We start from the raw sequence: 57,461 nt of genomic DNA, 5'->3' as shown, positions 1-57,461 counted from the left end.
TGACTACCGTCGCGTTGCGCTGTACGGTATCGACTACCTGATGAAAGACAAATACGCTCAGTTCGTCTCTCTGCAGTCCGATCTGGAAAACGGCGTAAACCTGGAAGCAACTATCCGTCTGCGTGAAGAAATTGCTGAACAGCACCGCGCTCTGGGTCAGATCAAAGAAATGGCTGCTAAATATGGCTGCGATATCTCTGGCCCGGCTACCAACGCTCAGGAAGCTATCCAGTGGACTTACTTCGGCTACCTGGCCGCTGTTAAATCTCAGAACGGTGCAGCAATGTCCTTCGGTCGCGTATCCACCTTCCTGGATGCTTACATCGAACGTGACCTGAAAGCAGGCAAAATCACCGAGCAAGACGCACAGGAAATGATCGACCACCTGGTCATGAAACTGCGTATGGTTCGCTTCCTGCGTACTCCTGAATATGATGAACTGTTCTCCGGTGACCCGATTTGGGCAACTGAATCTATCGGTGGTATGGGCGTTGATGGCCGTACTCTGGTTACCAAAAACAGCTTCCGCTTCCTGAACACCCTGTACACCATGGGTCCTTCTCCGGAGCCGAACATCACTGTTCTGTGGTCTGAAAAACTGCCTCTGAACTTCAAGAAATTCGCCGCTAAAGTGTCCATCGACACCTCTTCTCTGCAGTACGAGAACGATGACCTGATGCGTCCGGACTTCAACAACGACGACTACGCTATCGCTTGCTGCGTAAGCCCGATGGTTGTTGGTAAACAAATGCAGTTCTTCGGTGCGCGTGCAAACCTGGCGAAAACCATGCTGTACGCAATCAACGGTGGCGTTGATGAAAAACTGAAAATGCAGGTTGGTCCTAAATCTGAACCGATCAAAGGCGACGTTCTGAACTTCGACGAAGTTATGGACCGCATGGATCACTTCATGGATTGGCTGGCTAAACAGTACGTCACTGCACTGAACGTTATTCACTACATGCACGACAAGTACAGCTACGAAGCCTCTCTGATGGCGCTGCACGACCGTGACGTTATCCGCACCATGGCGTGTGGTATCGCGGGTCTGTCCGTTGCTGCTGACTCCCTGTCTGCAATCAAATATGCGAAAGTTAAACCGATTCGTGACGAAGACGGTCTGGCTATCGACTTCGAAATCGAAGGCGAATACCCGCAGTTTGGTAACAACGACTCTCGCGTTGATGACATGGCGGTTGACCTGGTAGAACGTTTCATGAAGAAAATTCAGAAACTGACTACTTATCGTAACGCTATCCCGACTCAGTCTGTTCTGACCATCACCTCTAACGTGGTTTATGGTAAGAAAACTGGTAACACCCCAGATGGTCGTCGTGCTGGCGCGCCGTTCGGACCGGGTGCTAACCCAATGCACGGCCGTGACCAGAAAGGTGCTGTTGCCTCTCTGACCTCCGTTGCTAAACTGCCGTTTGCTTACGCTAAAGATGGTATCTCTTACACCTTCTCTATCGTTCCGAACGCTCTGGGTAAAGACGACGAAGTTCGTAAGACCAACCTGGCGGGTCTGATGGATGGTTACTTCCACCACGAAGCGTCCATCGAAGGTGGTCAGCACCTGAACGTGAACGTCATGAACCGTGAAATGCTGCTGGATGCGATGGAACATCCGGAAAAATATCCGCAGCTGACCATCCGCGTTTCTGGCTACGCAGTACGTTTTAACTCCCTGACTAAAGAACAGCAGCAGGACGTTATCACTCGTACCTTCACTCAGACCATGTAATTGGTTTTGACTGAAATCGTACTTTAAAAAGCGTACAATAAAGGCTCCACGTAAGTGGGGCCTTTTTAATAGCCTGCTTTGTCAGCCATCTATACTTATGGATAGCAGCCAAAACAGACTCGACACAGTTAATAACTGTGCACTAACACTGGCCCCGGATGGGCCACACCTGGAGAAACACCGCAATGTCAGTTATTGGTCGCATTCACTCCTTTGAATCCTGTGGCACTGTTGATGGCCCGGGCATCCGTTTTATTACCTTCTTTCAGGGCTGCCTGATGCGCTGCCTGTATTGCCATAACCGCGACACGTGGGATACGCACGGCGGTAAAGAAGTTACCGTTGACGAATTAATGAAAGAGGTGGTGACCTACCGCCACTTTATGAACGCCTCCGGAGGCGGCGTGACAGCGTCTGGCGGCGAAGCTATCTTGCAAGCTGAATTCGTACGTGACTGGTTCCGGGCCTGTAAAAAAGAAGGTATTCATACTTGTCTGGATACTAACGGTTTTGTTCGTCGCTACGATCCGGTGATCGATGAGCTGCTGGAAGTCACCGACCTGGTCATGCTCGATCTCAAACAAATGAACGATGAAATCCATCAGAATCTGGTGGGTGTGTCTAACCATCGTACACTCGAGTTCGCGCGTTACCTGTCCAACAAAGACATCAAAGTGTGGATCCGCTATGTTGTCGTACCTGGCTGGTCTGACGATGACGACTCCGCACACCGCCTTGGCGAATTTACCCGCGATATGGGCAACGTTGAAAAAATCGAGCTGCTGCCTTACCACGAGCTGGGCAAACACAAATGGGTGGCAATGGGCGAAGAGTACAAACTGGATGGTGTCAAACCGCCGAAGAAAGAGACCATGGAGCGCGTGAAGGGTATTCTCGAGCAATATGGACATAAAGTGATGTATTGAGTTTTATGGTGGGTAACAGATACGTTACCCACCTGACTCTGCCTTAACGCCCTCTTCTCGCCAGTAACGGGAAAATCAATCCCAGTCCAACCAGCACAAATGGCGTCACAATATTCAGCGTGAGCTGGAATGTCCACTCAGGGGTGAAGGCTTCCATTTTCGGGAAAATCCCGGTCAGACAGGCAAATGCGGTAAAGGCAAAGCACCAGATCCCCACGGTCATCGCAAGCGATCGGTTGCGAATAAAGACATATTCTGATTTATATTTTTGCGCCAGACGAATAACAGCAATGAATGCCACAAACACCCATAAATAACGCAATGGCATCACGACAGAGTTAAGATTCAATAGCCATTTATACAGATTGTTCATGTCGCCAATTCCCAGTGTTGGCAACATAATCAGAATCGCCACCAGCACCAGCGTCAGAATATAACCATTTACCGGCGTACCGGAAGCATTGGTTTTACACAGACTCACGGGAATATATTTACGATCAGCATCACCCAGCAGAACTTTAAGCGGTGCATCAATAGAAAATACCAATGCCGCAATCTGTCCCAGCGTATTGGCAATCGCGTAAATAACCATCAGCGAATTACCCATACCATAATACTCACCCAGTTTCTGGAAGGCGTAATATTGACCATTCGTCATCAGATCATCTGGAATATGCCGGGAGTCAAACATCATTCCCATAGCCAGCGATCCGAGAATCGCACATACCGCCACCATAACAGCCAGAACGAGCATCCCTTTCGGAAATTCTTTGCCCGGATTACGTGTCTGATTAACGTATGGCGAAATTTTCTCCGCGCCGCCCACGGCAAAGACCAGCATGGAGATCGTGGTAATGTAGGTAAAATCAATGTGCGGGATAAACGATTCCCAGGTGATATTAGTTGTCGCTATCTGCACATCCGTAATTGCAGGCGCAGTTACCGCCATCACGACATACAAAATGGACATCACAAACATCGCGATGCCTGCAACTGACCCAACAATTTTCAGCGATTTCATGCCACGGGACGCAACCCACATGAAAAAGACAAACAGCGCCAGTGTCAGCCCCTGCAACGCCACGACGGTGTACTCTTTAATCAACGAACCATCGCCCTTCAGCGCCCATCCCAGCGCAATCAGAATAGCCTGCGGTTTTTGCGCCAGATAAGGAATATGCACAACCCAATAGGTCCATGCAGCAAGATAGGCCAGCCCTGGCCCCATGGTATGTTTAATCCAGGTACTGACGCCGCCTTTACCCTCTTTAAAAGTTGAGCCAAGCTGCCCGACGATCAACGCATAAGGTATAAAATAGAGCGCGAAAATAAAGATCCAAGAGGAGACAACAACTAATCCCTGATTGGCATAGTTGTTAACGACGTTGCCAAAACCCCAAACGGTAATAAAAGACATCAATGCAATGTTGTACCATCGCAATTGTTTTTCCTGCACACCAGCCATACGCAATCCTTCGTGGAAGCTTTATGATTATAAATAAATGAGGCGTGGGATTATGCGCGGTAAAATGAGCGAGCGGAAACGGCAGGATGTAAAACTATAACCTTCTGCACACTTTATTTTCAGGAAAGAAGTGTGTGATTAAATAATGCAGGTTCCCATAAAGCATACATAAACAGTATGTATGGGAACCTGTTCATATTCTGTTAAATCAGGTCAAATGTGCGCAATAGAATTGGGTGTATGGCCCGTTTTACGCAACAGCATCAGTAAATAAATAAACGATACGCTGGCGATCATGATAAACAGCAAGCTATCTGAATAATTCTGCATCAGCATCGCTGTAAATGAAGGACCCAGCAGACTGCCCACGGTATAGCTCAATAACAATGCCTGATTCATGGCGACCAGCTGATGATGCTCCACCTTTTCACAGGCCCAGGCCATCGCGACCGGGTAGAGGGTAAAGCCTGCCGCACCCAACATAAACAACGCGGGCGCCATCGCCGCCTGATTCAGCATGGCGATACTCCCGACGATCACCACGAAGACCTGGACGCGTAAAACCAACAGACGTCCCAGCTTGTCCGCCAGACGGCCAATCGGCCATTGCCCCAGAATACCTGCACTTACCAGGACCGCCATCCAGAAACCAATGCTGGCGTTACTCACCCCCTGATGATTGAGATACAGCGGCATCAGGCCATACAAAGACCCCAGCACAATCCCGGAAATAATACAGCCATTCACGCCCAGACGCGCCTGGCGGAGTTTCAGCATGGAAACAATAGGCGTAGACTGCTGCTCATCACCCTGCTGATTGGCAATGCGCGTAAACAGCAGTGGCAAAACACCCGCCAGGATAGTACCCGTCACCCACGGCAGGACGTTCATCAATTCCGTGGATACTTTACTCACCAGCAGTTGGCCTAAAAACGTCCCCACGTAATAGATCATCATATAGGCGGCAAGCAAACGTCCGCGATTACGCGAAGTCCCGCTGCACATCAGCGCGCTTTCCACCACCACCCAAATCATGGCGCAGCCAACACCAGCGATAAAACGCCAGGTCATCCAGCTCCAGAATCCCACCATAATCCCCAGCCCGACACAGCCCGCGGCAAAAATAAGCGAGGCGATATAATAGCTGCGGTTAAAACCAAGGTGTTTTATTAAATACCCTGTCAACAACGTCCCTACCAGATTACCGGTAAAGTAGGACGAGCTCACCACGCCTACCTGCCAGGTGGGCAGATTTTCATGGGCGAGCCAAAGCGGGACGAGCGTGTTTAACACGGCGATCGCCAGGGTCAACAGAAGTAGCCCGCACAGCAATAGCATGACGGGACGGGTATAGGTGGACATGAATAAAAACCGTGAGGAAGTTCAAATTTCATGCGCATCATGCCACTGCTAAAAACATTGTCAATCGGCGTAATCAGAGGGCTGAGGCGCTTTCTGGTCGATCGATTTGCATTACTGATTCTTAATGTGAATAGATAAAAAATACAAAATCACATCTGCTTGTTTTTATTGATCTAAAACAAAAATCTCGCGTTACGTTCAGTCGAAAAATTTCATGGATTACCCTTACTTTTATTTCTTACTAAACTCAATGCGGGATGCTGAGCTGCATTGTCTTCAAAATAGAACAGTGAGTTCTTATTTAGGCATCTACTCCAGATATCGTTCTTTTCGTAGACTTAAACTCATCAAATTTCCCCCACTGAGCTGAACAGGAGAAATATCATGACTAAACCTTACGTAAGACTTGATAAAGATAATGCGGCAGTACTGCTGGTCGACCATCAGGCAGGCCTGCTCTCTCTGGTTCGGGATATCGATCCCGATAAATTTAAAAACAACGTGCTAGCCCTGGGTGACTTAGCAAAATACTTCAACCTCCCAACCATTCTGACAACCAGTTTTGAGACAGGACCAAACGGGCCGCTGGTACCGGAACTGAAAGCGCAATTTCCCGATGCGCCCTATATTGCTCGCCCAGGAAACATTAACGCATGGGATAACGAAGATTTCGTGAAGGCAGTGAAAGCGACCGGCAAAAAGCAGCTGATTATCGCCGGTGTCGTGACGGAAGTTTGCGTCGCCTTCCCTGCGCTCTCAGCTATTGAAGAAGGCTTTGACGTCTTTGTGGTAACCGATGCTTCAGGCACATTTAATGAAATTACCCGTCATTCAGCTTGGGATCGGATGTCTCAAGCAGGCGCTCAGTTGATGACATGGTTCGGAGTAGCGTGCGAGCTGCACCGCGACTGGCGCAACGATATCGAAGGTCTGGCAACGCTGTTCTCGAATCACATTCCGGACTACCGCAATCTGATGACCAGCTACGACACGTTAACTAAGCAGAAGTAAAACCAGGGCGAAAACCCTGGCCTGACATATTGCCTGATGACGCGCAGCTTTAAGGCCTACGGATCTGTAGGCCTGATAAGACGCAAGCTACCATCCGGCATAGTTTGGATTAACTCGCCACCGCCATACCGACTGTCATATGCAGCCCGTAGAACACGCCACGACCAATCAGCTCGCCGACTAACAGCAAAATAAACGCCACGGAAAGCAGCGGAACGGCAGGCTGGTAACCCTTCACTTGCGGTACAATCCAGCAGCACAACGCTAATGCCAGCGCCACAATCCGCCACGCCATCAGCGAGCCGTAATCCGGAACCAGTGCAGAAGCCTGCTGAATCGAACTGTGGATCGTCGCCAGTTCAGCCCCCTGCATGACAGACATGATGGCGCTTACGACCAGAGCAAGCACTGAAATTGCCGGCAGCAGGCGCATCGCCCAACCATCCACGCCAGCAATTCTCAGTAACAGATACCCCAGCAGCGGACCGCCCATAAACATCGTCAGGAAGAAGCCCAGCGGAGTCCAGACGCTGTACCAGGTCGGCACAGTATCAATGGTGTTATAAACGCGTACCATCATCCAGACAAAAACCACACCCAGCACCATGGTGACAACTAACCACAGATTGCGTAATGCGGGCGACATTTTTTTCAACGTGGCCAGCAGCCAGCCGATACCACCAACGGCAAAGAAGATTGAACCGCTGGCAATTTCGTTACTCAACGCCGAAGACCCAACGCGATTGAGCGAGTTAAAGGCGCGCATCGGCGAGCCCAGGTGGAGCATAGAAGCAATGAAGCCAATGCCCATTAATACCCACAGTCCAAACATGCAGGCAATCACGCTCTGCTGCGATTCTGGACGCAAGTCACCTTTCATCAACGCCAGCGCAAGAACGATAAAGCCACCAACCACACACTGTCCGAAGACCGTGAAGATCATCAGCGGCCATTCATGCCATCCACTTCCCATCTTACACCTCCTTCGGATTGGCCAGATAACCTGTGGTATCCCCGGTCGGGCGGCTATTGGCGTTAGGTTTGATGACAATACTCGGTTTGGTAAAGTGCGCGCCCGGTAGTGGTGCAACCGCAGCCAAAGCACCGTGTTTTTTGCGCAGTTCATCAATTGGGCCAAAATCCAGCGCACGCAGTGGGCAGGACTCGACGCAGATAGGTTTCTTACCTTCAGCGACGCGCTCATGGCAGCCATCGCATTTAGTCATATGCCCTTTTTCAGCATTGTACTGCGGCGCGCCGTAAGGACAGGCCATGTGGCAATACCGACAGCCAATGCACACGTCCTCATCGACAACGACAAAGCCATCTTCACGTTTGTGCATGGCGCCACTCGGACACACCTTGGTACAGGCTGGGTCTTCGCAGTGGTTACACGCAATGGAGAGGTAATAGGCAAAGACGTTCTGATGCCAGACGCCGTTATCCTCCTGCCACTCACCGCCCGCGTATTCATAAATGCGGCGGAAGCTGACTTCCGGGGTTAAATTTTTGAAGTCTTTGCAGGCCAGTTCGCAGGTTTTGCAACCGGTGCAACGGCTGGAATCAATAAAAAATCCATACTGGGTTGTCATCGGTTACTCCTTACACCTTTTCAACCTGAACAAGGTTCGTGTGTGATGGGTTCCCCTTCGCGAGAGGAGACGGACGCTGGGTCGTCAGGACGTTAATACAACCGCCCTGGTCCACGCGTTTTGCGTCCGGGTCATACCACGCCCCTTCGCCTAGTGCCACCACGCCAGGCATCATACGCGGCGTTACTTTCGCCTCGATGTGCACTTCACCACGATCGTTAAAGATGCGCACCTTGTCGCCGTTGTTAATGCCGCGTCTCTGCGCATCCATCGGGTTGATCCACATTTCCTGACGGCAGGATGCTTTCAGAACATCAACGTTGCCATAGGTAGAGTGGACGCGAGATTTGTAGTGGAAGCCGGTCAATTGCAGAGGGAATTTCTCCACCAGAGGATCGTTTATGCTTTCAAATCCTGGGGTATAAATCGGCAGTGGATCAATCACATCACCTTCCGGCAGTTCCCAGGTCGCCGCGATCTCGGCAAGTTGGTGCGAATAAATTTCGATCTTACCTGACGGAGTAGTCAGCGGATTGGCGTCAGGATCCTCACGGAACGCCTTGTACGCCACGTGATGCCCCTGTGGGTCACGCTGTTTAAAGATCCCCTGCTTGCGGAATTCTTCAAACGTTGGCAGTTCAGGAATCGCTTTGCGCGACTGCTCGTACAGATGACGCATCCACTCTTCCTGAGTGCGACCTTCTGTGAACTGCTGCTCAACGCCAAGGCGTTTTGCAAGCTCGCTGGTCATCTGGTAGATAGTCTTGCATTCGAAGCGTGGTTTGATCGCCTGATCGGTGAAAATCACATACGACATATTCCCGCAGGAGGCATCCAGTGCGAAGTCCATCTGCTCCGAAGCGGTACAGTCCGGCAGCAAAATATCCGCGTATTTCGCCGAGGAGGTCATATGGCAGTCGATGACAACGATCATCTCGCACTTCTTATCATCCTGTAGGATTTCGTGTGTGCGGTTGATGTCGGAGTGCTGGTTAATCAGGCAGTTACCCGCATAGTTCCAGATCATCTTAATCGGAACATCGAGCTTATCTTTACCACGAACACCGTCACGCAGCGCCGTCATTTCCGGACCTCGCTCAATGGCGTCCGTCCACATAAACATCGAGATACTGGTTTCTACAGGGTTTTCCAGCGTAGGCATACGTTCAAACGGCAAACTGTATGAGCCCTCACGCGCCCCGCTGTTGCCGCCGTTAATCCCAACGTTACCGGTCAGAATAGCCAGCATAGAAATGGCGCGGGTCGCTATTTCACCATTAGCATGACGCTGCGGTCCCCACCCCTGGCTGATGTATGCCGGTTTAGCGCTACCGATTTCACGTGCCAGTTTGGCGATTCGTTCAGCAGGAATCCCGGTAATTTGCGCTGCCCATTCCGGGGTCTTGGCAATACCGTCTTTGCCCTGCCCAAGAATATACGCCTTATAGTGACCGTTTTTCGGTGCATCTGCCGGTAAGGTTTTCTCGTCGTAACCTACGCAATATTTGTCAAGGAACGGTTGATCAACCATGTTTTCGGTGATCAGAACATACGCCAGCCCATTTACCAGCGCGGCATCCGTACCAGGACGGATGGGGATCCACTCATCTTCACGACCCGCACCAGTATCCGTGTAGCGAGGATCGATAATGATCATGCGGGCATTGGATTTCTGTCGCGCCTGTTCAAGGTAATAGGTTACCCCCCCCCCGCTCATACGGGTTTCACCTGGGTTATTCCCGAACAGGACCACCAGCTTGCTGTTTTCAATGTCTGACGGGCTGTTACCGTCTGCCCAGCCGCCGTAGGTGTAGTTCAACCCGGCGGCGATTTGCGCTGAAGAGTAGTCACCGTAGTGATTCAGGTAGCCACCACAGCAGTTCATCAGACGTGCTACCAGCGTTTTGCCCGGTGGCCAGGAGCGTGTCAGGGTGCCGCCCAGCGTACCTGTGCCGTAGTTCAGGTAGATAGACTCGTTGCCGTAGTCTTTGATAAGACGCTGCATATTGCTGGCAATGATGTCGTAGGCTTCATCCCAGCTGATACGCTCAAATTTACCTTCGCCACGTTTGCCGACGCGTTTCATCGGGTATTTCAGACGATCGGGATTATAGACGCGACGGCGCATAGAGCGCCCACGCAGACAGGCACGTACCTGGTGCAGGCCGTCATAGTTGTCATCACCGGTGTTGTCGGTTTCAACATACTTTATTTCACCATCTACCACGTGCATACGCAGAGGACAGCGGCTACCACAGTTCACCGTACACGCGCTCCAGATGACTTTCTCACTGGCCTGTGTTGGATTAAGGGCTTCTGCAGCATTTGCAATACGGGTAAATGGCAGGGTAAACGCGCTACTGGCCACCGCCAGTCCGCCTATCGCCGTCGTTTTCACCAAACCTCGGCGACTAACCTCAGCTGCCAGCATGGCATCGGGGATCTTAGTTTTCATAGTGGCTCACTCTGCTGCTCACAATAAACAAAAGGCAAATATTCGTTGTATAGATTTTTATATAACGTTACTATCGATATACAGACTGGTAGATACTGAATTTGCGAAAAGACAGAGATAAATACTGACTTTCATTTGAAGGCAGTATTACTCCTATGGAGGTAGTCGTTATTGTCCGACGTCAAACGGGCATAAAAAAAGCGCCCGAAGGCGCTTTTATAGCAGGGAAAGGTAGCTTAGCCGATGAATTCCAGGCCATTCATGTACGGACGCAACACTTCCGGAACCTGAATGCGACCATCAGCCTGCTGATAGTTTTCCATTACCGCAACCAGCGTACGTCCTACCGCCAGACCAGAACCATTCAGCGTATGTACTAAACGGGTCTTTTTATCGGATTTACTGCGGCAACGCGCCTGCATACGACGAGCCTGGAAATCCCACACGTTGGAACAAGAGGAGATTTCGCGATAGGTGTTCTGCGCCGGGATCCACACTTCCAGATCGTAGGTTTTGCATGCGCCGAAGCCCATGTCGCCTGTGCACAGGATGATCTTGCGATACGGCAGACCCAACAGTTGCAGGACCTTCTCAGCATGACCGGTCATCTCTTCCAGCGCATCCATCGAATCTTCCGGGCGAACGATCTGCACCATCTCAACTTTATCGAACTGGTGCATACGGATCAGACCACGGGTATCACGACCGTAAGAACCTGCTTCAGAACGGAAGCACGGCGTATGCGCAGTCATTTTGATCGGCAGCGCATCTTCGTCAATGATTTCGTCACGTACCAGGTTGGTCAGCGGCACTTCTGCCGTTGGGATCAGCGCATAGTTGCTGCTGTCAGCTTCTTCATCCAGCGGACGGGTGTGGAACAGATCGCCAGCAAATTTCGGCAGTTGGCCTGTTCCGTACAGCGTGTCATGGTTAACCAGATACGGAACGTAGTTTTCGCTGTAACCATGCTGTTCGGTATGCAGATCCAGCATGAACTGAGACAGCGCACGGTGCATGCGCGCGATCTGGCCTTTCATAACAACAAAACGAGAGCCAGTCAGCTTAACCGCCGCGGCGAAATCAAGACCCGTGTGCATTTCACCCAGAGTAACGTGATCGCGCACTTCGAAATCAAACTCACGTGGTGTACCCCAGCGGCTGACTTCGACGTTGTCATTTTCATCTTTACCCACCGGAACTTCGTCCGCTGGAAGGTTAGGAATGGTCAGCGCAATATCGCGGATCTCGGCCTGTAAGGTATCAAGTTCAGCTTTCGCGGCATCCAGCTCTTCGCCCAGTTTGTTCACTTCCAGACGTAAAGACTCGATATCTTCCCCGCGCGCTTTTGCCTGGCCGATGGATTTCGATCGAGAGTTACGCTCTGCCTGCAGGTTTTCAGTTTGTACCTGCAGAACTTTACGACGCTCTTCAAGAGCGCGCAGCTTATCTACATCCAGCTTAAAGCCCCGGCTTGCCAGTTTTTCTGCGACTGCGTCTGGCTCATTACGCAGCAGATTGGGATCGAGCATGCTTATCCTGTGCTTATCGAATTAAAATAGGAGAAAGTGACCACAGCCTGCGGTCACAGGGATACAGAGACAACATTACCGCAACGATAACACTAACGGTAGCGTTTTATAGGGCTATTTTGATCCTGTCCGGCGAGCCAGGCGAGCTTTTCGCCAATCTTGCCTTCAAGACCTCTGTTTGTGGGGTGATAATAGCGCGTTTGTGCCATTTCCTGCGGGAAGTACTCTTCTCCGGCGGCATAGGCATTTGGCTCATCATGGGCGTAACGATATTCCTGACCGTAGCCCATCTCTTTCATCAGCTTCGTCGGCGCATTGCGCAGGTGAACCGGCACGTCGTAATCCGGACGTTCACGTGCATCAGCCAGCGCGGCTTTGAAGGCGGTGTAAACTGCATTACTTTTCGGCGCGCAGGCCAGATAAACAATCGCCTGAGCAATCGCACGTTCGCCTTCCGCTGGTCCCACGCGGGTAAAGCAGTCCCATGCGGAAATTGCTACCTGCATGGCGCGTGGATCGGCATTGCCCACATCTTCAGAGGCAATTGCCAGACAGCGACGAGCAACATACAGCGGGTCACCGCCTGCACTAATGATGCGCGCATACCAATAAAGCGCTGCATCCGGTGCACTGCCGCGAACCGATTTATGTAATGCGGAGATGAGATCGTAAAAGCGATCGCCTTTATTATCGAAGCGTGCGCTGCGCTCACCGGCAATTTCAGTGAGCAATTCTGGTTTCAATACGCGCTTGCCAGAATCATCAACTTCGGCCATATCGGCCATCATTTCCAGCGTATTCAGCGCCCGGCGCGCATCACCATTAACCAGTTCGGCAATAGCCCGACGCGTCTCTGGCGGCAGTACGATATCCTGGCCGCCGTAACCCCGCGCTTTGTCTGACATCGCCTGGTCCAGCACCTGTTCAATGTCGTCGGTGGTTAACGATTTCAGTAAATAAACACGCGCCCGCGACAGCAGCGCTGAGTTCAGTTCAAACGAGGGATTTTCAGTGGTGGCGCCAATAAATGTGATGGTACCGTCTTCAATATGCGGTAAAAACGCATCCTGCTGGCTTTTATTAAAACGGTGAACTTCGTCGACAAACAGGATCGTACGCCGACCAGCGTTACGGTTCTGACGCGCACGCTCAATCGCTTCACGAATCTCTTTTACACCAGACGTAACCGCCGAAATGCGTTCGACATCGGCGTTAGCGTAACGGGCAATGACTTCGGCAAGGGTGGTTTTCCCCGTCCCCGGTGGCCCCCATAAAATCATGGAGTGCAGGTGCCCGGCCTCGATAGCACGCGGCAAGGGTTTACCCGCAGCCAACAAATGCTGCTGGCCGATATACTGCGCTAAATTTTCTGGCCGCATACGCGCGGCCAGTGGCTGAAAGGTATTATCAGAAAAGTCGAGCGACAGATTGCTCACTCACACGCCTCTACTTACGTTGATCGTCAACCGTTACACCTTGCGGCGGGGTAAAGGTGAATTTGGAAGGTTCAATCGCACCATTCTGCTGAGATTTCAGCTGATAGCTGCTGCGCTGATCGTCTTGCTCAACGGCGCTAAACTGGTGGATCGTCCCGTCACGCCCAACATTGATCGTAAACTGCTTCAGGTTACCGCTGCTGGTTTTTGGCGTCAGCACGAAATCATCGCCGTTTTGTTTAATGTTGTACTGCTGCCAGTCACTGGCCTGGTTACGCGCGATCAGCATGAACGGCGTATTGCCCGTGGCGTCTTTCAGCCAGGTCGCGGTCGCCTGTTCAACAAACGGGTTAAAGAACCACAGCGTTTTCCCATCGGAAACCAGGATGCTCTCATCAGGCTGGGTCATATGCCAGTTAAACAGATTAGGACGTTTAACCCATAAATCACCCTGACCTTCCTGCACCGCTGCGCCGCTGCCGTCCGTGACCTTCTGAGTAAAGCTGGCATGGAAGCTACTGACTTTATCCAGACGGCTTTTCAGGTCGCTAGCAGCGTCAGCCCAGACACTGCTCACCACAAAGCTCGACAGTAATGCACAGGTGATTGCGATTCTTTTCATCGTTATTCCTCAAAATACGTCACTCCCAACGGGGAGATCCCTCTGCTATCCATTTCAGGCCAAAAATCAGCATGAGGAAAGTAGAAAATACTGAATTACTTAACTTTGCAATCATTCGAAGGGCGGCGGAGCCAGCACTTCACGATTACCATTATGCCCTTGTTCGCTGACAATACCCTGCGCTTCCATCTGCTCGATGATGCGCGCCGCTCGGTTGTAACCGATACGGAACTGACGCTGGACGCCGGAGATTGAGGCTTTGCGTTTCTGGGTCACAAAGTTTACCGCCTGATCGAACAGCGGATCCAACTCTTCGCCACCATCAAAGCCGCCACCGCCGCCTTCGCTTTCACTGTCAGAAGTAATGCCGTCGACGTATTGCGGACGACCGCGCGCTTTCCAGTCCTGAACCACTGCGTGAACTTCTTCATCGCGGACAAAGGCGCCGTGAACACGCACAGGGATCGTCGAGTTCGGTGCGGAATAGAGCATGTCACCCATACCTAACAGCGATTCCGCTCCGCCCTGGTCAAGGATGGTACGCGAGTCAATTTTACTGGACACGGTAAAGGCGATACGCGTTGGAATGTTCGCTTTAATCAGTCCGGTGATAACGTCAACCGACGGTCGCTGGGTTGCCAGCACCAGGTGGATCCCCGCCGCACGCGCTTTTTGCGCCAGACGAGCAATCAGTTCTTCCACCTTTTTGCCAACCGTCATCATCAGGTCGGCGAATTCATCCACCAGCACAACAATATACGGCAGTTTTTCCAGCACCGGATGCTGAACATCCATACTGTCACCCGGCTTCCAGTACGGGTCCGGAATCGGACGCCCCATGCGGGCGGCTTCAGCGATTTTCTCGTTATAACCGGCAAGGTTACGCACGCCAAGCGCCGACATCAGCTTGTAGCGACGTTCCATTTCATTGACGCTCCAGCGCAAGGCGTTAGCAGCATCTTTCATATCGGTCACGACTTCGGTCAGCAGATGCGGAATGCCTTCATAAACCGACAGTTCCAGCATTTTCGGGTCAATCATGATAAAGCGAACGTCTTCCGGCTGCGCCTTATACAGCATGCTGAGGATCATGGCGTTCACCCCAACAGACTTACCGGATCCGGTTGTCCCTGCTACCAGCAGGTGCGGCATTTTTGCCAGATCGGCCACCACCGGTTCGCCCGCAATATCTTTACCCAGCACCACAGTCAGCGGAGATGAGTTATCACGGAATTTAGCGTTATCCAGCACTTCACGCAGATAAACGGTTTGACGTTTTTTATTCGGTAACTCCAGTCCGACATACGGTTTGCCTGGAATAACCTCAACCACACGTACCGCTGCGGTCGACAATGAACGCGCCAGATCTCGCGACAGGTTGGAAATACGCGCCGCTTTAACCCCAGGAGCCAGATTAAGCTCAAAGCGGGTAATCACCGGGCCTGGAGAGTAGTTCACTACATCGGCTTTAATGCGGAAATCCGCCAGACGCGCTTCCACCAGACGCGCCATTTGCTCCAGCGCGAACGTATCTATCGGCTCAACCTCGCTCGGCGGCGGTGTGAGCAGATCTAACGATGGCAGCGGCGTGCTTGGACGGTGCGCCGGACGGCTGTCGCCATTACGCATCAGCAGCGGATGGATCAGACTATCCTGCGGCGGCGGCGTAACAGGCTGCGCTGGCTGCTGATAATGTTGCTGCGGTGCGACAGGCTGCGCCGGTTGCTGATAATGCTGCTGCGGTGCGACAGGCTGCGCCGGTTGCTGATAATGCTGCTGCGGTGCAACTGGTTCCTGGTACTGCGGCGCAGGCTCCGGCATCACGCCAGGCGTAAACAGTGGCTCATGCGGCCCCTCATCTACCAGCGTTTTCATTGGCGAAAATTCAAAGTCATCGAGCGAGAACGGATTCGCTCCGGCAGGCTGTTCACCGGAATAGCGCTGCTGCTGAGAAGAAGCAAACTGGCGAGCCAGTTCCGCTTCTGCGGCTGAATCTTCGTCATCAGTCTGGTGGGTATCGTCCTGATACTCTTCGCCATAACGATGCTGCTGCGACTGAGCGAACTGGCGTGCCAGCTCGTCCTGCTGCATTGCATCCATTTCATCGTCATTGTACGCATCTGTATCAAGCTGCTCTTCGCGCGCTTTCTCTTCAGCCATACGCTGTGACGGCAGTTTGATGCCATACGACGCCAATTCCCGGCGAGTAGGCACGCGCACACGATTTGGGCGCGGTAACTGCGGGCCAATCCCCTCTTTCACCTGCGGACGCGGCGCACCGCTGCCCGCAAGGCTAAAGACAGGTGCAACTGCTGCACCCGCCCCTAAAGCGGCGCTTTTTACACCGGCAGCCAGCGGTGCAACAGCAGCAACAGACTCAACGGGCGGTATGGATGCAGTCGTCGGCATAGATGGCGTAGACGGTTTAATACGCTCAGGCTCCTGAGCAGGTTCTGGAATCGGCTGATACCATGCGGCCAGTTGCTCACGCTCACGCGCACGTTTCTCTTCGACTTCTTCAAAGTAATAGAGCGGCGGACGAGTCGGTTTAACTTCTTCAACCACGGGCTCAGGTTCCACCACAAGCGGTTGTTCAACCACAGGCTGCTGGAACGTAGTGCTCTGTTGAGGGATTGATTCCTGCTGATAAACAGGTTGCGGCGCAGGCTCCGGCTGATAAGCAGGCTGCTGGAATGTGGCGTTCTGTTGAGAGGTCGGATCCTGTTGATAGACAGGCTGCAGCACAGGCTCTGGCTGATAAACAGGTTCCGGCTGCGGTGCGACTGGCTGCGCATAAACAGGTTCCGGCTGCGGTGCGTAATATTGCGGCTGCGGACTCTCCTCCACAACCGGCTGTTGCCATGGCTCATATGGCTGCTGCACCGGAGGTTGCGCGTACTGGGCTGGTTGCGGATAACCTTCAGGCGTTGGTGCAATCGCGGCATCACCGGTTTGCGGGCCTGGTGCGGATTGCCAGGCTACGGCTGGGGCCGGTTGCTCCATAACAGTGTTGGTCACGGGCGAGGTTTGCAGCAACGGATCTACCGGCGCGCTCCAGGCCTGAGCGGCCGTTGTAGCTGCAGCTGCTGCAGCCACAGGCTCGGTCACCGAGTGGCCGTTAAGCAGTGGGTCAAGCTCGTCATATTCAGGCAGCGTCGCGCGATTGCCGGAAAACAGCACATCGTTAGGATCGGCAACCACGCCACGGGCGCTGTATTCAATTTCGTCTTCATCATCCATGCGTTTGCCGGAGAACAGCGCCGCATCGGTATGACGACCAAGCGGGTTGGTAAATTTCTCTGCCAGACGCTTACGGCGCGCTAACGCACCGCGCAGAATACGAGCCCGACGCGATTCATGGGGTTTGCCATCAGCGGCATCGACAGACTCTTCTTCATCTTCATATTCTTCGTCATCGACCCAGGTATCGTCGCGGCGGGTACGGTTGCTGGCAAACGTCAGGATATTGAGTAACCAGCCGCCCAGTTTTTCCGCAATGCTCACCCATGACCAACCGGTGAACAGCGTTAATCCCGCCGCCCAAATGCACAACAACGTCAGCGTGCCGCCGCTGCTGTGCAGTAAGGGTTGTAGCGTAGTGCTGAGCAGACTGCCGATCACGCCGCCAGAGGCGAAATACCAGATGTCATCGGCGTTAATTGCGGCCAGCCCGCAGGAAGTGAGAATCAGCGCCAGAACGCCAATAATGCGCAGCGAGACGGCAAAATAATCGACGTATTCGTCGCTGGCCTGGTGTCGCCAGGCAAACCAACAGCCGCCAACAATGATGACGGGAATGGTGTAGGCCATGACGCCAAAAATAAAGAACAGCGTGTCCGCCAACCATGCTCCGGGTATTCCCCCCAGATTATGGATAGGTTCATGCCATGCGGTTTGTGACCAACTGGGATCCGAAGGGTTAAAGCTGAGTAAGGCAGCCATCAACCAGACGGCAAAAAGGGCAATAAGGATCAGTAGCGCTTCCAGAAGTCGGCGCCCGCTGCTTAACTTCGTCAATGTGACGTCTTTGTCTTCAGTGTATTCCTGGCTCAAAAACGGCTCTCCAGGTTTCAGGCTTTTCCTGCCCGATGCTAAAACGGACAACAGCACCGGGTTACCCCGGCACTGTTGCTGTATGGATTAACAGGAGTGTAATCAAACTGCGTCGATTTTGCACCTGTTCCGTGTTAGCGCGTCTTAATTACCAGACGATTGCTCTGTTTGACTTCTTCCATGACTACATAAGTACGTGTGTCATTCACGCCAGGCAGACGCAGCAGGGTTTCCCCCAACAGCTTACGGTATGCCGACATATCCGGTACGCGTGTTTTCAGCAAATAGTCGAAATCACCGGAAACCAAATGACACTCTTGAATTTCTTCAAGTTTTTGTACTGCAGAGTTGAATTGTTCAAACACATCCGGGGCGCCACGATTCAGAGTAATCTCAACAAAAACCAGAAGTGATGCATCCAGATAATGCGGGTTTAACAGCGCTGTATAGCCCTGAATAAAACCCTGTCTTTCCAACCGACGCACACGCTCAAGGCAGGGCGTTGGTGAAAGTCCCACACGTTTAGAAAGCTCGACGTTAGAAATACGCCCATCCTTTTGCAGCTCATTAAGAATGTTACGATCGATACGGTCGAGATCTTTGCCAGGGCGCTTCTTACTATCTACCATTATTATTGTCTCTCTGTATTCCTTCCCTACTCCTGCCTGACTCTACCAACATCACTGTTCAGAGTCGCTACCCATCAAAATAAACCGCAACCCAGAGGGATTTTCGGTTCGCAATGTCTGGGTTTATGGTGAGAAGACCGTTGCCTGTCGGCGGCTATCGACATCACGAATGGCATCTGTCCACACCATGCGTAGATTTCGCTAACACGGTAAACATGGTATCTACATGCATGATTATGCAGCACATACATGACACAGTTTTTTTCTTCCTTGAATGTTTTCGCAAAACAGCAGGGGATTGTCAAAGCAAAACATCGATTTTTAGTACAACATGCCAGTTATTCATTCGCAGTGATGGAAAATCGTCATTTTATCACCTTATAACTGACCGATTTTAAGTAGAAATCGTTATAGTATTACGGCTGATCACCCCGTTCATCGGTTTCTGCTATTACACATATTGTTAACAAAATCGCCATACTCTTTTTTTACGTCTGTAAATTCCCTACAATCCTGCTCATTGCCTGCCAACAACTATGGGGATCTCATGGGCGCAACCAAACACAGTAAACTTCTTATTCTGGGCTCTGGCCCTGCGGGATATACCGCTGCGGTCTACGCTGCACGCGCGAACCTGCAACCGGTACTGATTACCGGTATGGAAAAAGGTGGTCAGTTGACCACAACAACAGAAGTGGAAAACTGGCCTGGCGATCCGCACGATCTTACTGGCCCGCTGCTGATGGAGCGTATGCACGAACATGCGTCCAAATTTGACACTGAAATCATTTTTGATCACATCAGCAAAGTTGATCTGCAAAACCGTCCTTTCCGTCTGACCGGCGACAGCGGTGAATACACCTGTGACGCACTGATCATCGCCACCGGCGCTTCAGCACGTTACCTGGGTCTGCCTTCAGAAGAAGCATTCAAAGGCCGTGGCGTTTCCGCCTGCGCGACCTGCGACGGTTTCTTCTACCGTAACCAAAAAGTTGCGGTGATCGGCGGCGGCAACACCGCTGTTGAAGAAGCACTATATCTGGCGAATATCGCATCTGAAGTGCATTTGATTCACCGTCGCGACAGCTTCCGCGCGGAGAAAATTCTCATCAAACGTTTGATGGATAAAGTTGAAAACGGCAACATCGTGCTTCACACCCACCGCACGCTGGAAGAAGTGACCGGCGATCAAATGGGCGTAACCGGACTGCGTCTGCGCGATACGCAAAACACTGACAACGTGGAATCACTGGACGTTGCCGGGTTATTTGTCGCTATCGGTCACAGCCCGAATACCGCTATTTTCGACGGTCAGTTGGAACTGGAAAACGGCTACATCAAAGTTCAGTCCGGTATTCACGGCAATGCCACTCAAACCAGCATTCCGGGTGTCTTCGCAGCCGGTGACGTGATGGACCATATTTATCGCCAGGCGATTACCTCTGCGGGCACGGGCTGTATGGCCGCGCTTGATGCAGAACGTTATCTCGACGGTCTGGCGGACGCTTGCAAATAAGTTTTACAAATCAGTAACAAAAGTAAAAAAGGCGACTATAAGTCGCCTTTATTTTTGCCTCGTTGTAACATTGCCCTGCCCAAAAATTCCAATAACTCACCTGCTAAGCGTGCAATGAATAAAACCCGTCAAAAAGAGCTGACCCGCTGGTTAAAACAGCAAAGTGTAATTTCCCAACGATGGCTGAACATTTCGCGCCTGTTGGGGTTCGTGAGCGGCCTGTTAATTGTCGCTCAGGCCTGGCTCATGGCCCGAATTCTGGACCATATGATCATGGCCAATATTCCCCGAGAGGCGCTTCTGCTTCCTTTCATCGTGCTGGTATTGATTTTCATCCTGCGGGCATGGGTCGTCTGGTTACGCGAACGGGTCGGGTTTCACGCAGGGCAGCATATTCGCTTTGAAATTCGCCGCCAGGTGCTTGACCGTCTGCAACAGGCAGGTCCGGCCTGGATACAAGGCAAACCGGCCGGGAGTTGGGCCACGTTGATCCTGGAGCAGATTGACGATATGCATGATTACTATGCACGTTATCTGCCGCAAATGGCGTTGGCCGTATGCGTCCCCTTATTGATCGTGGCGGCGGTATTCCCGTCAAACTGGGTGGCCGCCCTTATTCTGCTTGGAACTGCCCCGCTGATCCCGTTGTTTATGGCGATGGTTGGTATGGGTGCTGCCGACGCTAACCGCCGCAATTTTCAGGCTCTTGCTCGCCTCAGCGGCCATTTCCTCGACCGCCTGCGTGGCATGGAGACGCTAAGAATCTTTGGTCGCGGTGAAGCCGAAACGGAAAGCATCCGCGCTGCGTCACAGGATTTCCGCCAGCGCACTATGGAAGTCCTGCGCCTGGCTTTCCTGTCATCCGGTGTCCTTGAGTTCTTTACCTCCCTGTCCATCGCACTGGTCGCGGTTTACTTCGGTTTTTCCTACCTTGGCGAACTCGATTTTGGACACTACGGCACAGGTGTCACATTGGCTGCCGGCTTCCTCGCGCTCATTCTGGCGCCGGAATTTTTCCAGCCCCTGCGCGATCTGGGCACGTTTTATCACGCCAAAGCACAAGCCGTTGGTGCAGCAGACAGTCTGAAAACCTTCATGGAAACCCCGCTTGCACATCCTGAGCGTGGCGATATTGAGCTGGCGACAAAAGACGCCGTGTCAATCGAAGCACGAGATCTGGTCATCACCTCGCCGGAAGGTAAAGTGCTTGCAGGCCCGCTCAACTTTACCCTGCCAGCCGGTCAACGCGCGGTGCTGGTTGGCCGCAGCGGCTCCGGAAAAAGTTCGTTGCTCAATGTCCTGTCCGGATTTCTCTCTTATCAGGGATCGCTGCGAATTAACGGCTTTGAACTACGTGACCTGTCGCCTGATTGCTGGCGCAAACAGCTGTCCTGGGTTGGACAAAATCCGCAACTCCCTGCCGCCACGTTACGCGATAACGTGCTGCTCGCTCGCCCCGATGCCAGCGAAGAACAGCTGCAGGCCGCACTCGACAGCGCCTGGGTCAGTGAGTTTTTACCGCTACTACCGCAGGGTGTAGATACACCAGTAGGCGATCAGGCGGCTCGACTTTCTGTCGGACAAGCGCAGCGCGTTGCCGTGGCTCGCGCCTTACTCAACCCGTGTCAGTTGCTGCTGCTTGATGAACCCGCCGCCAGCCTGGATGCACACAGCGAACAACGCGTGATGCAAGCGTTGAACGCAGCGTCACGCCGCCAGACTACGCTGATGGTGACACACCAACTTGAAGACCTTGCCGACTGGGACGCTATCTGGGTGATGCAGGACGGACAGATCGTTGAACAAGGCACTTATGCCGAACTTAGCGCAGCCAACGGGGCGTTTACGACATTACTGGCTCATCGTCAGGAGGACATCTAAATGCGCGCTTTGCTACCTTATCTGACGCTGTATAAACGTCACAAATGGATGTTAACCCTGGGGATCGTTCTGGCGATCGTCACACTGTTGGCAAGTATTGGTTTGCTGACGCTTTCCGGTTGGTTCCTGTCGGCTTCTGCTGTGGTGGGTGTCACCGGGATTTACAGTTTTAACTATATGCTCCCTGCCGCCGGGGTACGCGGTGCGGCAATCACCCGCACCGCGGGCCGCTATTTCGAGCGACTGGTCAGCCACGACGCGACGTTCCGCGTGCTGCAACATTTGCGTATATATACCTTCAGCAAACTGCTGCCGCTCTCTCCTGCTGGCCTGTCCCGTTATGGACAAGGTGAATTGCTTAATCGCGTGGTGGCGGATGTCGACACGCTCGATCATCTCTATTTACGCGTGCTCTCCCCGCTTGTAGGCGCTTTTGTCGTCATCATGGTGGTCACGCTGGGGCTAAGCGTTCTCGATTTCACGCTAGCTATTACTCTCGGCGGTATTATGCTGCTGACCTTATTTATCTTGCCCCCACTCTTTTATCAGGCAGGTAAAAGCACCGGGCAAAGCTTGACGCATTTACGTGGGCAGTATCGTCAGCAGCTAACATCCTGGCTGCAGGGCCAGGCTGAACTGACCATCTTTGGTGCCAGTGAACGTTACCGCGCGCAAATGGAAGCCACTGAGTTGCAGTGGCATGAAGCCCAACGACGTCAGTCTGAATTAACGGCGCTATCACAGGCGGTCATGCTGTTAGTCGGCGCACTGGCAGTGGTTGTGATGTTATGGATGGCCTCAGGTGGCGTAGGTGGCAATACCCAGCCTGGTGCGCTGATCGCGCTGTTTGTCTTCTGTGCGCTGGCCGCATTTGAAGCATTAGCACCCGTCACCGGCGCGTTTCAGCATCTCGGACAGGTTATTGCCTCTGCGCTGCGCATCACCGAACTGACTGAACAGCAGCCAGAAGTCACCTTCCCGGATGCCGGTTCCCCGGTTTCTGAGCACGTCACTCTCACACTACGCGATGTATCATTCAGTTATCCGGGACAAGCACAAAAAGCGCTCGACACCCTTTCCCTGCAGGCTCAGCCCGGTGAGCATATTGCGATTCTCGGTCGCACCGGATGCGGTAAGTCAACGTTACTGCAATTGCTCACCCGCGCATGGGATCCGCAGCACGGCGAAATTCTGATTAATGAGCAGCCGATTTCAGCCCTCAGTGAAACCACGCTGCGCCAGAGCATCAGCGTCGTGCCACAGCGCGTGCACCTGTTCAGCGCGACGCTTCGCGACAATCTTCTACTGGCGGCACCGCACGCCAGTGATGACACATTATCCGCGATGCTGTGCCGCGTCGGTCTGGACAAACTGCTTGAGGGTGATGGACTCAACGCCTGGTTAGGCGAAGGGGGTCGACAGCTTTCTGGTGGCGAACTTCGTCGTCTGGCTATCGCTCGTGCCTTATTGCACGATGCCCCACTGATGCTGCTGGACGAACCGACCGAAGGGCTTGATGCAACAACAGAAAGCCAAATGCTTGAATTAATTGGCGATGCCATGCGTGATAAAACCGTATTGATGGTGACACATCGTCTGCGTGGCTTGTCACGTTTTGATCAAATAATAGTGATGGACAACGGACACATTATTGAGCAAGGTAATCACGCAGATTTGTTAGCCCGGCAGGGACGTTATTACCAGTTTAAGCAACGTCTGTAAGCTATTATTGAACGATCAAACTCGCGTAGTGGAGTTTCGCAGTCATGCGCCTGGTGCAATTGTCCCGCCATTCTATAGCCTTCCCTTCACCGGAAGGCGCTTTACGCGAGCCTAACGGTTTGTTGGCGCTTGGCGGCGATCTCAGCCCAGCCCGACTGTTAATGGCCTATCAGCGCGGAATTTTCCCGTGGTTTTCGCCTGGCGACCCCATCCTTTGGTGGTCGCCCGATCCACGCGCCATTCTTTGGCCCGAGAAATTTCATCTCAGCCGCAGCATGAAACGCTTTCATAAAAACTCGCCTTATCGCGTGACGCTCAATTACGCGTTCGGTCAGGTGATTGAAGGCTGCGCGAACGACCGGGAAGAAGGCACCTGGATAACGCATGATGTAGTGGACGCCTACCATCGCCTGCACGAACTGGGCCATGCGCACTCCATTGAAGTGTGGCGAAAAAATGAATTAGTGGGCGGTATGTATGGCGTGGCGCAAGGTACACTATTTTGTGGCGAATCAATGTTCAGCCGTCAGGAAAATGCGTCCAAAACCGCACTGCTTGTTTTTTGCGCTGAATTTATCCGTCAGGGCGGGAAATTAATCGACTGCCAGGTATTAAATAGCCACACAGCTTCGCTGGGCGCCGTCGAAACCCCTCGTCGGGAGTACCTTGAACACCTGAGCAGACTGCGCCAGCAGCGGCTACCGAGCCATTTCTGGGTTCCCAGGACGTTATTTTCGCCTCAGGGGTGAATGTTTTCGGCACATTTTTTGTCGGGGTGTTATAATTGTCGCGCAGAGTTGGTTTAGCCCATTACCCCGCCGCCGTTAAGGAACAGTTCGCGTCAGGCAACGCCTATCGTTTATCTCCTCGTTCCCTTACACGTTGCGCTTTAAGTGCGGCTTTGCCGTGTGTGGTTAGAGTAATGCGCCAAACCCGATTTGCTGTGTTTTAAACGCACAAATCTTTACTTATTAAAAGAACTTCGGCATTATCTTGCCGGTTCAAATTACGGTAGTGATACCCCAGAGGATTAGATGGCCAAAGAAGACAATATTGAAATGCAGGGTACCGTTCTCGATACGTTACCTAATACCATGTTCCGCGTAGAGTTAGAAAACGGTCACGTGGTTACTGCACACATCTCCGGTAAAATGCGCAAAAACTATATCCGCATCCTGACGGGCGACAAAGTGACTGTTGAGCTGACCCCGTACGACCTGAGCAAAGGCCGCATTGTCTTCCGTAGTCGCTGATTGTTTTTAACGCCCGAATGGCGTCCAGATAATAAAAGGTCGGTTTAACCGGCCTTTTTTGTGGGCTGAGGATATGTATTTAATCCTCAATCATCCGCGCATATTCTTCCGTTAAGAAATCTACTAAAGCGCGCACTGAAGGCAATAATCCCCTGCGTGATGGAAAGACTGCGTGAATAATTTCTCGCTTCGGTTCCCAACCGTCGAGCAACGCCACCAGTTCACCCGCGGCTAATTGATCTTTTACCATCAGTTGCGGAAGTTGCACTACCCCCACACCGGCAACTGCGGCTTCACGTAGCGCCAGCATATCGGTGGTAATCATTCGCGGCGTGAAATGCACCTCTGCCCGCGCGCCCTGCGGGCCAAATAACTCCCAACGATGTACATGTTTGCCCGAGGCGAGACTCAAACCAGGCCAGCGTGTCAGCTCCGCCGGAGAGTGTAGCGCCCCCATTTGCTCGATTAACTGCGGGCTGGCATACAAACGATGCCCCCTGTCCGCCAGCACACGCATCACCAGGTCGCTATCCTCAAATGGTCTGGGCCTGACACGAATCGCCACGTCCAGACCTTCTCCAACGACGTCAACACGACGATTTGTCGCCTCCAGTTGCACTGATACGTCAGGATAACGCGCCATAAAACGAGCAAGCATCGGCCCGATATGCACATGCAGCAACGTGACCGGGCACGTCAACTTCACCACGCCACGCGGTTCAACCTGTAACGCGGCAATGGCATCCTGCGCCGCCTGCGCTTCAACCAGCATCGCCTTACAGTGTTCGTAAAAGGTTTGCCCCACTTCCGTCACGTTAAACTGGCGGGTGGTTCGCTGAATCAGTCGAACTCCCAGCCTCTCTTCCAGTTGCGCTATCCGTCGGCTTAGTTTTGATTTCGGTTCATCAAGCGCCCGACCCGCCGCCGCGAATCCTCCTTCCTCTACAACATGCACAAACCATGCAAAATCATTGAGATCTGGCTTCGTCATCTAATTGTCCTATTTATGAGACAGTGAGAACTATTTTAGCTACTACTCAGCTCGCTGTCATGAATATAAGCTTATTCACATCAAGATACCGCCACTGAGGAGACACAAATGAAACACGTAACAGGCGTCTACACCGCACCTCGCCCGCACTGGGTTGGCGATGGATTTCCGGTTCGCTCGATGTTTTCTTACCAGTCTCATGCTGAGCAACTAAGTCCGTTCCTGCTGCTGGATTACGCCGGTCCACATACGTTTACGCCGGGTAACGAAAAACGCGGCGTAGGCGAGCACCCTCACCGTGGTTTTGAGACGGTGACCATCGTTTACAGCGGCGAAGTTGAACACCGTGATTCAACCGGTCGCGGCGGCATTATCGGCCCCGGCGACGTGCAGTGGATGACTGCGGGTGCAGGAATATTACACGAAGAGTTCCATTCACCAGAATTTACCCGTCAGGGCGGCGAACTGGAAATGGTACAGCTGTGGGTCAATCTGCCAGCAAAGGACAAAATGGCCGTTCCGGGTTACCAGGGCATCAACAGCGATGTGATCCCCTCTGTCGCCCTGCCTGATGAAGCAGGAAGCGTTCGGGTGATTGCGGGCAGCTATCAGGATACAAAAGGCCCGGCACATACCTTCTCGCCGCTGAACGTTTGGGATATGCGTTTACAACGTAATCATCAGCTCACGTTGTCCCAGCCGGAAGGATGGAGCACTGCGCTGGTGGTATTGAAAGGGAATATCACCGTAAACGGCACTACGTCTGCCAGCGAAGCGCAACTGGTGGTGCTGAGCCAGCAAGGGAAAACGCTGCATATTGAAGCCTCCAGCGACGCCAGCGTACTACTGCTTTCTGGAGAACCGTTGAACGAGCCGATTGTAGGTTACGGTCCGTTTGTAATGAACACGAAACAAGAAATCGCTGAAGCCGTACGCGATTTTAACTCCGGCCGCTTTGGCCAAATCTGAATCGAAGGAGAAGAATATGTCCAGTCCTGCAAACTTTAATGGTTCACGTCCGGTCATCGATGTAAATGATTCCGTCATGCTGCTTATCGATCATCAGAGCGGGTTGTTCCAGACCGTCGGCGACATGCCAATGCCAGAACTGCGTGCGCGTGCCGCCGCGCTGGCTAAAATGGCGACCCTGGCGAAGATACCTGTGATTACCACGGCATCCGTACCGCAGGGACCTAACGGCCCGCTGATCTCTGAGATCCACGCTAATGCGCCACATGCCCAATACGTGGCGCGTAAAGGCGAAATCAACGCCTGGGATAACGAAGACTTCGTGAAAGCGGTAAAAACAACAGGTCGCAAGACGCTGATTATCGCCGGTACGATTACCAGCGTGTGCATGGCTTTCCCGGCTATCAGCGCGGTTGCGGAAGGCTATAAGGTCTTCGCAGTGATCGACGCTTCCGGTACTTACAGCAAAATGGCGCAGGAAATCACCCTGGCTCGCGTTGTTCAGGCTGGCGTCGTGCCGATGGATACCGCCGCCGTCGCGTCTGAAATTCAGGGCACATGGAACCGTGAAGACGCCGCCGAATGGGCAGAAGTGTATACCAAAGTCTTCCCGGCTTATCAGTTGCTGATCGAGAGCTACAGTAAAGCCCAGGAAGTCGTGACCAACGGCGAAAAACTGGACTCTCAGCGCTAATCCTATCCTCCGCGCCTGCCTGGGCGGAGGAATATGTATATTGCGTAACCAAACGAGAGTTAACACGTAAATTCTGCTTGACCGTTTTAGCGCAACTCCCTATAGTAGCGCCCCGTTGCCCCCCAAGCGGTCAGGCAGCAATACAATATGGTGAGGTGTCCGAGTGGCTGAAGGAGCACGCCTGGAAAGTGTGTATACGGCAACGTATCCGGGGTTCGAATCCCCGCCTCACCGCCATATTTTAAGAAGAGCTCGTACGCAAGTACGGGCTTTTTTTTCGCATGTTGCACAGCCTGGCGGGGATGAGAAGCCCGGACCGGGGTTCGACTACTGGCGCAGCCAGTTGGACAGACTGAGAGCGCAGCGAACAGACTGCCCGCAGGGCGAGCGAAGCGAGTCAATCCCCGCCTCACCGCCATATTTTAAGAAGAGCTCGTACGCAAGTACGGGCTTTTTTTTCGCATGTTGCACAGCCTGGCGGGGATGAGAAGCCCGGACCGGGGTTCGACTACTGGCGCAGCCAGTTGGACAGACTGAGAGCGCAGCGAACAGACTGCCCGCAGGGCGAGCGAAGCGAGTCAATCCCCGCCTCACCGCCATATTTAAAGAAGAGCTCGTACGCAAGTACGGGCTTTTTTTTCGCATATTGCATAGCCTGGCGGGGATGAGAAGCCCGGACCGGGGTTCGACTACTGGCGCAGCCAGTTGGACAGACTGAGAGCGCAGCGAACAGGCTGCCCGCAGGGCGAGCGAAGCGAGTCAATCCCCGCCTCACCGCCATATTTTAAGAAGAGCTCGTACGCAAGTACGGGCTTTTTTTTCGCATATTGCATTTGCCGGATGCAGTGCAAGCACCTTATCCGGCCTACGAATGACGAACAACCTGTAGGCCTGATTAGCGAAGCGCCATCAGGTATAGCAGTTATTGTCGGCTGAGTAGCGTTAACACTTCATAATGCGAGGTGTGCGGGAACATATCGAAAAGCTGAACGCGTTCAATTCGATACCCAGGCAACTCACGAATATCCTTCGCCATGGTTTGCGCATTACAGCTGGAATAAACAATAAAACGCGGTGCCATGCGGGAAAGAAAATCGCACAGCGGTTTCCCAATCCCGCGACGCGGCGGATTCACCAGCACCAGATCCGGAACTTCGCCCTGAGCGGTAGCAAACTGAGTTGAATCCAACGCCTGAAAATGCAGATTCTGCAACCCAAGTTCCTGCGCCGACTGCTTCGCGCAGGTAATCGCCTCTGGCGCGATTTCAATCCCCGTCAGTTTCATTTGCGGTGTAGCGCAGTGCAGACCAAAACCCCCAACGCCGCAAAACAGATCCCACATGTGATTAACCGGAAGCCGACGCACCCAGTCGCGCGCCGTGGCATACAACTGCCCCGCCACCACCGGGTTAGTCTGGAAGAAGCTCTGTGGGCGGATCCACAACGGTACATCGTTAAAGCGTTCCGCCAGCGCCTGTTGTTCCGTCAGGAAGATTTCTGTCTCCCCTTCCATAATCGCCATATGCACCGGCTGAATATTGGCAGTGATCACTTTTAACTGTGGGAGTTGTGCCTGCAGCCAGGGCAGCGCCGCGCGCAGCTGTGCCAGTTTTGCTTCAGAACGCAGGACAAAACGCAGCATCATGCCACCATCGAACCGGCTTTCCGTTAACAGCAAATATTTCAGTTCCCCGCGTTTACGCGCAACGTTATAGGGTGTTAATCCTGCTCGGGCGATAAACGGCTTAAGCGCGGAAAATACGGACGCAAAAGACTCAGGGTAGAGCGGACAGTCGCACAAATCTTCCGGCGTACCGTCACGATGCAACATCCCCAGCAACGGTTTTTCCACGCTGCCGCTGACCACCATTTTGGCTTTATTGCGAAACGCGCTTTCCGGACCACTGACCGGCGCGCACCATTCTCCGACCGGATAATCGGCCAGCAGATTCTGTAGATCGGCTGTTTTAGCGAAGAGTTGATCGGCGACAGGCTGTGTTATCCACTGACAGGAGCGACAGCGTTCGGCGTCATAAAGTGCGCACTGCATACAAAGACCTACAAATTAACCGGGGGCCAAGATTATACACGTTATTGCAAACGGAAGAACCGCCTGCTGGACGCAGGAACAAACAGTAGCAGCAATACCAGCATATCCGGCAGTTTTTGCATCACCAGCGTATGCAGGATTTCGCGTCTGGACTCCCCCGCAATACTGAACAGTTCGGGATATCCGTAGCCCAGCGAAGCAGCCCACAGATAGACGCTGGCGATAATCTGGGTCAACAGATAGATCCAGCGTGCCCAGTTCCGTCCTTTTACCAGCGAAAATGCACAGTAAATTTCGATAAATAGCAGCACCAGACTGCCCAGAAACACCAGCGTCAAATTCCAGGTCTGCACACTGCGATGAATAAACTCACTGGTTCCACGAAACCCAAGCGTATTAAAAATCATCAACAGATCGAGACAGCGGATCATAATAATAGCCAGCGCCGCCACCTGCACCAAAGCAGGGACGTTTAAGCGAGCATGTGATGTGGATGATTTCTTAAAAAATCCCAACGCGTCGTCTTCCATGAAAACGGCGCAACCACCACAGCTGCACCGTATAGACAGGTTGGCAGATTTTAGTTTTTTCAGCCGCGTCTTGCACGTTGGATATCGCGGATCCGTTGTTTTTCTGTTCGCGCCATCAGATACCACGCGATAAATCCGATAATTCCTACCACACCAAGAATCAGCGTCGCCAGCGCGTTGATCTCCGGGTTCACCCCCATACGTACGCTGGAGAACACCAGCATCGGTAACGTTGTGGCGCCAGGACCAGAGACAAAGCTGGCAATAACCAGATCATCGAGTGACAGCGTGAAGGCTAATAGCCAACCGGAAATCACCGCCGGCATAATCATCGGCAACGTGATGACGAAAAAGACCTTCAGCGGCGTGGCGCCAAGATCCATCGCAGCTTCCTCAATGGAATGATCCAGTTCGCGCAAACGTGAAGAAATTACCACCGCTACGTACGCTGTACAGAAGGTGACGTGCGCCAGCCAGATGGTCAGCATACCGCGATCCGCCGGCCAGCCGATGGCGTGAGCCAACGCTACAAACAGCAGCAGCAGCGACAAACCGGTAATGACATCTGGCATAACCAGCGGCGCGGTGATCATAAAGGCGAAACCATTCGAACCACGAAAACGACCAAAGCGCACCATTACCACGGCGGCGATGGTACCAAGGATTGCCGCCATCGTCGCAGCGCCTGCGGCAATCGTTAGGCTCATGCCTACGGCGCTTATCATCGCGGTATCGTGAAAAAGCTCGCCATACCAACGCGTTGACCACCCTGCCCAAACCGTCACCAGCTTCGAGCTGTTAAACGAATAGATAACCAACATCAGCATCGGCGCGTACAGGAAGGTAAAGCCAACTACCAGGATAAAAATACGCCACGGCGAGCGAACGACCGGTAAGTTATTCATCCGTGTTCCCCCACGCTTTTTTGCTGATATTTGTGGAACCACATGATCGGCACAATCAGTAACAGCAGCATAATAATGGCGACAGCAGAAGCCACCGGCCAGTCGCGGTTATTGAAAAACTCCTGCCAAAGCACACGGCCAATCATGATGCTGTCCGGGCCGCCCAGCAGCTCAGGGATAACAAACTCGCCAACAGCCGGAATAAACACCAGCATTGACCCGGCAATAATCCCGCCCTTGGTCAACGGCACAATCACGCTAAAGAAAGTCTTCAGCGGTCGGGCACCTAAATCCAGCGCCGCTTCCACCAGCGAGTAATCAATACGGGTCAGCGCGGTATAAATCGGCAGCACCATAAAGGGCAAATAGGCGTAAACAATGCCGATATAGACCGCCAGATTGGTGTGCAAAATAGTCAACGGTTGGTCGATGACACCCAGCCACATCAGAAAGTTGTTCAGGACGCCGTTGTTTTTCAGGATCCCCATCCAGGCATACACGCGAATTAAAAACGAGGTCCAGGACGGTAGGATCACCAGCAACAGCAGAATATTACGCGTTGAGGGTTTACTGTGCGCGACTGCCCATGCCAGCGGGTATCCCAGCAGCAGACAACAGATTGTCGAAATTCCCGCCACCTGTAACGATTGCAGGTAGGCATCGAAATAGAGCGGATCGTCCGTCAGTTGCAGGAAGTTGGCTAAGTTGAGCGTGATGGATAACTGATCGTCAGCCCATGAAACGAGGTCGGTATACGGTGGAATAGCCCGCGCCATTTCCGCCAAACTGATTTTGAAGACGATCAGAAACGGCAGCAGAAACAGAAGCAGCAGCCACACATACGGCAGCGCGATCACCAGCTTGCGTCCGTGCTTCATTTGCAGTCGCGACATAAACAGCGTGAATCGCCCTGCTTTATCCACACGCGCCGGAGGTTCAAGTGTACTCATCTTCGCTCCTTAAACCGTCAACACCACACAGCTGTCCGCATCCCAACATAAACGGACTTCGTCACCCCAGGTTGGTAACCCTTTACGATAACGATGCTCATTTTGTAGCTGGGCGCTCAACATCTGACCGCTTTTCAAACGTACGTGATACACCGACAAATCACCCAGATAGGCAATGTGCACCACTTCGCCCACCGCGAAGTTATAACCGTCTGGGGGAGGAGCCTCACAGAGCATGATTTTTTCCGGGCGCAGCGCAACATACACCGGGACGTTATCGACAACAGAAGCATCGGCGTCCACTTTCAGCGGATGCACCAGTCCTGGAGACTCAATAATCAGACCATCTTCCTGGCGTTCTTTCAGCAGTCCCTCAAAAACGTTTACCGAACCGATAAACTCTGCGCTGTAACGCGTGGTCGGATGCTCGTAGATCTCTTCTGGCTCACCAATCTGGACAAATTTTCCACGATTCATGATCGCAATACGACCCGCCATCGTCATGGCTTCTTCCTGATCGTGCGTCACCATCACGCAGGTCACACCGACGCGTTCCAGGATATCCACTACTTCCAGTTGCATGCGGTCTCGGAGTTTTTTATCCAGCGCCCCCATTGGTTCATCCAGCAGCAGCAGTTTTGGACGTTTTGCCAGGCTGCGCGCCAATGCCACGCGCTGACGCTGGCCGCCAGAAAGCTGATGTGGTTTGCGTTTAGCGAACTCCTGCATATGCACGAGTCCCAGCATCTCATTCACCCGACTGGCGATTTCAGCCTTCGGCAGTTTGTCCTGCTTGAGACCAAAGGCAATGTTCTGCTCGACAGTCATATGCGGAAACAAGGCGTAGGACTGAAACATCATATTAATTGGACGCAGATAAGGCGGGACATGCGCTAAATCGACGCCATCAAGCATGATTTGCCCGGTAGTCGGCAGTTCAAATCCCGCCAGCATCCGCAGCAGTGTCGATTTGCCACAGCCGGACGCGCCGAGCAGAGCAAATATTTCACCTTTGTAGATAGTAAGATTGACGTCATCAACGGCGTGCTGACCGTCAAATGACTTGGTCAGATTGCGAATTTCAAGCAGCGGGGTCAGCGCCTTGCGGATTTTCGCTTGTGGGCGTGGGGTTGCATCATTCACTCAGGTGCTCTCCGGCATAAAACAAAGAAACGGTGCAAATAACGCACCATAACGGTGCGTATTGCCGGGTTATATGTGTCCGGGCTCAACGCTGCCCGGCAGGCACAAATCCTGCCGGGTCATGTCCCAAACATCGGTTTATTTCCCGCTTTTTACCTTCGTCCATGCGCGGGTACGTACACGATCGATCTTCGGATCCTGTACTTTCAGTGTGAACAACTTAGCTCGCACATCCGCAGGCGGGTAAATACCCGGGTTGTCACGAACTTCAGGGCTGACCAGAGCCGTCGCTTCTTTGTTGGCATTGGCATAAAAAACGTGGTCGGAGATATGCGCAATCACATCAGGGCGCAGCAGGTAGTTGAGGAACTGATAGGCTTCGTCTTTGTTTTTCGCATCGGCAGGCATCGCGAATACGTCAAAGAACGCCATTGCACCTTCTTTAGGAATTGAGAAGGAAATATTGACGCCATTTTTCGCTTCTTTCGCACGGTTTGCGGCCTGCCATACGTCCCCAGCCCAGCCGATTGCAACGCAGGTATCACCGTTTGCCAGGTCGTTGATGTACTGCGAAGAGTGGAAATAGCGAATATTCGGTCGCAGTTTCAACAACAGATCCGTTGCCGGTCCGGTGTAATCATCCGCTTTGGTACTGTTTGGATCTTTACCCAAATAGTTCAGCACCGTGGCGAACACCTCTTCGGGGGCATCAAGGAAAGAGACGCCGCAGCTTTTGAGTTTTTCCAGATTTTCTGGCTTGAGGATCAAATCCCAGCTGTCAACCGGCGCATCCGGCCCCAGCACAGCTTTAACTTTATCCACGTTGTAACCAATACCGGTCGTAGCCCACATATACGGCATCGCAAACTTGTTGTCCGGATCGTGTTTGCCCACCAGCTTCAGCAGTTCAGGATCAAGGTTTTTCCAGCCCGGCAATTTGCTCTTATCCAGCGGTTGGAATACGCCCGCGGTCAGTTGACGCTCAAGGAAGCTGGCGGATGGAACGACAAGGTCAAAGCCGGTACTGCCAGCCATGAGCTTACCTTCCAGCACTTCATTGGAATCAAATACGTCATAGATGACTTTAATTCCGGTCTCTTTTTCAAAATTAGCCACCGTGTCCGGGGCAATATAATCAGACCAGTTATATATATGCAGCGTTTTTTGTTCAGCAGCGAGCGTGCCGGCAGAGACGGCCATCAGAGCACCCGCAACCAGGCCTGATAACCATTTTTTATTTAAGGCGGTCATAATCTCTTTCCTTCTGAAAGTTCGTTAACAAACGAACAAAAATGTCACACTCTAATGATATGCAAGAAACGTGCATATTCTTTCATGCGGCACCGATGTAAAGAGAGACCTCTCCTCACGCCGCTATTGCTCGCTGTCATCCGTCCAGGCATTCAACATACATTGTGGCCGTAGAACAGGTCACAAGGGGCTGTTTAAATGATGACGTTGGTAAGCTTCGCAAGAATAACTTTAGCCAGGAATTGTGGATATAGCCCAGATTAAAAAACGTCTTTTATCAATTTTTTATGCAGGAATTGTCTATGACGTAAAGCGGAAGGCGCTGAATAGAGGTGAATAATTCTTTAATGAAAGGTTAAATACAGAATAAAAACGGGCAATACGCAACCGCTCTGGCAGCGGCTGCGCAATATATGTCCAGATGCAGGAAGAATTAATGGAGGAAATGAATTTCAGCGGTGCTATTCTGCGCATCTTCTTCAGCATTAAATAACAGCTGATGCGCACCGGCTTCAAGGATCACCATCGATATCTGCTCTTCGCTCTGGCGAACAAAACATTCAAACTGCTCAAACGTCACACCCGGCATAACGGATAAAGACTGGCAAACCACCAGTTTTGGCAGATTATCATCCTGCATATCCAGAAAAGCTTTCACCGTCAGTGAGCTGGCATTGATCGCGGACAGATCGGCGGCCAGCGGCAGCAGTGCAGAAGGTCTGACTTCTGCCATCGCGGAAAACAGAATGACGTTATCGACCAAATCAACTTTTGCATCAAAGATGCCGTCAAAATTCTGCATGTGCGGCAAATGCAGCGCCTGACAGGTATCGCATTCAAAAAAACTCATGCCCAGGTCGTCGAGCCATTGACGCAACGTATCCAGAGTGGGAACGACCAGTGATGTCATAATAATGTGCGACCTCTATTGATGAAAAAAATACCGGCACAGCTTACGCAAAAAGAGCGTGTCATACCACGATTGCAATCGATATTGCGCTTAACCGCCGATTTTAAGGCAAAATTCAGGCGTAGCGTGACGTTCGATCCACTGGATCATCTTGCCAGCTATGTCTATCCCGGTGGTTTTCTCCACTCCTTCCAGCCCCGGAGACGCGTTGACCTCCATGACCAGTGGCCCTCGATCAGCGCGCAGAATATCAACGCCTGCAACGTCCAGGCCCATAGTCCGGGCGGCTTTGAGCGCAATTTCTCTTTCGCGCGGCGTGATACTCGCAATAGTCGCCACACCACCGCGATGGAGATTAGAACGAAAATCGCCCTCTTTAGCCCGTCGTTCAATGGCGGCCACTACTTCGTCGCCCACCACGAAACAGCGGATATCGCGCCCCTTAGCTTCTTTGATATATTCCTGAACCAGGATATGGGCATTCAGCCCACGAAAGGCATCTACCACGCTTTCTGCAGCCTGCCGCGTTTCCGCCAACACCACGCCAATACCCTGGGTGCCTTCAACCAGTTTCACCACCAACGGCGCACCGCCAACCATGTCAATCATGTCGCTGGTATCGTCGGGAGAGTGGGCGATCCCGGTGATGGGTAAATCAATTCCCTGACGCGCCAGCAGCTGTAGCGAACGCAGCTTATCGCGCGCTCGTGTAATCGCTACCGATTCATTCAACGGATAGCTACCCAGCATCTCAAACTGGCGCAGCGCCGCCGTCCCATAAAAGGTAATCGCGGAACCAATCCGCGGGATCACCGCGTCGAAATGGGGAAGCTGACGACCCTTGTAATGAATTGAAGATGCCGCCGGACTGATGTTCATATAGCAAGAAAGGGGATCGATAACTTCAACCAGGTGACCGCGCTGCATCGCCGCTTCACGCAGGCGTTTACAAGAATAGAGCGTTCCGTCCCGGGACAAAATGGCAATTTTCACCCTGCACCTCTCTGAATGACCTGGTAAAAGCTGGCGTATCATACACTGGGTTAAAATCTTTAGCGCGTGGCCCATCCCTGTTTATGCAAATATTCCAGGATAAAGGGGCGACTTTCTTTAATGATGGTACGGCGAATGTGATCGCTCCAGGTGTCACGACGCGTATTGCTGCCGCGGGTCAGATAGTACTGCGCAAGCTGTTCATCATACTGCGACAAAACGTCTGTATCGAGCGGCTGATACTGGTTTTCGTGCACAACAAGCGACGCTGGCAGGCGCGGCTTGATATCCGGGTTATCCGCAGGCCAGCCAAGGCACAAACCAAACAGCGGCAGAACGTGCTGCGGCAGCTTCAGCAGTTCGGTGACCGGCTCAATATTGTTACGCAAACCGCCAATGAATACGCCGCCAAGTCCCAGCGACTCTGCCGCCGTCAACGCATTTTGCGCCATCATTGCAGTATCAACCACGCCCAGCAGCAGCTGTTCCGCCAGCCCAAGTTGCGCATCAGGGCAAATCTGCAAATGACGATTAAAATCAGCGCAAAACACCCAGAACTCAGCGGCCTGCGCCACATGCTTTTGGCCGCCAGATAAGGTAGCCAGCGATTCACGCAGAGATTTATCCGTTATACGAACGATCGTCGTGCACTGTAGAAAACTGGAGCTTGACGTTCCCTGAGCGGCGGCAATAATCGCCTCACGCTGTGCATCCGAAATATCATCATCGGTAAAATGGCGAATGGAACGGTGGCTGCGGAGTAAATCAATGGTTGGTGTCATCTCTTTTGTCTCTGTCTAAATCAGTTGAATCACCGGGTGCGCGTGACATCAGTTGCGGTGCCAGCAGTTGAGCAATACGCCACATCAACGCCACCGCAGCAGGAAGCATCAGCAGTACGCCCAGAAATATCATCACCACGCAGGCTAACGGGCTGTTAAGCGGTGCGGGCAAGGTGAGGTAATCGTTAAGCGATAGCAGCGCCAGCGATAACAAAACCATCCCAATTATTTCCAGCATCAATACGCTTTTGGGTAATACACCAATTGTGCGCATACACGGCCTCCCGGCGAAATGGCTTTCATTATAAAACGTTCCGGCTTGCCGTGTTTAACAGATATAGCTTGAGGATATCAAAGCAACAGGCTGAACCTGCTTTCCATCCGTCACAAATCGCGGCATCATAACAAGTATTGCCATCCGGCCTGATAAGTTCGAGGAGAAAGAGATGTTTGCCGTTATTTTTGGTCGCCCAGGGTGCCCGTATTGCGTGCGCGCAAAAGAATTAGCAGAAAAATTAAGCAGTGAGCATGACGATTTTAACTTCCGCTACATTGATATCCATGCTGAAGGAATTACCAAAGCAGATCTGGAAAAAACAGTAGGTAAGCCAGTTGAAACCGTTCCGCAGATTTTCGTCGATCAAAAACACATCGGCGGCTGCACGGATTTTGAAGCATGGGCAAAAGAGAATATGAATCTGTTCGCCTGATAGCTGTTTCTACGCCCTCAGCTTGAGGGCGTCATCAGTTCTTTTTCCGCCGTTGATGCTGATTGAATAAGCTACTGATAAATAAAAAACATAATGCGCCAAGCGCGCACCAAAACACCGCACTAAACAACCACGCCAGCTCTTGCCACAATGAACGCGTCGGCATAAAAACGAAACGCATCAGTAACAGGCAGCACGGCGCCGCCAACATTGCACCAAGAAGGGGTTTGAGTACTTCCCGACGATGGGAAAAAAAGCTTGCTGCAGCACCAGGTAAGATAAAAAACAACAATCCGACCTCAGGATGCCCTGCTGCTCTGAATGCCCCTTTCACGTTCAGCGTTAATGAAAGACACACCACAATAAAGAGCACAAAGCAGCAGACCGCACTCGCCCAACTTTGCTTATGTTTCAATCGTTCCTCCTGACACATTCTCTATCGAACACTCTTTTCGCCCGCAGGCGTCCAGTCAGATAAAGTAACTCGGCATTCCATGCCAAAAACACACCCACACGATTCTTATAGCCGTTGATACGTAATGAGATTAAACTAGCCGCATATATTGTTATGCTGCATTATTCGGGGCTGTGTACGATGCTATCGCCCCTTAATTTCTGGCAAAAACATTAGCGTAAATTGCCATTTCTTTCAATAGCTTACTAGTAAACAAGAAGTTAGTCTCCGTGAATATAAACGTCGCAGATTTGTTAAATGGGAATTACATCCTGTTATTATTTGTGGTCCTGGCTCTGGGCCTGTGTCTGGGCAAATTGCGTCTGGGTTCAGTCCAACTCGGTAATTCCATTGGCGTTTTAGTGGTCTCCCTATTATTAGGTCAGCAGCACTTTAGTATTAACACCGATGCATTAAATCTCGGCTTTATGCTGTTTATTTTTTGCGTCGGCGTCGAAGCCGGCCCCAACTTTTTTTCGATTTTTTTTCGCGATGGGAAAAATTATCTAATGCTTGCTCTGGTGATGGTCGGTAGCGCAATGCTGATCGCCCTGGGGCTGGGTAAGCTATTTGGCTGGGACATCGGCCTGACGGCGGGTATGCTGGCTGGCTCGATGACCTCAACGCCGGTGCTGGTCGGCGCAGGTGACACCTTGCGCCATTCAGGAATGTCAGGAACACAACTTTCAAGCGCTCTCGATAACCTGAGCTTGGGTTACGCCCTCACCTATTTGATTGGTCTGGTCAGTCTGATTGTTGGTGCGCGCTATTTGCCGAAACTTCAGCATCAGGATCTGCAAACCAGCGCCCAACAAATCGCGCGTGAACGGGGCCTGGATACTGATGCCAATCGTAAAGTTTACCTCCCGGTGATTCGCGCCTATCGCGTTGGCCCGGAGCTGGTGGCATGGGCCGATGGTAAAAATCTGCGCGAACTGGGTATTTATCGTCAGACCGGTTGTTACATTGAACGTATCCGTCGCAACGGCATTCTTGCCAACCCGGATGGTGACGCGGTGCTGCAAATGGGCGATGAGATAGCCCTGGTGGGTTATCCAGACGCCCATGCCCGCCTCGATCCCAGCTTCCGTAACGGTAAAGAGGTGTTCGATCGCGATCTGCTCGATATGCGCATCGTCACTGAAGAAATTGTAGTGAAAAACCACAATGCCGTTGGTCGTCGCCTGGCTCAGTTGAAACTGACCGACCACGGTTGTTTCCTGAACCGCGTGATCCGCAGCCAGATTGAAATGCCTATTGATGACAACGTCGTGCTCAACAAAGGTGACGTATTGCAGGTCAGCGGTGATGCTCGCCGCGTGAAAACCATTGCCGATCGTATCGGCTTCATTTCGATTCACAGTCAGGTGACCGATCTGCTGGCCTTCTGCGCCTTCTTTATCATCGGTCTGATGATCGGGATGATCACCTTCCAGTTCAGTAATTTCAGCTTCGGCATCGGGAATGCGGCTGGACTGCTGTTCGCCGGTATCATGCTGGGCTTCCTGCGAGCCAACCATCCAACGTTTGGCTACATCCCACAGGGTGCGCTGAACATGGTGAAAGAATTTGGCCTGATGGTATTCATGGCTGGCGTCGGTTTAAGCGCAGGCAGTGGCATTGGTAATGGGCTGGGGGCCGTCGGTGGTCAAATGTTGATTGCCGGTCTGGTAGTCAGCCTGGTTCCGGTTGTTATCTGTTTCTTGTTTGGTGCTTACGTATTGCGCATGAACCGCGCCCTGCTGTTTGGCGCCATGATGGGCGCACGTACCTGTGCTCCGGCAATGGAAATCATCAGCGACACCGCACGCAGCAACATCCCTGCGTTAGGCTATGCCGGGACCTACGCGATAGCCAACGTTCTGCTGACATTAGCGGGGACACTCATCGTCATTGTCTGGCCTGGCCTTGGTTAGCGCTGAAATTTACCCTTAAACGAAAATTTTTTGCAGGTAAGCAGAACTTTTCTTCAAGGTGTCAGTCATAACTATTGCCACTGCTTTTCTTTGATGTCCCCAATTTGTGGAGCCCATCAACCCCGCCGTTTTGGTTCAAGGTTGATGGGTTTTTTGTTGCCTGAAATTTATAACCAGACAAATCAATAATTTATGCCACCACATTCTCATGTTTGGCGACAAAATGGCGGCAGCAATTTCGGCTTATCGCATCCACCTTCCTGAATCAGACCATATCGGTTACAACTTCAACAGCTTCGCTTGTTCAGGATTCACGGTTTCGACGTAGTTTCTAACACCTATTTTATGTGGCTCATAATCACTCGCGTAGAAATCTATGAGAAAGTCACTCATTTTCTGTGGGGTAACTTTCATCACCCCCCTGCCCAAACTCAAGTTGAACACTTTAATAAGTATTGATGGTGCTTGAGTTTTAACCAGATTGGGCTGATAGCCCGATTTATCCATTGCAACTAGAATTTCGTCGTAAACATTTTGCAACTGAACCAAATCATTTGAAGATATGATCACATCATCCATGTACACACTGAGCTTCACATTGGGATGCTTGTTTAAGCGACGCAGTAGACTACCCAAATGACTCTTATCCAAACAAAGGGTAGCAAGCATAGGAGACTGGACAAAACCAAAAGGGAGGACGTGCTTATGGGGACTATTAGACAGGTTTCTCACAGTTGAAATTTTTGAAATTTCTCTAGCCTGAGGATAGGTAAAGTAGGCTTTTAAATCACGGGTGACTCGGCTGCGACTAGTTGACTGAAAAAATTGTTTAATATCTATAACAGCAAGAAAATCACTTTTAAGGTGTAATCTAGCTGCTTTTAGATGCCCGCCGGTTCTTAAATGATAAAAATAGAGTGGCGGAATCCACTTGTTTCTGATTGCTTGAAGTATGCGTTCCCCAACTTCACTTGCCTCAGCAGTTGGGACATAGATCCAAACCCCAGGCTTTATCTCAAACTTGTGTTCCCATCTTTGAACTTCTATTTCCATGGTGTAAACAATCGTAGTTGAAGACCATGTTAAGAACGGTGTAAACCGTACCAACTAACACTACAAATGCAGTTGCACATTTGAGCATAGCGGTAATAAGTTCTACACGCGCCTTAACTAAGCCAAGTTCGTTGATTTCCATAACTTGTTACTCCGTAGAATCCTGACGTCTCTTAGCGCAAGCGCATGGCCTAACTAAATAATAAAACTTCAACAATTTGTAAGCCCAGTAAGCCCAGCAAATCGGCGTCCAAGATGCCCAGCATATCGGCATTCGGTACGCTAGTCGCAAAGCGACAAACTCCACTTCTACGGATAGGGGACATATCCCCGCTAACGTCAGGCAGATATAATTTAACGCTAATCATCTAAAATGAATAGTTTTTGATATCTCCAGAGGCCAAATCAGCTGACTAAATTATTCAAAGTCTTCATGACCTCTCTATCAAAAAAAGGAAGTCTGGCCAGATTCTGAGGGATGAGGAGGTGCAGAGCTGATTTTTTGTGGGCGGCACACTGAACGAACAAACGTTTCATGGGTTACGAAGGTATGCCCACATTCGATGTTAGTGCACTGGTTGTAGCGTTCTTTGGTTTCATTGGAAACCTGGAAGCTGCTTCGGGTATGTGCAGCCTGCCCGCACATAGGACAATTCATCATAATAATCAGCCCTCATTATTAACCAGTTCGCAATAATGATACATCAATGTTCGCAATTTGGAACTAATCATTCAATGTCGAACTCATCTATTTTCACTTCAAGCTCCATGCTGGTTGTAAATCCATTATCCGGGCTGACAGAATGCGTCAGGGTGGTAATGGTCCATTCTGCATCATCGATCGGCTGCTTAAACCCCGTAACCTTCACCGGCATTTCCGTATAGAGATCAGCCCGCCCCTCAGCGAGCTGCAGGGAAAATGAAGCAACCCCACGCTGCAGACGTTCCCACTGCATTTTTGCTGCGCGCTCTGCATTGCTCCGGTTGGCGTAGGTACGATTAAGAACCAGCACGTTTTCATCCGTTCCCACCAGATAATCGCCCTGTTTTGCTTCCGGCTCTTTGGGTGTGGTGGTTTTCTTTCGACGACGCTTAACACTGGTTGTCTCTTTTTTCCTGGGTTCACGCGTATGCAACCAGCTGGCAATAACACCGGTATAGGCACCACGATCAGCAAGGGTGAACCGATGACCGTCACCGGCTTTGCGCGTGATGGTGATAACCGGCAGCGGCTTGCCGCTCGCCGTTCTTCCCTGTCCCTGCCGGATAAACAGCAGATTCCCGTTCTTGACGGAAGCAATCGCTCCATACTGTCTCGCCAGTTTCATCAAAAAACTTGCATCGCTTTCATTGGTCTGGTCCAGATGATCCAGCGCCTTATCCGTCAGGTCTTTACCCAGCGCCACTTTGAGGTTATGCCGGGCGGCGATTTCCTTTACCACCTCCCCCACCGTTGTCTGATGCCATGACTTTTCGCGCCGTGTATTGAGGGTTTCACGGAAATCTGCGCTACGCGCCCGGATGGTCAGCCGGTCAGGGGCACCGCTGTGTTCAATTTCATCCACAGTAAAAGCCCCTTTAGTGAAAAGCGGCTGGCCTTTCCAGCCCAGCGCCAGCTGAATCACTGCCCCACGTCGCGGCAGGGCGATCAGCCCGTCGGCGTCGTCCAGCTCCAGATCAAGCTGGTCCGCTTCAAAGCCCCGGTTATCCGTCAGCGTCAGACTCATCAGGCGGGTATCCAGCACGGTCGTCACGTCCTTACCTTCAATGACGATACTGAAGGCCGGGCTTTTGCTGTTCAGATTCAGAAGATCAGAATTAACGTTCACTGCAGCAATCCTCCTACCGTGTTCTTAATCCCCCCAATCGCAGAGGCAGCAGAGTCCTGCAGGTTGCTGAGCTGGTCACTCAGGCTCCCGAACATGTCAGACAGCGATTCATCAACCCGTTTGAGGGTGATCGTAAACTCAATGCGCCTGGGCATTCCGCTTTCAAAAAATTCCGTTTTTGTCTGACTCAGGCTCTCGATTACAAACATGCCGTAAATGGTCCCGCTTCCCTCAATCAGGGGCCATGCTTTGCCCAGCTCTGCCATTTGCTCCAGAGCGAGCAATGACAGCCTGCCCCCGGTGACCTCCGGCAGCAGTACGCCAGATAACGTCAGCGAGTCATTATCCGGGCCAATAAACTGCGTTGATGGTCGTCGGTTCACCCGACTGTTGGCGGCGTGTCGCCAGCTTCGCTGATACTGCAGCTCCTGATATGGCACTGTACGCAGCATAAAGACATATAACCCCAGCACCATCATCATGATTCATATCCCCCTTGATCACTGAAATTACTGCGCGCTTTAGCCCTGGTCTTGCGTTCGCGTTCGTCAAGCTGTCGGGCAACTTCACGGGCAATATCTTGCGCACTCTGCCCTGGCTGAGCATAGATAGTGATCTGCGCGTGAGTCTCAAAGTGCATCACTGGCTGCGCACTGGCAGATTTCGCAGGCTGGCTTTGTTTATATGCCACAGTAGGCAGACTGTAAGGATGTAGTGGAGCAGCCTCTGCAGGCGCTGCCGCTACGCCCATGACACCTGCAACGACGGAAGCCAGCGCGGCAGTGCGCCGCCTGCTGGTCACATTTGCGGGGCCGTTCACAATTTCAGGGCCGTTCTCCCCAACAATACCAAACTGACCGCGCGGAATAATCCCACCACTGTCATACATCCCGGCAAACGGAACGGCAGCAGCTGCTGCTCCACCAACCACCTGCACCTGTGCTTTACCTTGTGTTTTATTATTTCCGGTCATCCAGTCAGGCAGATAATCGGTGACTGAGGAAAGCTTGCTTTTGAGTGTCTCCCATTTGGCATTAACTCCATCGAGAATGCTGTCAATAATGGCGCTGCCCATGTCCTGAAACTTCGCAGGAAGCGCGGCAACATCAGCCAGGATCGAATTCCATTTATCACTAATAGATTGTCTGATATTGGCCCACGCGTCAGAAACGCCAGATTTTATTGCATCCCAATTTTTAGCTATTAATCCCGGCAAGGTATAATTAAAGAACAGTGACTTAATCCCCTCCCATGCGGCACTGGCCTTTTCTTTAATCCAATCCCATGCCGTACCTGTGGCATTACATACGGCATCCCACATGGCCTTGAACTTTGGCCCAAGAGTGTCCCAATTCTGCCAGATATAAATAGCACCAGCGGCGATCAGCCCTATGACAGCCAGTATAGGGTTTGCAAACATCAATCGGCCCAGCCATATAACTGACTTGCCAACAGAACTTATTGCTTTCCCAATAAGACCAAATGCAGATGAAAATTTTAGCCCCATCACCCCTGCGCTCATTCGCACTACTGCCATTGGCCCTAACACAGACGCCAGCGCCAGTGAAACAACCCCAGCGGCGGTGGCAACAATGGCAAAGCCTGCTGCCAGCTTAAACAGCGCAGAGGTCAATTGAGGGTGTCGTTTAACAAAACCATCCAGACGCGAAGCCAGTTCACCCAACCAGTCAGCCAGCTTCTTTAATGCAGGGGCAACTGTTTCACCGATACTAGCCATAGCATTGGTAAAGGAACCTGTAGCGGCTTCCCATTTATTACCAAGAGTATTCAAGGAGGCATCAACACGCTCGCGCAGAGAAGCCTGATTTTGTAGCTTTGAAGCCGTTTCACGATACCCTGAGATGCCTTTGGTAATCATAATATTTAGCACCTGCAGCGTTTCCGCATCATCCCCAAAAATACCTTTTAACGTAGCTAACCTTTTCTCAGTATTAAGCTTTTGGAGTTGAGCTAATTGCGTGTACATTTTCTCCAGCCCGCCAAACTCCCCCTTTCCATCAGTAAAATCGAACCTAACGCCAGTGCCTTTTAGTTCATCATTAGCATCCTTCACTTTTTCCGTATTCATGACGGACTGAAATACTTTTCGGTAGGCATTACCAGCTGACTCTCCAGCCATACCAGCCTGATCAGCCATAACTAATAGAGGAGCAAATGTCTTAGCCGCGTCCAATCCCTTTTTATGAATAATATCCATCGCGCTGCTGATTTTTGAGAACCCCTGCAGCATATTTCCTGAATCTACCCCCGCGTAGAATCCTTTCTGGATCACGTCCATCAGATTCATCATGTCTTTTTCGGAGGTCTGAGTAGCATCTTGTAACTTAGCCGCAAACTCAGCTGCTGCAGTGGGAGCCATCTGTAACTGCACGCCAAGATAAGCTGCTGACTCTCCCAAGCCGCCCAGGATGACCTGCGCCGACATACCCTGACGGCGTAGCATAGTCATCATGTTCTGAAAGTCGGCTGTTGTTCCCGGCAGCTTATCGCCCAAAGCAACTGCAAGCCGGTTAATTTTTTCAAATTCAGGCGCTACCTTTCCGCCCGGTCCCATCATGGAACCGGCGAGCTGATTCGCTGCATTTTCTGATTCTGAATAGGCTTTTACTGGAGCCAACAACGTCATGCCAGTAGTTACCCCAGCCGCCATCGCCCCTGCACCATTACCTGCCAGAGAGTTCCTTAACTCGCGGGTCTTTTCAGCCTTGGCTTTGATGGCGTTGAGCTTTCGCTGACGCTCGCCAACTTCACGCAGCCTGCGCTCCTGCTCAGCCAACTGTCGGTTATACCGCTCAGTTTCTCGTGCAATCCGTGCCGTCTCACGCGCTCCGCCCCCAGCAGATAACCCCAGCCGATAAAGCTCAGCCCTGGCTGCCGCCATCTGGCGAGTTTCCTGTTGCTGTTTTTGTTCAAGACGTGAAACAGCACGCCACTGAGCTTCCAGCGCCTGCGTTTGTTTTTTTGTCGGGGATTCCAAAGATGACATTTCGCGCGTCATCATTTGAGCGCGTAGCCTCGCCTGAGCCAGTTCGGCACCAGTACGGCTAACACTTTTAGTTAGTTGATCGAAAGATTTAAGCTGACCTCCAGCATCACTCAGCTTTTTAATCTGATCGCGGGTTTGTCGAATAGCTGATGCCAGCTCCTTAGAGCCAGCCTGTGCATTTTTAAATGGGCGGGTTAACTTATCCACCGCCCCCAGAACTACCTGCAGTCGCAGGTTATTATCACTCATCGCTGGCCCCGCTTCTCTGAATTGCCTTATGCCGCCACTCCAGCACCTCTGTCAGCGGCATAACGTCAGTGATGGACGGCGACCAGTGAAAGATGGTGGCAATATCTGCCACCAGATCATCAACCGTCAGGTTGTCGGTAAATCGACAAGCACCGACTTCGGCAACAAAAAAGTCACCACCTCTACAGCCATTGCTGTCAGATCGGCGGGGTCCAGCTCTGCCATTTCCTGCGCGGTCAGCGTCGGAGTGGAGATTCGCGGGATCACAGTCATCATCGCGCCCACGTCCATATCCATAATGGCCTGCAGACGGGTGCCACGCAGTGCGCCGGACTGCGGCTTGCGCAGCACAATTTCGGTAATTTCAGTTTTACCGCGCATGATGGGGGTATCCAGTTTTACGGTCTTTTCAGTCAGCTTGTCGCTCATGTTCGTATCCTGTTAATGAAATACTGGCGCGGCTGCCCGCGCCGTTAAGGTTAATCAGAGGCCGAGGGCATTACGGTGTTCTTCCATCAGATCCACGCCGTCAACGATTTCAACCATGTTGACCAGATCGACCTCATAGAGCACCTCACCGTTAATGGTCAGCTTCGCGTAGCTGTTAGTACTGCTGACCTTGGTGGCGCTACTCTCGCCGGTTTTCCACTCGCCGGAATCCACTTCTTTATGACGCCCGCGCACAACCAGCTCAACGGCCTGCACTTCGCCAGTATCGTCACGCTGAATGGAACCGGTGAAACGCAGCTGGATGCCGTCAACGGTTGCCTTGCCCATCTGCTTGAATAACAGCAGTTCGGTGCCGCCGATTGAAAATTCCGTGTCCAGTGCGCCGTCATCCAGCCCCATGTCCACATCCACCGCGCCCGGCATACCGCCGCCGCGATACTTCTCAAACTTGCGGGTGAATTTCGGCAGGGTCAGAGACTCGACAATCCCCTGCCAGTTGTTCCCGTCGTTGAACAGGTTCAGGTGTTTTAACTTACGTGGTAAAGCCATGGTGTCCCCTTACGCGCTGACCTGGCTGGAGAAATCCAGCAGGTACTGATCGGTGATGCGCTGGCGCAGCATCAGGTTTTCAAGCGGCGGCACCGGCGTGTAGTCGTAGTCGATAGTGAGTTTCCCTGCTTTCAGGGAGTCTTTATCGTTCACCGACTCATCCAGCCAGCAGTCTGCACCGATGATGTAGCCCTGCGTTTTCAGGCTGCGCAGCTTGGCGCGGATACCTTCGATAATGTCACGGGCCAGCGATGGGTTGAGCACGCCATCCACCGCCCACATGTGCGCTTCAGCGATGGTGTCAGCCAGCACCTGCGCCGTGCGGGTGTAGTTCTCAAAGGCAAACAGCGGATCGTCACTGAGGCAGCGGGAACCCCAGAAGCGGAAGCCGTCTTTGCGGATAAGCGTGGTGACGTCATTCTGGTTGAGCAGTCCCGCATCGGTTGCCGGGTCCTGCAGATCCCAGAACACATCAGCGGAAATGCCGGTGACACCGTTCACGCCCACGTTGGACAGGGTCTTGTGCCAGCCGGTCTGCTCGTCAATTTTGGCTCGCAGGCCGAGCGCACGGGCGGAGGCGTAAGCTGTCGCGTCTGCATTCAGCACAGTGTCAAAGTTGATAAAGTCAGGCCAGATCAGCATCCCCTCGCGCTGGCTGAAATTGTCACGGTAGGCAATTGCTTCTTCTACCGTTTTGCAGCCGTAGGCGGACAGATAGGCAAACCCGCGCAGACTCTGCGCCACGCTCAGCAACTCAGTGGCAACTGCCTGCGTGTCGTGTCCCGGCACACCGAGAATGCGCGGCTTGACACCGAGCTGCGACTGCGCCGATAGCAGCGCTTTCATGCCCGTTTTTTTACCGTCAGCAGTCACACCGCCGATAATGTTGGAGGTGGTTTCCGCTTCGGTTTCGCCCTGCGCCACGCGCACAACGACGGTCACGGGTTTAGCCTGGTCTGCAATCGCATCCAGCGAACGGGCCAGCGTGCCGGACTCTCCCGCTTTGCCGCTGGCGGTCAGCACATCGGTCAGCAGAACCGGCTTGTTGAGGGGAAACATAGACGCATCAGCATCATCGCCGGTGCAGACCATGCCCACGATGGCGGTGCTCACCGTGGTAATGGATCGGGTGCCCTCGTTGATTTCAACAACGCGCACCCCGTGGTGGTAATCCTGAGCCATAGCGGCGAACCTCCTGATTGGAATAGGCTTCGCCCTATGTTGTATTGATTACGTCACGCAGACAGCTGCGCGGCGTTGTCCTGTTAATCACACAATGTCGCAGGATATTTGCGGTATAACGTCGAGATCCCCACATCAAAAATTAAAGCAACCCGCTGCCGTGTTTCACCTGCAGCAAGTAACCTGCCAGCCTGTGCCCATTGCTCTGGCGTCAGTTTTGGTCTTCGCCCTCCAATCCTGCCTTTAGCTCTTGCAGCTTCCAGTCCCGCACGGGTTCGTTCCACTATCAGCTCGCGTTCCATCTCCGCCAGTGCCCCCATAACGTGAAAGAAAAACCGCCCCATCGGAGTACTGGTGTCTATGCTGTCAGTCAGACTGCGGAAATTAACCCCGCGCTGTCGGAGTTCTTCTATCAGGGTCACAAGGTGTCGCATGCTTCGCCCCAGCCTGTCGAGTTTCCATACAACCAGCGTGTCTCCCTCTGATAACGTCCTGAGCAACCTTTTTAGCCCTGGCCTGTCCGCTGTTTTTCCGCTCATTTTGTCTTCAAAAATTAGCTCACATCCTGAGCGTTCCAGTGCATCACGCTGCAGCGCTGTGTTTTGCTCACTTGTTGATACGCGCACATAACCGACTAACATTTATTTCCCCTTATGCAAAAGCCCAAATAATGCCAGCCTGGCGGGAAAACAGCATTTTCTTAAACGTTCAATTGGGAGAAGCGGCGAAACGGGATGTTGGCACAGGTGTAAATCAGATACCGGATATGTCCGCATTCGATGCTCAGTTAGCTCTCAGTGGCTATGCAAAAGAGCCTTCTGGTTTAATCCGGCAATGGGTTGGTGGGAATACTGGCGGCATGGTCGCGGGTGAAGCAAAAGTGATTGAACTCCCTTTCCCGTTCCCTTCCGGCATTCTTGCCGTAGTGCCTTATACCGGCGCACTTGCTCCCGGTTTTACAGCTAGCGTAGGGATTAAATGGAGCGGGAAAAACCAGATCACGCTTTATAACTCATCAATGACAACAGCAATTGCCGATTATGGATTTATCGCATACGGGAGATAAAATTATGGATAAAACATTTAATTACGCTTATAGCCCGACGAATAATCTATTTTATCCTGTTGCTTTGCGAACGGATTATGAAAAGGCGTCATCATGGCCTGCCGATCCTGTTGGTGTAAGTGACGAAATATATTTTGAATATTCAGGAATACCGCCAGAGGGGAAAATAAGACGCTCCGATGCTAACGGTATGCCCTGCTGGATTGATGCGCCATCAAAGAGCAAAGAGGAACTTATCACCGAAGCGGAAAAAGTCAGACAGGTGCTTATCGCTCAGGCCAATGAGTTTATTAGTGGAAAGCAGTTGCCAGGTAAGGCAGCAATTGGTCGGCTGAAAGGTGACGAACTGGCGCAGTACAATTTGTGGCTGGATTATCTGGATGCGCTGGACGCGATAAAGACAACCAGCGCACCCGATATCAAATGGCCTACACCACCGGGGGAACAGGCCAGTTAACATTCTCAGGATCGGTTTTGATATCCCACGTCTTAACCTCATTTTTATAGGCCAGCCACGCCGACAGTTTTTCCCTGTTGGCGTTGCTGATTTCACCGAGCATCAGTTCTGTTCGCCAGTCCAGCATAACAGCGTCAGCATGGGCCAGTAGTTTCTGGCGTTCTTTTTCGGCAGCAGCAATCAACTCTTCACGTGTCGCCGGTGGAATATCAATCCAGACTGGCATATTTTGGCTGGAACTTAGCTGCTTGCCTTCAGGTGGTGCAAAGTTATATTCATTTCTTACGCTATCAGAAACCTCTATAACATCAGATGGTAATGAACCATTGGTAAGGTATTCTTCTTTCATCTCGATGGGATAAAAACCCAATGTGCTTGGCGAAAATAAATACATGGTTATTTCCCTATGGCAATAAAGTATGAAGAATTCATTCCACCAATATTGTATTTAGCAAAAAATCGGGTCAGGTCATTGACGTCACGTTGTATTGATGGAAATTGTTGTGATGGAGAGGCAGGCGTTGACATTAAAACGCCAGGCACAATAGCAATAACGCTACTCGGAAATGGTATAGGGAAATTGATATATAGCCCGTTAGAATCAAAAGACGCCTCGAAAGCCTGAATAACATATCCACTCGGCAACTTAAACCACCCGCCACCTGACTGAAAATTACTCATATCAGGAACTTGGCCCACCCCGGAACCAACATCCCTTTTTGCCGCTTCTCCCAATCGAAGGTATTGTAGAAGGGCCGAAACACTTTTCCCGCTGAGATTCGTCAGCGTGGCATCAAGTGGCTGTTTCCCCGCCAGCGCGTTCATCACTGTTGTCGCAAAGTTAGGATCATTCCCCAGCGCAGCCGCCAGTTCATTCAGTGTGTCCAGCGCCTCCGGCGACGAACCAACCAGCCCCGCAACAGCAGATTTCACAAACGCGGTAGTGGCAATCTGCGTATTATTCGCTGACTGAACAGCAGTGGGAGCCGTTGGCGTTCCGGTCAGAGCCGGACTTGCCAGCGGTGCTTTCAGTGTCAGCGCATTGTTAATGGTGGTACTGAAATTCGGATCATTATTGATAGCTGCTGCAATTTCTTTCAGCGTATCCAGCGTTGCCGGGGCGCCACCAATCAGGGCAAGAATAGCAGCCTGCACAAAGGCCGTGTTTGCAATCTGCACGGAATTATTGCCTGCCGCAGCCGTCGGCGCTTTTGGCATGCCTGTCAGCGTCGGACTGTCTTTTGGCGCATACTGCGAATGGGGATCAACAGCAGCAAGATGCTTTGCCATCAGGTCATCCACATATACCTTAAGCTCCAGCACCTTATCATCCACATATTTGCGGGTTGCCAGAACCACAGCAGGGTCAATTTTCAGGGTGATGTTATCGGTGCTGCTGGTAATCAGTACCATACGCACGGTCTGCGTGCGTCCGCTGCCCTCCGCCAGTTTCGGCTTGTAGCTCTCCGGGCAGTTTCCCACAGCAATCAGCGCGCCGGTTTCATCAAACAGGCCGACTTCACGAACCCACCACCCACCCTCATTTTCCGGGATCACCTGCTCAGCAATAATCTGGCTGCTGTTCTGCGGGTCGATATACAGCATATTCAGCGCTGCGCGGCGCTCCTCAGCCACTAACGCGGTCTGTTGTGCGTTGGGTGTGGGCAGCACACCGCCACCGCTGCCCACCGCCATATGAGTAATTTTTAACGGGACACCGAGTGCGGCGGCGCTTGCCAGTTTCGCCGCGCCGATATCCGTCAGCAGGGTGTAAAATTTTGCGCTCATGGGTTCACTCTCATCGTGTCAATAACATGGACCGCCCCGCCCTCATAAGCGGTGCCGCCGGAAATAATGGTTTCGTTGATATACGGGTAGATCGTGATTTCTTCGCCGGTGTAGGTAGCCGCACCCACAAAATACGGGCCGCCAGTCTGCAGGTTGATGGACATACCAACCAGATGACGGCTGCATGGTTTGGCATCACCGATCAGGCGCTCCAGCTCCAGATAGGTTTCTTCTGTTATGCCCTGGTCCTGCACGCCAATATCCAGACGGAACGTCCCCGGCGTTTCGCCGGTCTGCCACCACTCAATGATGCGGATCAAGAAGCCAAACGGCTCCACCACACGCCGCACGGCACTGGTTGTTCCCTTGTGCTGATGGATATAAAAAGCGTCCTGCACAACGCGGCGCTTGACGCTTTCTGTCCAGCTTTCATCCCAGCGGTCAACAGAAAACGCCCAGGCAAGATAAGGCAGGAATCTGATCGGGCAGGTTGCCGGGTTCCACAAATCACGCAGCGATACCTGCAGATCGGAAATCCCGCTGCAGGTCTGCGCCAGTCTGCGCTCAAGCGGCGACGAACCCGGCGGCAACAGACTATTCATCTGTGCCCCCGTTGGTGACGCTCCACTCTGTACAGGACGCCGCCTGCGTCTTATCCAGCACCACATCCTCCAGCGGGGACAACAGTTCAACACGCTGGACGCCCTCCACGTGCAGCGCGGCATAAATGGCGCTACGGCGGATATCACGTCCCAGCCGCGTCTGACTGGCGATGTATTTCTGCAGACTGGCTTTTGCTTCTGCCATCACCGGCTCAGCCTCCGGCCCCGGATAAAGGAAGATCGTCGCATCCACGCTGTACGGAATAATTTCAGCGCTGCGCACCGTCAGGCGGTCTGCCACCGGGCGAACCTTTTCACTGTTAAGCGCCTGCTCAACCACCGCCAGCAGGTCAGCCCCTGCCGTACCGTCACCCTCGCGGCTCAGCACGGTAAGCACCACCTCAGCCGGTGCCGGACTGGTTGCGCTGGCATCCGCCACCCGCCCGTCGGCACTTCTGGCGTGGAACTCATAGGCTCCCGTCGGCCCTGCAACGGACAGCCCCTCAAATGCTGCAGGAATGCGCTGGCGTAATGCTTCATCACTTTCCATCACTGCGGCGACCGGCGGCACCGCGTCATTATCTGCAGGGACTACCGTCAGGCGCTTCACGTTGCAGTTGCCTGCCAGTTGTTCAAGGTCATTCCCCATGGAATAGGCCACCATGACCGCCTGCGCAGCCTCATTAATTCGCTGACGCAGCAGAATTTCGCGGTAAGTATTTTCCTGCAGCAGTTTGGTGACAGGTTCTGACTCCAGCGCTAACGTACGCATAACGGCCTCCTGTTCATCAGCCGGATGGAGGGCCACAAAGGCGGCCTTGCGTTCTGCCAGCAATGCCTCAAAGTCCGGCACATCCACAATCTGCGGCGGCGGTAGTTGGGAAAGATCAATGACTGCCATTGTCTGCTCCTGTTGATACGGAAAGGGAAACTGGCGCGCCGTTATTGCTGTGTCCGGTAAGCTCAACCACCATAGATCCGTCAAAATTGCCGCTGATGGTGATGGAGTCCAGCGTAAGGCGCGGCTCCCAGCGGTTCAGCGCCACATAGACCGCAGCCATAATCTGCAGGCGCAGCGCCGGGTTCTGTGGCTGGTCAATCAGGGCGGACAGCAGGGAGCCATATTCCCGACGGGCAAGACGGCTGCCCTGCGGCGTCAGCAGAATATCCCGCACCGACTGGCGCAGATGGTCTGTATCTGAAATGGCCTGCCCGTCATTCCTGCTCATACCGATATACAACGTCATACCGGACCTCCCGTGTTAGCGCCGCCTTTCAGAACACCAGTATGCTCATGGTCATCAACTACGATCCCGTTTGAACTCATCGCGCCGCCGCCCTGGGTGACGCCGCCATTGATCACCACCTCGCTGTTAATGCGCGTGGTGTCAGCCTCCACCACAAACTCACCAGTTTTGTAGATGACGCTGTCTGATGCCTCGATCACCATGGATTTGATGCCCCTGACATGCCATCGTCCGGTGGCGGGTTCATACTCAAACCATCCCCCGTCCGGGTACTCCGTCACGCAGCCGCCAACAGAATCCGACGGTGGCGGAAACTGATTGGAGTAGATGGCGGGCAGCACAAAAGCGGTTTCCAGATTGCCGCCCATGCTCAGCACCACCACCTGCTCATCCGGCGACGGACACCACCACGTACGGGCACCACCGGCGCGCAGTGTCAGCCAGTTAATCCAGTTGGTTTCAAGCTCGCCCATTTTTACCCTGCACAGCCACTTTTCCCGGTCCACTTCGGTCACAGTGCCGGTGCGGATCAGGTTGGTGATAAGGCGCATGATTTCGGTCAGTTGTGCATTCATAACGAAAGGTTGCCATCAGTGGGAAAAGGTAGGCAGTTCTGGCGGTTGTACCAGCGATGAAACAAAGATCACCCCGCCAGCCAGCGCAGCATGGTGTCACGGGTGACGGTTTCCACTTCTTCATTCACGCCCAGCAGGCGGCGCTCTGCGTAGCGAACCTCCGGGCCTTTTCGGCTGACGCGATCCCGCAGGCCGTAATGGTGAACACGGGCAATGCGCTGCACCTTGCCATCAAACTGCACGCTGGCGGAGTCCGCACTGGCGGTGGTTTTCAGGTATTTTGTGGTGCGAAGCTTTGCAAACATCTGGCGTTTGATGCGTCCCTTCTTGCTGCGGGCTGTCACCCGGCGCGGCTCATAGCCGCTGCCGTCAGGATTACGCTGCAGCCTGATGTTCTGCTGCTGCGTCCGGCGCAACTGTTGCGCCAGTTGCCGCATCATACGGCTGCGCGCGGCAGGCTCCAGATTCGCCAGTAGCGCCGTCAGCCAGTCATCCACCCTCTGCAGTTCATCCACGTTTCACCGTCCACATTTCTTCGGGTTCGTCCGGCTCCGGCACCGCTTCAACGCTTGACACGCTGCCGTCAGTGCTGACCAGCACGCGCTCCGTCAGTTGCAGGTTCAGGCTGATATCGCACACATCGTTGCGCAGAATATCCACTTCAAAGGTGAACAGTTTTTCGCGCAGCTCCGGGTTATTGATAGCATCCGGCTGGTTGTCACTTAGCCACAGCAGCACAGGAGCCATCAGCAGATTCTGGTCGCCGCTGAAATCCTCGATCACCACGTTCAGGGTGTAGCGGTATTCCCATGACATAGAGCTGGCACCGGTTGCCACCAGTGAGCCGTTATCAACGAAAAGGTGCAGCTTGTCCGGGTTGTCGCGGACATAAGCAATCGCTTTATTCAGGGCGCTGCGTAAGGACTGCGGTTTGTTCACTGTCTCGCTCCTGACACGCAATAATCGTGTCCACTTTGTCTGCACAGACCGCCCAGGCGGCCTCGGTTTCATCCAGCACCGCGTTCAGATCGCCGTTACTGCGCGGCGCTGACCTTTCCAGACGGCACTGCGTCACTCTGGGACAGCCACTCACGGTAAGCTGCACCTCCGGCGAGGGCCGGACGCTCCCGCAGCCGGATAATGTCAGCAGGCAAAGGAGTATCAGCCCAGCGGCGCAAATCCTCATTTTCACGTTTCAGTTCCTCGATCCGGTGCTGGCGGCTGCGCAGCAGTGCGGTGGTCTGTTCCGCTGCCGCATAAAGCCGCGCCTGCTCCCGGCTGTTGGTTTCGGTCAGAATGGACAGGCCGATCAGTTGGCTGTTTTTCTTCGTCAGCTCCTGCGTTTTGCTTTTCAGCGCCGCGCCCTGCGTCTCGATAGTGTGGCTGGCATTGTTAAGCCGCCACGACTGCCAGCCCAGCGCCGCAAGTGCCAGCGCCAGCACTACCGCCAGCGCACGCATCAGGCCGCCATCGGCTCATGAAGCGGCGCGCGGGCAATCTGATACAGAACCAGCGTCAGCAGGTAAAACACCAGGGTGATCACCCATCCAGAAAACGCCAGGCACAGAACAATAAGCAGCCTGATTACCCATGTACGCACGGGTTTTACGGGGTGCGCCCTGAATTTCAGCAATGCCGCCCTGACCTCATCGCGCGCCCGATCTCCGGCGAACCACCCTACAGCGCACAGCGCAGCAAGCAGCCAGGCGAGGAAGCATGACACCCAGACAGACGCACCAACCAGAACCGGCGCAACGCTGCGAGGATACAGCAGGCTGATAACCAACAGCGCAGCCCATGCCAGCTGGAAAAAAACGCTCATGACTTTCTTTTTCATTCCGTTATGCTCCTTTTAAGCACCAGGCCATTTCCCGCGCGCGGCGGTTGTCCAGCCCCTGATTAAACACACCTTTGACATATACCCAGCGCGGCAGTTGATGGCAGGCATCCGCCCAGCGCCGCTGGTTCAGCAACTTAACCAGCGTGGAGTTGCAGGCGTTGCCGGTGCCCACGTTGAAAGCAAACGACACCACCGCGTCATAGACCTTTTGCGGCACCGGCTGCACCACACATTTTTCCAGCGCCCGCTCCACGCGCAGCACATTGGTGATAAGTCCCTGCGCCGCCTGCCGTTCCGTGATAGTTTTGCCCGGCACCACACCGGACGTATTGCCGATCCCGTCGGTCCACACGCCCGCGCTGCACTGATAAGGCTGCAGGCGGCATCCCTCGTAATCGGCGATCAGTTTCAGCCCCTCAACGGAGGTATGAAGCGACTGGAAACCGGGCAGCGTGGCGGCGATAGCCAGCACCGCCCCGACAAGGCAGCGCTTAACGATTGAAGGATTCATATTCCCCCCGCGAAATTTTGCCGCCACGTAACAATTTGAAAGACTGGTGTTTGTAGTACCAGTTGATAGCCAGCATCAGCACACCAATCAGTACGCCGCCAACCGTTGACGCATCCTTGAGCGACAGATCGCCCAGCCATGCCAGCAGCACGGCGATGCAGTAAGTGATAAAGGCGCTGATTCGTTCAAGCGTCATAATTCAGTCCCATAGCTGGACGGTCTGCGCCGTGGTTGACGCCGTAATGTCCGGCAGCTCCACCTGCAGCCCGTGCGGTAAAAATGGGCCGTACTCAGCCAGCCCCGGATTTGCCTGCAGAACCTGCTCAGTGACACCCTGCGTGCGCCCGTAATGACGCCAGCAAAGCGCGTCCACCGTGTCATACTGATGCGCACGCACTTTCATCAGATAAGCTCCACCGTACAGTGCGGTGCATCCTGCACCCGGCTGATAGCCCATCGGGCATCACGCCACAGATCGCCGCTGGCCTCCGACAGCTCCTCCCCTCGCTTCACGCCGGACGCCGTGGCGTCATAGTCCTGATAACGCTCATTGAGCACGGCGCGCGCCCAGCAAAAAACGGCGTTGTGGTAGTGCCGGATACGCTCGCTTTT

The 57,461-nt window shown here is 52.7% G+C and carries 61 protein-coding genes, 1 tRNA gene and 3 other RNA genes (1 of these 65 only partly in view); 18 read left to right on the top strand and 47 right to left on the bottom strand.

Features of this window, described 5'->3' with window-relative positions; genetic code table 11:
• A protein-coding gene (pflB, locus tag SK34_RS15240; RefSeq protein WP_003035753.1) for a formate C-acetyltransferase crosses the window boundary here: on the top strand, window positions 1-1,744 show its 3' portion. 539 nt of this gene lie to the left of the window's left edge; 1,744 of the gene's 2,283 nt are visible here — the last part of the coding sequence; its start codon lies off the left edge, out of view; its stop codon occupies window positions 1,742-1,744.
• A gap of 185 nt (window positions 1,745-1,929) precedes the next feature.
• On the top strand, window positions 1,930-2,670 hold the full coding sequence (gene pflA, locus SK34_RS15235) for a pyruvate formate lyase 1-activating protein (protein ID WP_003035751.1): 741 nt from the start codon (window positions 1,930-1,932) through the stop codon (window positions 2,668-2,670).
• Window positions 2,671-2,713: 43 nt separating this feature from the next.
• Here the strand turns inward: pflA and SK34_RS15230 are convergent, their stop codons facing one another.
• The gene (locus SK34_RS15230; protein WP_048233384.1) at window positions 2,714-4,135 is read right to left on the bottom strand and encodes an amino acid permease; all 1,422 of its coding nucleotides are present in this window, start codon (window positions 4,133-4,135) and stop codon (window positions 2,714-2,716) included.
• A 213-nt stretch (window positions 4,136-4,348) separates the two neighbouring features.
• Window positions 4,349-5,497, bottom strand: a complete 1,149-nt coding sequence (locus tag SK34_RS15225; RefSeq protein WP_003836902.1) for an MFS transporter — start codon at window positions 5,495-5,497, stop codon at window positions 4,349-4,351.
• A 384-nt stretch (window positions 5,498-5,881) separates the two neighbouring features.
• On the opposite strand from SK34_RS15225, the gene ycaC reads away from it, so the two are divergent.
• Window positions 5,882-6,508, top strand: coding sequence for an isochorismate family cysteine hydrolase YcaC (ycaC, locus tag SK34_RS15220; RefSeq protein ID WP_003035746.1), 627 nt, complete (start codon window positions 5,882-5,884; stop codon window positions 6,506-6,508).
• Between the two features lie 109 nt (window positions 6,509-6,617).
• Here ycaC and SK34_RS15215 read toward each other — a convergent pair whose 3' ends face one another.
• The 8 genes from SK34_RS15215 to lrp form a co-directional block, all read right to left on the bottom strand.
• On the bottom strand, window positions 6,618-7,481 hold the full coding sequence (locus SK34_RS15215) for a dimethyl sulfoxide reductase anchor subunit family protein (protein WP_048233382.1): 864 nt from the start codon (window positions 7,479-7,481) through the stop codon (window positions 6,618-6,620).
• Between the two features lies 1 nt (window position 7,482).
• Entirely contained in the window at window positions 7,483-8,100 is a 618-nt protein-coding gene (locus SK34_RS15210) for a DMSO/selenate family reductase complex B subunit (protein ID WP_048233381.1), read from the bottom strand.
• Window positions 8,101-8,110: 10 nt separating this feature from the next.
• The gene (dmsA, locus tag SK34_RS15205; protein WP_048233379.1) at window positions 8,111-10,555 is read right to left on the bottom strand and encodes a dimethylsulfoxide reductase subunit A; all 2,445 of its coding nucleotides are present in this window, start codon (window positions 10,553-10,555) and stop codon (window positions 8,111-8,113) included.
• 236 nt (window positions 10,556-10,791) lie between these two features.
• Window positions 10,792-12,084, bottom strand: a complete 1,293-nt coding sequence (gene serS, locus SK34_RS15200) for a serine--tRNA ligase (RefSeq protein WP_003836908.1) — start codon at window positions 12,082-12,084, stop codon at window positions 10,792-10,794.
• A 92-nt stretch (window positions 12,085-12,176) separates the two neighbouring features.
• Window positions 12,177-13,520, bottom strand: coding sequence for a replication-associated recombination protein RarA (gene rarA / locus SK34_RS15195; RefSeq protein ID WP_003836910.1), 1,344 nt, complete (start codon window positions 13,518-13,520; stop codon window positions 12,177-12,179).
• Window positions 13,521-13,530: 10 nt separating this feature from the next.
• The gene (gene lolA, locus SK34_RS15190; RefSeq protein ID WP_003831898.1) at window positions 13,531-14,142 is read right to left on the bottom strand and encodes an outer membrane lipoprotein periplasmic chaperone LolA; all 612 of its coding nucleotides are present in this window, start codon (window positions 14,140-14,142) and stop codon (window positions 13,531-13,533) included.
• Between the two features lie 111 nt (window positions 14,143-14,253).
• Entirely contained in the window at window positions 14,254-18,195 is a 3,942-nt protein-coding gene (locus SK34_RS15185; protein WP_048233378.1) for a DNA translocase FtsK, read from the bottom strand.
• A 134-nt stretch (window positions 18,196-18,329) separates the two neighbouring features.
• Window positions 18,330-18,824 (bottom strand): leucine-responsive transcriptional regulator Lrp, encoded by a 495-nt coding sequence (gene lrp / locus SK34_RS15180; RefSeq protein WP_002439523.1) that lies wholly within the window; start codon window positions 18,822-18,824, stop codon window positions 18,330-18,332.
• A 547-nt stretch (window positions 18,825-19,371) separates the two neighbouring features.
• On the opposite strand from lrp, the gene trxB reads away from it, so the two are divergent.
• The 5 genes from trxB to infA all read left to right on the top strand — a co-directional run bounded on the left by trxB (window position 19,372) and on the right by infA (window position 25,196).
• Window positions 19,372-20,340, top strand: coding sequence for a thioredoxin-disulfide reductase (trxB, locus tag SK34_RS15175; RefSeq protein ID WP_003035727.1), 969 nt, complete (start codon window positions 19,372-19,374; stop codon window positions 20,338-20,340).
• A 114-nt stretch (window positions 20,341-20,454) separates the two neighbouring features.
• Window positions 20,455-22,221 (top strand): heme ABC transporter permease/ATP-binding protein CydD, encoded by a 1,767-nt coding sequence (gene cydD, locus SK34_RS15170; protein WP_048233376.1) that lies wholly within the window; start codon window positions 20,455-20,457, stop codon window positions 22,219-22,221.
• Window positions 22,222-23,943 carry a heme ABC transporter ATP-binding protein/permease CydC gene (gene cydC / locus SK34_RS15165; RefSeq protein WP_016149854.1) on the top strand — a complete coding sequence of 574 codons (1,722 nt, stop codon included), beginning with the start codon at window positions 22,222-22,224 and terminating at the stop codon, window positions 23,941-23,943.
• Window positions 23,944-23,987: 44 nt separating this feature from the next.
• A complete protein-coding gene (gene aat / locus SK34_RS15160) occupies window positions 23,988-24,692 on the top strand; it encodes a leucyl/phenylalanyl-tRNA--protein transferase (protein ID WP_003035721.1) in 705 nt (234 codons plus the stop codon).
• A 285-nt stretch (window positions 24,693-24,977) separates the two neighbouring features.
• Window positions 24,978-25,196 carry a translation initiation factor IF-1 gene (gene infA / locus SK34_RS15155; protein ID WP_002211347.1) on the top strand — a complete coding sequence of 73 codons (219 nt, stop codon included), beginning with the start codon at window positions 24,978-24,980 and terminating at the stop codon, window positions 25,194-25,196.
• Between the two features lie 79 nt (window positions 25,197-25,275).
• Here the strand turns inward: infA and SK34_RS15150 are convergent, their stop codons facing one another.
• Window positions 25,276-26,187, bottom strand: a complete 912-nt coding sequence (locus SK34_RS15150; protein ID WP_003847025.1) for a LysR family transcriptional regulator — start codon at window positions 26,185-26,187, stop codon at window positions 25,276-25,278.
• Between the two features lie 108 nt (window positions 26,188-26,295).
• On the opposite strand from SK34_RS15150, the gene SK34_RS15145 reads away from it, so the two are divergent.
• The 6 genes from SK34_RS15145 (at window position 26,296) to SK34_RS23990 (ending at window position 28,630) form a co-directional block, all read left to right on the top strand.
• Window positions 26,296-27,156, top strand: coding sequence for a pirin family protein (locus SK34_RS15145; protein WP_003847027.1), 861 nt, complete (start codon window positions 26,296-26,298; stop codon window positions 27,154-27,156).
• 16 nt (window positions 27,157-27,172) lie between these two features.
• Window positions 27,173-27,850, top strand: a complete 678-nt coding sequence (locus SK34_RS15140) for an isochorismatase family protein (RefSeq protein WP_032936360.1) — start codon at window positions 27,173-27,175, stop codon at window positions 27,848-27,850.
• 149 nt (window positions 27,851-27,999) lie between these two features.
• A tRNA-Ser gene (locus SK34_RS15135) sits at window positions 28,000-28,087 on the top strand.
• 44 nt (window positions 28,088-28,131) lie between these two features.
• A non-coding RNA gene (locus SK34_RS24000) (RtT sRNA) lies at window positions 28,132-28,268 on the top strand.
• Between the two features lie 44 nt (window positions 28,269-28,312).
• Window positions 28,313-28,449, top strand: a non-coding RNA gene (locus SK34_RS23995) — RtT sRNA.
• Window positions 28,450-28,493: 44 nt separating this feature from the next.
• A non-coding RNA gene (locus SK34_RS23990) (RtT sRNA) lies at window positions 28,494-28,630 on the top strand.
• Between the two features lie 142 nt (window positions 28,631-28,772).
• Here the strand turns inward: SK34_RS23990 and rlmC are convergent.
• The 10 genes from rlmC to SK34_RS15085 form a co-directional block, all read right to left on the bottom strand.
• A complete protein-coding gene (rlmC, locus tag SK34_RS15130) occupies window positions 28,773-29,900 on the bottom strand; it encodes a 23S rRNA (uracil(747)-C(5))-methyltransferase RlmC (RefSeq protein ID WP_032936361.1) in 1,128 nt (375 codons plus the stop codon).
• Between the two features lie 41 nt (window positions 29,901-29,941).
• On the bottom strand, window positions 29,942-30,430 hold the full coding sequence (locus SK34_RS15125) for a YbjO family protein (RefSeq protein ID WP_003035378.1): 489 nt from the start codon (window positions 30,428-30,430) through the stop codon (window positions 29,942-29,944).
• Window positions 30,431-30,489: 59 nt separating this feature from the next.
• Window positions 30,490-31,335 carry a putrescine ABC transporter permease PotI gene (potI, locus tag SK34_RS15120; RefSeq protein WP_003035376.1) on the bottom strand — a complete coding sequence of 282 codons (846 nt, stop codon included), beginning with the start codon at window positions 31,333-31,335 and terminating at the stop codon, window positions 30,490-30,492.
• Complete coding sequence (gene potH / locus SK34_RS15115) at window positions 31,332-32,285, bottom strand: putrescine ABC transporter permease PotH (protein WP_003831667.1); 954 nt, start codon at window positions 32,283-32,285, stop codon at window positions 31,332-31,334. Before potH ends, potI begins: the two co-directional genes overlap by 4 nt.
• 9 nt (window positions 32,286-32,294) lie before the next feature.
• Window positions 32,295-33,428 (bottom strand): putrescine ABC transporter ATP-binding subunit PotG, encoded by a 1,134-nt coding sequence (gene potG / locus SK34_RS15110; RefSeq protein ID WP_003845528.1) that lies wholly within the window; start codon window positions 33,426-33,428, stop codon window positions 32,295-32,297.
• 138 nt (window positions 33,429-33,566) lie between these two features.
• Complete coding sequence (gene potF, locus SK34_RS15105) at window positions 33,567-34,679, bottom strand: spermidine/putrescine ABC transporter substrate-binding protein PotF (RefSeq protein WP_003035370.1); 1,113 nt, start codon at window positions 34,677-34,679, stop codon at window positions 33,567-33,569.
• A 433-nt stretch (window positions 34,680-35,112) separates the two neighbouring features.
• Window positions 35,113-35,589, bottom strand: a complete 477-nt coding sequence (locus SK34_RS15100; protein WP_003035368.1) for a type III secretion system chaperone family protein — start codon at window positions 35,587-35,589, stop codon at window positions 35,113-35,115.
• Window positions 35,590-35,679: 90 nt separating this feature from the next.
• Complete coding sequence (gene rimK, locus SK34_RS15095) at window positions 35,680-36,582, bottom strand: 30S ribosomal protein S6--L-glutamate ligase (RefSeq protein ID WP_003836932.1); 903 nt, start codon at window positions 36,580-36,582, stop codon at window positions 35,680-35,682.
• Window positions 36,583-36,641: 59 nt separating this feature from the next.
• Window positions 36,642-37,364: a nitroreductase NfsA gene (nfsA, locus tag SK34_RS15090; RefSeq protein WP_044701671.1), complete on the bottom strand. Its 723-nt coding sequence runs from the start codon at window positions 37,362-37,364 to the stop codon at window positions 36,642-36,644.
• Window positions 37,348-37,638, bottom strand: a complete 291-nt coding sequence (locus SK34_RS15085) for a YbjC family protein (RefSeq protein ID WP_003845523.1) — start codon at window positions 37,636-37,638, stop codon at window positions 37,348-37,350. Before SK34_RS15085 ends, nfsA begins: the two co-directional genes overlap by 17 nt.
• 172 nt (window positions 37,639-37,810) lie before the next feature.
• On the opposite strand from SK34_RS15085, the gene SK34_RS15080 reads away from it, so the two are divergent.
• The gene (locus SK34_RS15080) at window positions 37,811-38,074 is read left to right on the top strand and encodes a GrxA family glutaredoxin (protein WP_003035358.1); all 264 of its coding nucleotides are present in this window, start codon (window positions 37,811-37,813) and stop codon (window positions 38,072-38,074) included.
• 34 nt (window positions 38,075-38,108) lie between these two features.
• Here SK34_RS15080 and SK34_RS15075 read toward each other — a convergent pair whose 3' ends face one another.
• Entirely contained in the window at window positions 38,109-38,489 is a 381-nt protein-coding gene (locus SK34_RS15075) for an inner membrane protein YbjM (protein WP_003035356.1), read from the bottom strand.
• Between the two features lie 269 nt (window positions 38,490-38,758).
• On the opposite strand from SK34_RS15075, the gene SK34_RS15070 reads away from it, so the two are divergent.
• Entirely contained in the window at window positions 38,759-40,444 is a 1,686-nt protein-coding gene (locus tag SK34_RS15070; RefSeq protein WP_003035354.1) for an aspartate:alanine antiporter, read from the top strand.
• A 279-nt stretch (window positions 40,445-40,723) separates the two neighbouring features.
• On the opposite strand, the gene SK34_RS15065 is transcribed toward SK34_RS15070, so the two are convergent.
• From SK34_RS15065 to SK34_RS15030, 10 genes are all read right to left on the bottom strand, one after another.
• Window positions 40,724-41,497: a reverse transcriptase domain-containing protein gene (locus SK34_RS15065; RefSeq protein WP_048233372.1), complete on the bottom strand. Its 774-nt coding sequence runs from the start codon at window positions 41,495-41,497 to the stop codon at window positions 40,724-40,726.
• A gap of 445 nt (window positions 41,498-41,942) precedes the next feature.
• Window positions 41,943-42,158, bottom strand: a complete 216-nt coding sequence (locus SK34_RS23975; protein WP_075262641.1) for an ogr/Delta-like zinc finger family protein — start codon at window positions 42,156-42,158, stop codon at window positions 41,943-41,945.
• Window positions 42,159-42,225: 67 nt separating this feature from the next.
• Window positions 42,226-43,326, bottom strand: a complete 1,101-nt coding sequence (locus SK34_RS15060) for a phage late control D family protein (protein WP_048233370.1) — start codon at window positions 43,324-43,326, stop codon at window positions 42,226-42,228.
• A complete protein-coding gene (locus SK34_RS15055) occupies window positions 43,323-43,808 on the bottom strand; it encodes a phage tail protein (RefSeq protein WP_048233368.1) in 486 nt (161 codons plus the stop codon). The genes SK34_RS15060 and SK34_RS15055 overlap by 4 nt, the downstream gene beginning before the upstream one ends.
• Window positions 43,805-46,582, bottom strand: coding sequence for a phage tail tape measure protein (locus SK34_RS15050; RefSeq protein ID WP_048233366.1), 2,778 nt, complete (start codon window positions 46,580-46,582; stop codon window positions 43,805-43,807). Before SK34_RS15050 ends, SK34_RS15055 begins: the two co-directional genes overlap by 4 nt.
• A complete protein-coding gene (locus SK34_RS23970) occupies window positions 46,575-46,694 on the bottom strand; it encodes a GpE family phage tail protein (protein ID WP_001397628.1) in 120 nt (39 codons plus the stop codon). Before SK34_RS23970 ends, SK34_RS15050 begins: the two co-directional genes overlap by 8 nt.
• 14 nt (window positions 46,695-46,708) lie before the next feature.
• Window positions 46,709-47,011: a phage tail assembly protein gene (locus SK34_RS15045; protein ID WP_032266118.1), complete on the bottom strand. Its 303-nt coding sequence runs from the start codon at window positions 47,009-47,011 to the stop codon at window positions 46,709-46,711.
• A 54-nt stretch (window positions 47,012-47,065) separates the two neighbouring features.
• Complete coding sequence (locus SK34_RS15040) at window positions 47,066-47,581, bottom strand: phage major tail tube protein (protein ID WP_032266119.1); 516 nt, start codon at window positions 47,579-47,581, stop codon at window positions 47,066-47,068.
• Window positions 47,582-47,590: 9 nt separating this feature from the next.
• The gene (locus SK34_RS15035; protein WP_045334072.1) at window positions 47,591-48,763 is read right to left on the bottom strand and encodes a phage tail sheath protein; all 1,173 of its coding nucleotides are present in this window, start codon (window positions 48,761-48,763) and stop codon (window positions 47,591-47,593) included.
• An 83-nt stretch (window positions 48,764-48,846) separates the two neighbouring features.
• Window positions 48,847-49,404, bottom strand: coding sequence for a recombinase family protein (locus SK34_RS15030; RefSeq protein WP_048233364.1), 558 nt, complete (start codon window positions 49,402-49,404; stop codon window positions 48,847-48,849).
• Between the two features lie 29 nt (window positions 49,405-49,433).
• On the opposite strand from SK34_RS15030, the gene SK34_RS15025 reads away from it, so the two are divergent.
• Both SK34_RS15025 and SK34_RS15020 read left to right on the top strand, forming a co-directional pair.
• Window positions 49,434-49,829 (top strand): gp53-like domain-containing protein, encoded by a 396-nt coding sequence (locus SK34_RS15025; RefSeq protein ID WP_048233362.1) that lies wholly within the window; start codon window positions 49,434-49,436, stop codon window positions 49,827-49,829.
• 4 nt (window positions 49,830-49,833) lie between these two features.
• A complete protein-coding gene (locus tag SK34_RS15020; protein WP_048233360.1) occupies window positions 49,834-50,286 on the top strand; it encodes a tail fiber assembly protein in 453 nt (150 codons plus the stop codon).
• Here the strand turns inward: SK34_RS15020 and SK34_RS15015 are convergent.
• From SK34_RS15015 to SK34_RS14950, 15 genes are all read right to left on the bottom strand, one after another.
• The gene (locus SK34_RS15015; RefSeq protein ID WP_048233359.1) at window positions 50,258-50,680 is read right to left on the bottom strand and encodes a tail fiber assembly protein; all 423 of its coding nucleotides are present in this window, start codon (window positions 50,678-50,680) and stop codon (window positions 50,258-50,260) included. The two genes, SK34_RS15020 and SK34_RS15015, sit on opposite strands and share 29 nt — an antisense overlap.
• A gap of 2 nt (window positions 50,681-50,682) precedes the next feature.
• Complete coding sequence (locus tag SK34_RS15010; protein WP_048233357.1) at window positions 50,683-52,074, bottom strand: phage tail protein; 1,392 nt, start codon at window positions 52,072-52,074, stop codon at window positions 50,683-50,685.
• Window positions 52,071-52,676: a phage tail protein I gene (locus SK34_RS15005; RefSeq protein ID WP_001397640.1), complete on the bottom strand. Its 606-nt coding sequence runs from the start codon at window positions 52,674-52,676 to the stop codon at window positions 52,071-52,073. The genes SK34_RS15010 and SK34_RS15005 overlap by 4 nt, the downstream gene beginning before the upstream one ends.
• Window positions 52,669-53,577, bottom strand: a complete 909-nt coding sequence (locus tag SK34_RS15000) for a baseplate assembly protein (protein ID WP_048233355.1) — start codon at window positions 53,575-53,577, stop codon at window positions 52,669-52,671. Before SK34_RS15000 ends, SK34_RS15005 begins: the two co-directional genes overlap by 8 nt.
• Window positions 53,564-53,923 carry a GPW/gp25 family protein gene (locus SK34_RS14995; RefSeq protein WP_048233354.1) on the bottom strand — a complete coding sequence of 120 codons (360 nt, stop codon included), beginning with the start codon at window positions 53,921-53,923 and terminating at the stop codon, window positions 53,564-53,566. The genes SK34_RS15000 and SK34_RS14995 overlap by 14 nt, the downstream gene beginning before the upstream one ends.
• A complete protein-coding gene (locus SK34_RS14990; protein WP_048233353.1) occupies window positions 53,920-54,498 on the bottom strand; it encodes a phage baseplate assembly protein V in 579 nt (192 codons plus the stop codon). Before SK34_RS14990 ends, SK34_RS14995 begins: the two co-directional genes overlap by 4 nt.
• Window positions 54,499-54,566: 68 nt before the next feature.
• On the bottom strand, window positions 54,567-55,013 hold the full coding sequence (locus SK34_RS14985) for a phage virion morphogenesis protein (protein ID WP_046669932.1): 447 nt from the start codon (window positions 55,011-55,013) through the stop codon (window positions 54,567-54,569).
• The gene (locus SK34_RS14980; protein ID WP_048233352.1) at window positions 55,006-55,437 is read right to left on the bottom strand and encodes a phage tail protein; all 432 of its coding nucleotides are present in this window, start codon (window positions 55,435-55,437) and stop codon (window positions 55,006-55,008) included. The genes SK34_RS14985 and SK34_RS14980 overlap by 8 nt, the downstream gene beginning before the upstream one ends.
• Window positions 55,400-55,645, bottom strand: coding sequence for an Rz1-like lysis system protein LysC (gene lysC / locus SK34_RS24980; RefSeq protein WP_072600794.1), 246 nt, complete (start codon window positions 55,643-55,645; stop codon window positions 55,400-55,402). Before lysC ends, SK34_RS14980 begins: the two co-directional genes overlap by 38 nt.
• Window positions 55,533-55,961, bottom strand: a complete 429-nt coding sequence (gene lysB / locus SK34_RS14975) for an Rz-like lysis system protein LysB (protein ID WP_162926034.1) — start codon at window positions 55,959-55,961, stop codon at window positions 55,533-55,535. The genes lysC and lysB overlap by 113 nt, the downstream gene beginning before the upstream one ends.
• Window positions 55,958-56,335, bottom strand: a complete 378-nt coding sequence (locus SK34_RS14970) for a DNZ54_00345 family protein (RefSeq protein WP_001528673.1) — start codon at window positions 56,333-56,335, stop codon at window positions 55,958-55,960. The genes lysB and SK34_RS14970 overlap by 4 nt, the downstream gene beginning before the upstream one ends.
• 4 nt (window positions 56,336-56,339) lie before the next feature.
• Window positions 56,340-56,849: a lysozyme gene (locus tag SK34_RS14965; RefSeq protein ID WP_048233351.1), complete on the bottom strand. Its 510-nt coding sequence runs from the start codon at window positions 56,847-56,849 to the stop codon at window positions 56,340-56,342.
• Window positions 56,830-57,045, bottom strand: coding sequence for an HP1 family phage holin (locus tag SK34_RS14960; protein WP_000171565.1), 216 nt, complete (start codon window positions 57,043-57,045; stop codon window positions 56,830-56,832). The genes SK34_RS14965 and SK34_RS14960 overlap by 20 nt, the downstream gene beginning before the upstream one ends.
• Before the next feature lie 3 nt (window positions 57,046-57,048).
• On the bottom strand, window positions 57,049-57,252 hold the full coding sequence (locus SK34_RS14955; protein WP_000868184.1) for a tail protein X: 204 nt from the start codon (window positions 57,250-57,252) through the stop codon (window positions 57,049-57,051).
• The coding region (locus tag SK34_RS14950; RefSeq protein ID WP_197081266.1) for a head completion/stabilization protein at window positions 57,252-57,461 on the bottom strand (210 nt) is incomplete at its 5' end. The genes SK34_RS14950 and SK34_RS14955, both read right to left, overlap by 1 nt.

Source organism: Citrobacter sp. MGH104 (assembly GCF_001034485.1).
Lineage (GTDB): Bacteria > Pseudomonadota > Gammaproteobacteria > Enterobacterales > Enterobacteriaceae > Citrobacter > Citrobacter freundii.
The sequence above is the reverse complement of the archived record's forward strand: the minus strand, read 5'-3'. Positions and strand labels throughout refer to the sequence as shown.

Coding starts and splice junctions, on each gene's coding strand:
- pflA (WP_003035751.1), top strand. CDS start 1,930: ATGTCAGTTATTGGTCGCATTCACTCCTTTGAATCCTGTGGCACTGTT.
- SK34_RS15230 (WP_048233384.1), bottom strand. CDS start 4,135: ATGGCTGGTGTGCAGGAAAAACAATTGCGATGGTACAACATTGCATTG.
- SK34_RS15225 (WP_003836902.1), bottom strand. CDS start 5,497: ATGTCCACCTATACCCGTCCCGTCATGCTATTGCTGTGCGGGCTACTT.
- ycaC (WP_003035746.1), top strand. CDS start 5,882: ATGACTAAACCTTACGTAAGACTTGATAAAGATAATGCGGCAGTACTG.
- SK34_RS15215 (WP_048233382.1), bottom strand. CDS start 7,481: ATGGGAAGTGGATGGCATGAATGGCCGCTGATGATCTTCACGGTCTTC.
- SK34_RS15210 (WP_048233381.1), bottom strand. CDS start 8,100: ATGACAACCCAGTATGGATTTTTTATTGATTCCAGCCGTTGCACCGGT.
- dmsA (WP_048233379.1), bottom strand. CDS start 10,555: ATGAAAACTAAGATCCCCGATGCCATGCTGGCAGCTGAGGTTAGTCGC.
- serS (WP_003836908.1), bottom strand. CDS start 12,084: ATGCTCGATCCCAATCTGCTGCGTAATGAGCCAGACGCAGTCGCAGAA.
- lolA (WP_003831898.1), bottom strand. CDS start 14,142: ATGAAAAGAATCGCAATCACCTGTGCATTACTGTCGAGCTTTGTGGTG.
- lrp (WP_002439523.1), bottom strand. CDS start 18,824: ATGGTAGATAGTAAGAAGCGCCCTGGCAAAGATCTCGACCGTATCGAT.
- trxB (WP_003035727.1), top strand. CDS start 19,372: ATGGGCGCAACCAAACACAGTAAACTTCTTATTCTGGGCTCTGGCCCT.
- cydD (WP_048233376.1), top strand. CDS start 20,455: ATGAATAAAACCCGTCAAAAAGAGCTGACCCGCTGGTTAAAACAGCAA.
- cydC (WP_016149854.1), top strand. CDS start 22,222: ATGCGCGCTTTGCTACCTTATCTGACGCTGTATAAACGTCACAAATGG.
- aat (WP_003035721.1), top strand. CDS start 23,988: ATGCGCCTGGTGCAATTGTCCCGCCATTCTATAGCCTTCCCTTCACCG.
- infA (WP_002211347.1), top strand. CDS start 24,978: ATGGCCAAAGAAGACAATATTGAAATGCAGGGTACCGTTCTCGATACG.
- SK34_RS15150 (WP_003847025.1), bottom strand. CDS start 26,187: ATGACGAAGCCAGATCTCAATGATTTTGCATGGTTTGTGCATGTTGTA.
- SK34_RS15145 (WP_003847027.1), top strand. CDS start 26,296: ATGAAACACGTAACAGGCGTCTACACCGCACCTCGCCCGCACTGGGTT.
- SK34_RS15140 (WP_032936360.1), top strand. CDS start 27,173: ATGTCCAGTCCTGCAAACTTTAATGGTTCACGTCCGGTCATCGATGTA.
- rlmC (WP_032936361.1), bottom strand. CDS start 29,900: ATGCAGTGCGCACTTTATGACGCCGAACGCTGTCGCTCCTGTCAGTGG.
- SK34_RS15125 (WP_003035378.1), bottom strand. CDS start 30,430: ATGGAAGACGACGCGTTGGGATTTTTTAAGAAATCATCCACATCACAT.
- potI (WP_003035376.1), bottom strand. CDS start 31,335: ATGAATAACTTACCGGTCGTTCGCTCGCCGTGGCGTATTTTTATCCTG.
- potH (WP_003831667.1), bottom strand. CDS start 32,285: ATGAGTACACTTGAACCTCCGGCGCGTGTGGATAAAGCAGGGCGATTC.
- potF (WP_003035370.1), bottom strand. CDS start 34,679: ATGACCGCCTTAAATAAAAAATGGTTATCAGGCCTGGTTGCGGGTGCT.
- SK34_RS15100 (WP_003035368.1), bottom strand. CDS start 35,589: ATGACATCACTGGTCGTTCCCACTCTGGATACGTTGCGTCAATGGCTC.
- nfsA (WP_044701671.1), bottom strand. CDS start 37,364: ATGACACCAACCATTGATTTACTCCGCAGCCACCGTTCCATTCGCCAT.
- SK34_RS15085 (WP_003845523.1), bottom strand. CDS start 37,638: ATGCGCACAATTGGTGTATTACCCAAAAGCGTATTGATGCTGGAAATA.
- SK34_RS15080 (WP_003035358.1), top strand. CDS start 37,811: ATGTTTGCCGTTATTTTTGGTCGCCCAGGGTGCCCGTATTGCGTGCGC.
- SK34_RS15065 (WP_048233372.1), bottom strand. CDS start 41,497: ATGGAAATAGAAGTTCAAAGATGGGAACACAAGTTTGAGATAAAGCCT.
- SK34_RS23975 (WP_075262641.1), bottom strand. CDS start 42,158: ATGATGAATTGTCCTATGTGCGGGCAGGCTGCACATACCCGAAGCAGC.
- SK34_RS15055 (WP_048233368.1), bottom strand. CDS start 43,808: ATGATGATGGTGCTGGGGTTATATGTCTTTATGCTGCGTACAGTGCCA.
- SK34_RS15050 (WP_048233366.1), bottom strand. CDS start 46,582: ATGAGTGATAATAACCTGCGACTGCAGGTAGTTCTGGGGGCGGTGGAT.
- SK34_RS15045 (WP_032266118.1), bottom strand. CDS start 47,011: ATGAGCGACAAGCTGACTGAAAAGACCGTAAAACTGGATACCCCCATC.
- SK34_RS15040 (WP_032266119.1), bottom strand. CDS start 47,581: ATGGCTTTACCACGTAAGTTAAAACACCTGAACCTGTTCAACGACGGG.
- SK34_RS15035 (WP_045334072.1), bottom strand. CDS start 48,763: ATGGCTCAGGATTACCACCACGGGGTGCGCGTTGTTGAAATCAACGAG.
- SK34_RS15030 (WP_048233364.1), bottom strand. CDS start 49,404: ATGTTAGTCGGTTATGTGCGCGTATCAACAAGTGAGCAAAACACAGCG.
- SK34_RS15025 (WP_048233362.1), top strand. CDS start 49,434: ATGCCAGCCTGGCGGGAAAACAGCATTTTCTTAAACGTTCAATTGGGA.
- SK34_RS15020 (WP_048233360.1), top strand. CDS start 49,834: ATGGATAAAACATTTAATTACGCTTATAGCCCGACGAATAATCTATTT.
- SK34_RS15015 (WP_048233359.1), bottom strand. CDS start 50,680: ATGTATTTATTTTCGCCAAGCACATTGGGTTTTTATCCCATCGAGATG.
- SK34_RS15010 (WP_048233357.1), bottom strand. CDS start 52,074: ATGAGCGCAAAATTTTACACCCTGCTGACGGATATCGGCGCGGCGAAA.
- SK34_RS15005 (WP_001397640.1), bottom strand. CDS start 52,676: ATGAATAGTCTGTTGCCGCCGGGTTCGTCGCCGCTTGAGCGCAGACTG.
- SK34_RS15000 (WP_048233355.1), bottom strand. CDS start 53,577: ATGGCAGTCATTGATCTTTCCCAACTACCGCCGCCGCAGATTGTGGAT.
- SK34_RS14995 (WP_048233354.1), bottom strand. CDS start 53,923: ATGACGTTGTATATCGGTATGAGCAGGAATGACGGGCAGGCCATTTCA.
- SK34_RS14990 (WP_048233353.1), bottom strand. CDS start 54,498: ATGAATGCACAACTGACCGAAATCATGCGCCTTATCACCAACCTGATC.
- SK34_RS14970 (WP_001528673.1), bottom strand. CDS start 56,335: ATGAAAAAGAAAGTCATGAGCGTTTTTTTCCAGCTGGCATGGGCTGCG.
- SK34_RS14965 (WP_048233351.1), bottom strand. CDS start 56,849: ATGAATCCTTCAATCGTTAAGCGCTGCCTTGTCGGGGCGGTGCTGGCT.
- SK34_RS14960 (WP_000171565.1), bottom strand. CDS start 57,045: ATGACGCTTGAACGAATCAGCGCCTTTATCACTTACTGCATCGCCGTG.
- SK34_RS14955 (WP_000868184.1), bottom strand. CDS start 57,252: ATGAAAGTGCGTGCGCATCAGTATGACACGGTGGACGCGCTTTGCTGG.